The 57,671-nt window shown below is 59.3% G+C and carries 47 protein-coding genes and 1 CRISPR repeat array (1 of these 48 running past the window's edge); of the genes, 20 read left to right on the top strand and 27 right to left on the bottom strand.

From position 1 onward, the window contains the following. Positions 1 to 701: the 3' portion of a glutarate dioxygenase GlaH gene (glaH, locus tag ACPF7Z_RS02615; RefSeq protein WP_425191605.1), read on the top strand. It extends 280 nt beyond the left edge of the window; 701 of the gene's 981 nt are visible here — the last part of the coding sequence; its start codon lies off the left edge, out of view; the stop codon is at positions 699 to 701. 57 nt (positions 702 to 758) lie between these two features. After that, positions 759 to 1,955 carry an L-2-hydroxyglutarate oxidase gene (lhgO, locus tag ACPF7Z_RS02610; RefSeq protein WP_425191604.1) on the top strand — a complete coding sequence of 399 codons (1,197 nt, stop codon included), beginning with the start codon at positions 759 to 761 and terminating at the stop codon, positions 1,953 to 1,955. A 71-nt stretch (positions 1,956 to 2,026) separates the two neighbouring features. On the opposite strand, the gene ACPF7Z_RS02605 is transcribed toward lhgO, so the two are convergent. Genes ACPF7Z_RS02605 through pgaA form a run of 4 tightly spaced genes read right to left on the bottom strand, consistent with a single transcriptional unit; the run spans position 2,027 to position 8,052 of the window. Beyond that, positions 2,027 to 2,425: a hypothetical protein gene (locus ACPF7Z_RS02605; RefSeq protein WP_425191603.1), complete on the bottom strand. Its 399-nt coding sequence runs from the start codon at positions 2,423 to 2,425 to the stop codon at positions 2,027 to 2,029. After that, a complete protein-coding gene (gene pgaC / locus ACPF7Z_RS02600; protein ID WP_425191602.1) occupies positions 2,415 to 3,665 on the bottom strand; it encodes a poly-beta-1,6-N-acetyl-D-glucosamine synthase in 1,251 nt (416 codons plus the stop codon). Before pgaC ends, ACPF7Z_RS02605 begins: the two co-directional genes overlap by 11 nt. Then, entirely contained in the window at positions 3,662 to 5,632 is a 1,971-nt protein-coding gene (gene pgaB / locus ACPF7Z_RS02595; protein WP_425191601.1) for a poly-beta-1,6-N-acetyl-D-glucosamine N-deacetylase PgaB, read from the bottom strand. Before pgaB ends, pgaC begins: the two co-directional genes overlap by 4 nt. Beyond that, a complete protein-coding gene (gene pgaA / locus ACPF7Z_RS02590) occupies positions 5,629 to 8,052 on the bottom strand; it encodes a poly-beta-1,6 N-acetyl-D-glucosamine export porin PgaA (RefSeq protein WP_425191600.1) in 2,424 nt (807 codons plus the stop codon). The genes pgaB and pgaA overlap by 4 nt, the downstream gene beginning before the upstream one ends. A gap of 734 nt (positions 8,053 to 8,786) precedes the next feature. On the opposite strand from pgaA, the gene ACPF7Z_RS02585 reads away from it, so the two are divergent. Beyond that, positions 8,787 to 9,662 (top strand): DMT family transporter, encoded by an 876-nt coding sequence (locus ACPF7Z_RS02585; protein ID WP_425191599.1) that lies wholly within the window; start codon positions 8,787 to 8,789, stop codon positions 9,660 to 9,662. A 108-nt stretch (positions 9,663 to 9,770) separates the two neighbouring features. On the opposite strand, the gene ACPF7Z_RS02580 is transcribed toward ACPF7Z_RS02585, so the two are convergent. From ACPF7Z_RS02580 to ACPF7Z_RS02570, 3 genes are all read right to left on the bottom strand, one after another. Further along, positions 9,771 to 10,409, bottom strand: coding sequence for a peroxiredoxin (locus tag ACPF7Z_RS02580; protein WP_425191598.1), 639 nt, complete (start codon positions 10,407 to 10,409; stop codon positions 9,771 to 9,773). 56 nt (positions 10,410 to 10,465) lie between these two features. Further along, a complete protein-coding gene (locus ACPF7Z_RS02575; protein WP_425191597.1) occupies positions 10,466 to 11,023 on the bottom strand; it encodes a ferritin-like domain-containing protein in 558 nt (185 codons plus the stop codon). 107 nt (positions 11,024 to 11,130) lie between these two features. After that, positions 11,131 to 11,619: a C40 family peptidase gene (locus tag ACPF7Z_RS02570; protein ID WP_425191596.1), complete on the bottom strand. Its 489-nt coding sequence runs from the start codon at positions 11,617 to 11,619 to the stop codon at positions 11,131 to 11,133. Positions 11,620 to 11,873: 254 nt separating this feature from the next. Here ACPF7Z_RS02570 and ACPF7Z_RS02565 point away from each other — a divergent pair, with 254 nt between their 5' ends. The 4 genes from ACPF7Z_RS02565 (at position 11,874) to ACPF7Z_RS02550 (ending at position 15,403) form a co-directional block, all read left to right on the top strand. Next, positions 11,874 to 12,467, top strand: coding sequence for a twin-arginine translocation signal domain-containing protein (locus tag ACPF7Z_RS02565; protein ID WP_425191595.1), 594 nt, complete (start codon positions 11,874 to 11,876; stop codon positions 12,465 to 12,467). Between the two features lie 35 nt (positions 12,468 to 12,502). Beyond that, positions 12,503 to 14,086, top strand: coding sequence for a GMC family oxidoreductase (locus ACPF7Z_RS02560; protein WP_425191594.1), 1,584 nt, complete (start codon positions 12,503 to 12,505; stop codon positions 14,084 to 14,086). Positions 14,087 to 14,214: 128 nt separating this feature from the next. Further along, positions 14,215 to 15,186, top strand: coding sequence for an ABC transporter substrate-binding protein (locus tag ACPF7Z_RS02555; protein WP_425191593.1), 972 nt, complete (start codon positions 14,215 to 14,217; stop codon positions 15,184 to 15,186). A gap of 4 nt (positions 15,187 to 15,190) precedes the next feature. Beyond that, complete coding sequence (locus ACPF7Z_RS02550) at positions 15,191 to 15,403, top strand: DUF2945 domain-containing protein (protein ID WP_425191592.1); 213 nt, start codon at positions 15,191 to 15,193, stop codon at positions 15,401 to 15,403. Between the two features lie 46 nt (positions 15,404 to 15,449). Here the strand turns inward: ACPF7Z_RS02550 and gloA are convergent, their stop codons facing one another. From gloA to ACPF7Z_RS02510, 8 genes are all read right to left on the bottom strand, one after another. Continuing rightward, positions 15,450 to 15,989, bottom strand: a complete 540-nt coding sequence (gene gloA / locus ACPF7Z_RS02545) for a lactoylglutathione lyase (RefSeq protein ID WP_425191591.1) — start codon at positions 15,987 to 15,989, stop codon at positions 15,450 to 15,452. 63 nt (positions 15,990 to 16,052) lie between these two features. After that, complete coding sequence (locus ACPF7Z_RS02540) at positions 16,053 to 17,168, bottom strand: lipocalin-like domain-containing protein (protein WP_425191590.1); 1,116 nt, start codon at positions 17,166 to 17,168, stop codon at positions 16,053 to 16,055. Continuing rightward, positions 17,165 to 19,663 (bottom strand): FtsX-like permease family protein, encoded by a 2,499-nt coding sequence (locus ACPF7Z_RS02535; RefSeq protein ID WP_425191589.1) that lies wholly within the window; start codon positions 19,661 to 19,663, stop codon positions 17,165 to 17,167. The genes ACPF7Z_RS02540 and ACPF7Z_RS02535 overlap by 4 nt, the downstream gene beginning before the upstream one ends. Then, positions 19,660 to 20,325, bottom strand: coding sequence for an ABC transporter ATP-binding protein (locus tag ACPF7Z_RS02530; RefSeq protein WP_425191588.1), 666 nt, complete (start codon positions 20,323 to 20,325; stop codon positions 19,660 to 19,662). The genes ACPF7Z_RS02535 and ACPF7Z_RS02530 overlap by 4 nt, the downstream gene beginning before the upstream one ends. 43 nt (positions 20,326 to 20,368) lie before the next feature. Beyond that, positions 20,369 to 21,301 (bottom strand): metal ABC transporter solute-binding protein, Zn/Mn family, encoded by a 933-nt coding sequence (locus tag ACPF7Z_RS02525; protein WP_425191587.1) that lies wholly within the window; start codon positions 21,299 to 21,301, stop codon positions 20,369 to 20,371. Beyond that, positions 21,301 to 22,224 (bottom strand): metal ABC transporter permease, encoded by a 924-nt coding sequence (locus ACPF7Z_RS02520; RefSeq protein WP_425191586.1) that lies wholly within the window; start codon positions 22,222 to 22,224, stop codon positions 21,301 to 21,303. The genes ACPF7Z_RS02525 and ACPF7Z_RS02520 overlap by 1 nt, the downstream gene beginning before the upstream one ends. Further along, positions 22,221 to 22,946 carry a metal ABC transporter ATP-binding protein gene (locus ACPF7Z_RS02515; protein WP_425191585.1) on the bottom strand — a complete coding sequence of 242 codons (726 nt, stop codon included), beginning with the start codon at positions 22,944 to 22,946 and terminating at the stop codon, positions 22,221 to 22,223. Before ACPF7Z_RS02515 ends, ACPF7Z_RS02520 begins: the two co-directional genes overlap by 4 nt. Further along, positions 22,946 to 23,092, bottom strand: coding sequence for a hypothetical protein (locus ACPF7Z_RS02510; RefSeq protein WP_425191584.1), 147 nt, complete (start codon positions 23,090 to 23,092; stop codon positions 22,946 to 22,948). Before ACPF7Z_RS02510 ends, ACPF7Z_RS02515 begins: the two co-directional genes overlap by 1 nt. A gap of 142 nt (positions 23,093 to 23,234) precedes the next feature. Here ACPF7Z_RS02510 and betT point away from each other — a divergent pair, with 142 nt between their 5' ends. Continuing rightward, positions 23,235 to 25,298 carry a choline BCCT transporter BetT gene (betT, locus tag ACPF7Z_RS02505; RefSeq protein ID WP_425191583.1) on the top strand — a complete coding sequence of 688 codons (2,064 nt, stop codon included), beginning with the start codon at positions 23,235 to 23,237 and terminating at the stop codon, positions 25,296 to 25,298. A gap of 53 nt (positions 25,299 to 25,351) precedes the next feature. Here betT and ACPF7Z_RS02500 read toward each other — a convergent pair whose 3' ends face one another. The 3 genes from ACPF7Z_RS02500 to ACPF7Z_RS02490 form a co-directional block, all read right to left on the bottom strand. Next, entirely contained in the window at positions 25,352 to 26,128 is a 777-nt protein-coding gene (locus ACPF7Z_RS02500; RefSeq protein WP_425191582.1) for an SDR family oxidoreductase, read from the bottom strand. A 34-nt stretch (positions 26,129 to 26,162) separates the two neighbouring features. After that, positions 26,163 to 28,028 (bottom strand): PHA/PHB synthase family protein, encoded by a 1,866-nt coding sequence (locus ACPF7Z_RS02495; protein ID WP_425191581.1) that lies wholly within the window; start codon positions 28,026 to 28,028, stop codon positions 26,163 to 26,165. A gap of 236 nt (positions 28,029 to 28,264) precedes the next feature. Further along, on the bottom strand, positions 28,265 to 28,696 hold the full coding sequence (locus ACPF7Z_RS02490; protein WP_425191580.1) for a DUF29 domain-containing protein: 432 nt from the start codon (positions 28,694 to 28,696) through the stop codon (positions 28,265 to 28,267). A 252-nt stretch (positions 28,697 to 28,948) separates the two neighbouring features. Between ACPF7Z_RS02490 and cas1f the strand changes: the two genes are divergently transcribed. The 6 genes from cas1f (at position 28,949) to cas6f (ending at position 37,411) form a co-directional block, all read left to right on the top strand. Then, positions 28,949 to 29,926 carry a type I-F CRISPR-associated endonuclease Cas1f gene (gene cas1f / locus ACPF7Z_RS02485; protein ID WP_425191579.1) on the top strand — a complete coding sequence of 326 codons (978 nt, stop codon included), beginning with the start codon at positions 28,949 to 28,951 and terminating at the stop codon, positions 29,924 to 29,926. Further along, the gene (gene cas3f / locus ACPF7Z_RS02480) at positions 29,923 to 33,339 is read left to right on the top strand and encodes a type I-F CRISPR-associated helicase Cas3f (protein WP_425191578.1); all 3,417 of its coding nucleotides are present in this window, start codon (positions 29,923 to 29,925) and stop codon (positions 33,337 to 33,339) included. The genes cas1f and cas3f overlap by 4 nt, the downstream gene beginning before the upstream one ends. 191 nt (positions 33,340 to 33,530) lie before the next feature. Further along, positions 33,531 to 34,823 carry a type I-F CRISPR-associated protein Csy1 gene (csy1, locus tag ACPF7Z_RS02475; RefSeq protein WP_425191577.1) on the top strand — a complete coding sequence of 431 codons (1,293 nt, stop codon included), beginning with the start codon at positions 33,531 to 33,533 and terminating at the stop codon, positions 34,821 to 34,823. Further along, a complete protein-coding gene (csy2, locus tag ACPF7Z_RS02470) occupies positions 34,816 to 35,784 on the top strand; it encodes a type I-F CRISPR-associated protein Csy2 (protein WP_425191576.1) in 969 nt (322 codons plus the stop codon). The genes csy1 and csy2 overlap by 8 nt, the downstream gene beginning before the upstream one ends. A gap of 16 nt (positions 35,785 to 35,800) precedes the next feature. After that, positions 35,801 to 36,838: a type I-F CRISPR-associated protein Csy3 gene (gene csy3, locus ACPF7Z_RS02465; protein ID WP_425191575.1), complete on the top strand. Its 1,038-nt coding sequence runs from the start codon at positions 35,801 to 35,803 to the stop codon at positions 36,836 to 36,838. Between the two features lie 3 nt (positions 36,839 to 36,841). After that, positions 36,842 to 37,411 carry a type I-F CRISPR-associated endoribonuclease Cas6/Csy4 gene (gene cas6f, locus ACPF7Z_RS02460; protein ID WP_425191574.1) on the top strand — a complete coding sequence of 190 codons (570 nt, stop codon included), beginning with the start codon at positions 36,842 to 36,844 and terminating at the stop codon, positions 37,409 to 37,411. Positions 37,412 to 37,540: 129 nt separating this feature from the next. Then, a CRISPR array of direct repeats spans positions 37,541 to 40,930; the repeat unit is 28 nt; unit sequence GTTCGCTGCCGCCCAGGCAGCTCAGAAA. A gap of 55 nt (positions 40,931 to 40,985) precedes the next feature. On the opposite strand, the gene ACPF7Z_RS02455 is transcribed toward cas6f, so the two are convergent. Together ACPF7Z_RS02455 and ACPF7Z_RS02450 are read right to left on the bottom strand one after the other, a co-directional pair. Continuing rightward, positions 40,986 to 42,008, bottom strand: a complete 1,023-nt coding sequence (locus ACPF7Z_RS02455) for a hypothetical protein (protein WP_425191573.1) — start codon at positions 42,006 to 42,008, stop codon at positions 40,986 to 40,988. A gap of 3 nt (positions 42,009 to 42,011) precedes the next feature. Continuing rightward, a complete protein-coding gene (locus tag ACPF7Z_RS02450) occupies positions 42,012 to 43,490 on the bottom strand; it encodes a hypothetical protein (RefSeq protein ID WP_425191572.1) in 1,479 nt (492 codons plus the stop codon). 429 nt (positions 43,491 to 43,919) lie between these two features. Here ACPF7Z_RS02450 and ACPF7Z_RS02445 point away from each other — a divergent pair, with 429 nt between their 5' ends. The 5 genes from ACPF7Z_RS02445 (at position 43,920) to ACPF7Z_RS02425 (ending at position 50,405) form a co-directional block, all read left to right on the top strand. Next, complete coding sequence (locus tag ACPF7Z_RS02445; RefSeq protein WP_425191571.1) at positions 43,920 to 45,053, top strand: helix-turn-helix domain-containing protein; 1,134 nt, start codon at positions 43,920 to 43,922, stop codon at positions 45,051 to 45,053. 328 nt (positions 45,054 to 45,381) lie between these two features. Further along, positions 45,382 to 45,975: a DUF6448 family protein gene (locus ACPF7Z_RS02440; protein ID WP_425191570.1), complete on the top strand. Its 594-nt coding sequence runs from the start codon at positions 45,382 to 45,384 to the stop codon at positions 45,973 to 45,975. A 42-nt stretch (positions 45,976 to 46,017) separates the two neighbouring features. Then, on the top strand, positions 46,018 to 46,254 hold the full coding sequence (locus ACPF7Z_RS02435; protein WP_425191569.1) for a heavy-metal-associated domain-containing protein: 237 nt from the start codon (positions 46,018 to 46,020) through the stop codon (positions 46,252 to 46,254). Positions 46,255 to 46,349: 95 nt separating this feature from the next. Beyond that, positions 46,350 to 48,212, top strand: a complete 1,863-nt coding sequence (locus ACPF7Z_RS02430; protein ID WP_425191568.1) for a heavy metal translocating P-type ATPase — start codon at positions 46,350 to 46,352, stop codon at positions 48,210 to 48,212. A gap of 444 nt (positions 48,213 to 48,656) precedes the next feature. Then, positions 48,657 to 50,405, top strand: a complete 1,749-nt coding sequence (locus ACPF7Z_RS02425) for a methyl-accepting chemotaxis protein (RefSeq protein WP_425191567.1) — start codon at positions 48,657 to 48,659, stop codon at positions 50,403 to 50,405. Between the two features lie 15 nt (positions 50,406 to 50,420). Here ACPF7Z_RS02425 and ACPF7Z_RS02420 read toward each other — a convergent pair whose 3' ends face one another. Then, the gene (locus ACPF7Z_RS02420; RefSeq protein WP_425191566.1) at positions 50,421 to 51,458 is read right to left on the bottom strand and encodes a C45 family autoproteolytic acyltransferase/hydolase; all 1,038 of its coding nucleotides are present in this window, start codon (positions 51,456 to 51,458) and stop codon (positions 50,421 to 50,423) included. Positions 51,459 to 51,589: 131 nt separating this feature from the next. On the opposite strand from ACPF7Z_RS02420, the gene ACPF7Z_RS02415 reads away from it, so the two are divergent. After that, positions 51,590 to 51,856: a hypothetical protein gene (locus tag ACPF7Z_RS02415; protein WP_425191565.1), complete on the top strand. Its 267-nt coding sequence runs from the start codon at positions 51,590 to 51,592 to the stop codon at positions 51,854 to 51,856. 61 nt (positions 51,857 to 51,917) lie between these two features. Here the strand turns inward: ACPF7Z_RS02415 and ACPF7Z_RS02410 are convergent, their stop codons facing one another. From ACPF7Z_RS02410 to ACPF7Z_RS02385, 6 genes are all read right to left on the bottom strand, one after another. Continuing rightward, positions 51,918 to 52,094 carry a hypothetical protein gene (locus ACPF7Z_RS02410; RefSeq protein ID WP_425191564.1) on the bottom strand — a complete coding sequence of 59 codons (177 nt, stop codon included), beginning with the start codon at positions 52,092 to 52,094 and terminating at the stop codon, positions 51,918 to 51,920. Between the two features lie 25 nt (positions 52,095 to 52,119). Continuing rightward, entirely contained in the window at positions 52,120 to 52,221 is a 102-nt protein-coding gene (locus tag ACPF7Z_RS02405; protein WP_425191740.1) for a hypothetical protein, read from the bottom strand. 322 nt (positions 52,222 to 52,543) lie between these two features. Continuing rightward, positions 52,544 to 53,797, bottom strand: coding sequence for a dicarboxylate/amino acid:cation symporter (locus ACPF7Z_RS02400; RefSeq protein ID WP_425191563.1), 1,254 nt, complete (start codon positions 53,795 to 53,797; stop codon positions 52,544 to 52,546). 174 nt (positions 53,798 to 53,971) lie between these two features. Beyond that, positions 53,972 to 54,922: a CobW family GTP-binding protein gene (locus ACPF7Z_RS02395; RefSeq protein ID WP_425191562.1), complete on the bottom strand. Its 951-nt coding sequence runs from the start codon at positions 54,920 to 54,922 to the stop codon at positions 53,972 to 53,974. Continuing rightward, entirely contained in the window at positions 54,909 to 56,534 is a 1,626-nt protein-coding gene (locus tag ACPF7Z_RS02390) for an amidohydrolase (protein WP_425191561.1), read from the bottom strand. Before ACPF7Z_RS02390 ends, ACPF7Z_RS02395 begins: the two co-directional genes overlap by 14 nt. Before the next feature lie 14 nt (positions 56,535 to 56,548). Beyond that, positions 56,549 to 57,541 (bottom strand): sodium:solute symporter family protein, encoded by a 993-nt coding sequence (locus ACPF7Z_RS02385; RefSeq protein WP_425191739.1) that lies wholly within the window; start codon positions 57,539 to 57,541, stop codon positions 56,549 to 56,551. Between the last annotated feature and the right edge of the window lie 130 nt (positions 57,542 to 57,671).

Here is a 57,671-nt window from a genome sequence, read left to right as displayed (position 1 = left end):
GCTTCCTGATGACGCCGGAAGGCCTGGACCGGGTCGAGCAGGCCGACGACATGGTCATGTTCGCCACCGCCGTGGCGCACCTGATGGGGCGCTCCAACTTCGATGCCATGAGTGGCCAGTACTATGCCCGCTTCGTGGTGCAGAATGTCGACGACTCCGACAGTTACCTGCGTCAGCCCCATCGCGTCATGGAGCTGCACAACGATGGCACCTTCGTCGAGCAGGACACCGACTACGTACTGATGATGAAGATCGACGAGCAGCACATGCAGGGCGGCGATTCGTTGCTGCTGCATCTGGACGACTGGGAGGAGTTGGAGGCGTTCTATCGTCACCCTCTGGCACGCCGCGAGATGCGCTGGACGGCCCCGCCCAGCAAGAAGGTGGCTCAGGATATTCATCATGCCGTCTTTGACGTGGATACCGCCGGCCGGCCGATCATGTCCTATATCGACCAGTTCGTGCAGCCGAAGAACTTCGAGGAAGGCAACTGGCTGGCGGACTTGTCCGATTCGCTGGAGGGCAGCGCTCACAAGCTGTCGGTAGCGGTGCCCACCGGTAGCTTCGTGCTGATCAACAATCACTTCTGGTTGCACGGGCGGGATCGCTTCACGCCGCATCCGGCGCTGCGCCGCGAGCTGATGCGCCAGCGCGGGTATTTCACCCACACCAAGACACTGCGCAATCCGCGCCAGGTATAATCGACAAGTGGGCCGTGGCGAGCGCGGCTTGAATTCCCAGCGACGCGAGGCATTTTAGTGTACGACTTCATCATCATTGGCGGCGGCATACTCGGCATGTCCACCGCCATGCAACTGATTCAAGCTTATCCCGAGCGCAAAATGGTGTTGGTCGAGAAAGAAAGTGGTCCGGCCCAGCACCAGACCGGCCATAACAGCGGCGTGATCCATGCGGGCGTCTATTACACCCCGGGCAGCTTGAAAGCGCGCTTCTGTTTCGAGGGTAACCGCGCCACCAAGGCGTTCTGCGAGGCCCATGGCATTGCGTATGATGAGTGCGGCAAGTTGCTGGTGGCCACCAATGCGGTTGAAATGCAGCGCATGCAGTCACTATGGGAGCGCACCGAGGCCAACGGCCTGGAGCGCACCTGGCTTGAGGCTGAGGAACTGCGCGAGCGCGAGCCCAACATCACCGGCATCGGCGGTATCTTCTTTCCCTCCAGCGGTATCGTCAGCTATGCCGAGGTCACCGCGGCCATGGGGCGTGAATTCGAGGCGGCCGGGGGCGAGGTTCGTTATTCCACAGCGGTCACCGGCCTCGAGGAGCGTGCCAACGAGGTCGTCGTGTCGACGGACCAGGGCGAGCTCACGACGCGTCACCTGGTCTCCTGCTCCGGATTGATGGCGGATCGCGTGGTGCGCATGCTGGGCCGCGACCCGGGCTTCACCATCTGTCCGTTTCGTGGCGAGTACTATCAGTTACCGGCCGAGCACAACCGCATCGTCAATCATCTGATCTACCCCATTCCCGATCCGTCGATGCCGTTTCTCGGTGTGCACTTGACGCGCATGATCGACGGCAGCGTCACGGTCGGTCCCAACGCGGTGCTAGCGTTCAAGCGTGAGGGCTACCGGAAGAGCGACATCTCACTGGCTGACAGTGCGGCAATGTTGACCAATCCGGGTATTCTCAAGGTGCTGAAAGCCAATTTGCGCCCGGGATTGATCGAGATGAAGAACTCGCTGTACAAGAGAGGCTATCTTGCCCAGGTTCAGAAGTACTGCCCGAGCGTCACCCTGGACGATCTTCAGCCCTATCCTGCCGGCGTGCGCGCCCAGGCGGTGTCTCGCGACGGCAAGCTGATCGACGACTTCCTGTTCGTCAACACCCAGCGCACCGTCAACGTGTGCAACGCGCCATCGCCGGCGGCCACCTCGGCGATTCCCATCGGCGCGCATATCGTCGATCAGGTCAAAGCGCAGGTTGGAGCCTAAACGTATCGCCCCGCCCCGAATTTCAGTTCGTAGGGGCGGGGCGACGTGTCGTTAATCACTGCTTCGCGTTATCAAGAAGTGGCGAATTGGCGATGTCCGGAAGCTTCGCGAGAGTATGCCGTAGCTTGAGGTTCGGCAGGCTTCGCTTCAAGCTTGGGTTGTGTTTCCTGCTGTGCCAGTGAGCGCCGATAGGCGCGCAGCCTCAAACGGAACAGCACACGCTCATAGAGCACCCAGGCATGCAGAATCACGAACACAGCAACGAAGTCGATGGCGGTGAGCTTGAGAATTCTCAGCACATAGGCCTGTTCCGCCAGGAAGTTGCTGCTGGTCACGGTGAGATAGGTCTGGGTAATGAACAACACCCATAACGCGAAGGTGGCCGATACCAGGCTGATATCGCGTAAGCGATAACCCCAGGTGCGGCGCTGAGGATTGTTGATGACCATTGACTCAAGTTTATTGCTCACGAAAAGACTCTCCTCTATCAGGACTACTCCAGATGGCGGGCTGGCCACGGCGTCTAAGCAGCGCCTTGGGAAACCCGACAACCACAGTGGCCATGTTCAGCAGCCAGTAAAAAAACGGATACCAGATACACCAGAACAGACACTTGATCATTTCCCGGTCATAGCGGCTGTCGATGGAAAAACTCACGCAGAACTGCAGCAGGCACAGGATGATCAGCAGGCCACCGGACCAGTTGAGCACCGCCGTCACCGAGTCCCAGTCGGGTACCGACCAGGTCAGGTTGACGACCCATAGCAGCATCAAGGTCAGCATCGAGTAGCACCAGGCGACGCTCACCAGGTATTCCGCAAGCAGTGGCCAGAAACGACGATTACGAAAGCGTAGTGCCGTTCCTAGGTGCTTGAGAAAGGCCTCCGCGCCCCCTTGCGCCCAACGCAGGCGCTGCTTGTACAAGCCGCGTAATGATTCGGGCATCAGCACCCAGCACAGTGCATGGGGTTCATAGCGAATATGCCAGCCGTTGAGCTGCAGCTTCCAACTGACGTCGATGTCCTCGGTGATCATATCGGTGCTCCAGCCACCGACCTTCTCGAGGGCGCTCTTGCGAAAGGCGCAGATGACCCCGGAAATGGTGAATACCATGCCGTAGATACGCTGTGCGCGCTTGATCAGGCCGATGATCGATGAGAATTCACCGGTCTGGATCTTGCCGATCGCGGTAGAGCGGGTGCGCACCCGAGGGTTGCCGGTGACGCTGCCGACATGGGGGCTGTCGATGAAATGCTCCACCATCCAACTCACGGCGTCGTAATCGAGTATGGCGTCGCCATCGATACCCACGATGATCTCGCCACTGGCCTGGTCCAGGCCGTTATTCATGGCGCTGGCCTTGCCACCATTGGCTTGGTGCACGACCTTGAGGCCGGGATGCTTGCGCGCCAGGGCATCGAGGCGCTCGCCGGTATCGTCACGACTGCCATCGTTGATGGCAATGACTTCAAGATTGAGGTAATTCTGCCGGAACAGATGATCGATGGTTTCATTGATGTTCACGCCCTCATTGTGGCAGGGCACGAGTATCGTGACCCTGGGGGCGTCGGGATCATTGGCCGCTCCCGAAATGCGTATCTGGCCCCGCTCCCAATGGAAGAAGTAATAGATCCCGCCGCAGATCCATACCGTCGCCATGAAGCTGGGATAGCCAATGGTGAACAGCGCCAGAAACTCCATCGCGCTCATTGGGAAGCCCTCAAATCTGTGGCCAAGGAGAAGTTACGCCTCAGTACGTCTATCTCCGGGTGCCCATTGAGGAAGTCGTAGGGGTAGTAACCGTAATTCTCGATACCGGCCTGGCGAATGACCTCCATCCAGTGAGCGAGTTGCTCGCTCGGGATGGGGGTCTGATCACGCCAATCCTGAGCCTGCAACTCGAAGACCAGCTTGTTGGCAGGTACCTTGTCGAGCGACTTCCTTGCCAATTCTTTAAGCCAGGCGTCGGGATCTTCGGCACCTTCCATGTAGGGCATGGCCATGACGGCGGTATAGTCATAGGCTCGGCCAAATGCCTCGAGGTCCTGGGCGAACCAGCGCTGACTTTCGGGGTCGAGTACGAGCTGCGCGTAGATATTGCGCGCCATGGCGAACGGATCATCGTCGAGCATGCGGTAATAGTTGGCCTGCTTGCCGAGCGTCTTGGTGAAATCGATCAGAAACCGAGTCTTGTGCCGGGTCCAGCGTGTCATCAAGGCTTCTTGCTGGCGGATCTCGCTGATGGCATCGGGAAGCCCCCACTTTTGCTGGTACCACGTCAATGCCGCCGGACCGGCATCCTCAAAGTCGCTGAGAAAGGCATCGTCGTGGAACAGCACGCCGTCGAACTTGGTGTATAGCCCCAAGTCACGGTAAATATCGGCAATGATCTCCCGGTTGCGTTCGACATAGGGCGACAGGCGAAGGTACTGCTCCTCGTTTGGTTTTCCCGTGCGCACATCACTGACGTACTCGTGGTCTTTGCCCAGATCGAAGGCCATCACGGGCATCCAGGCATAGACCTTGACGCCGGAGCGCTTCTTGAGCTGCCAGGCTACACGATTGAAAAGATCGGCCTTGACCGGCAAGTGATCATTGGGGAAGTAGAGCGCCTCGGCAACACCGTCGCCATTGGCATCGGCATAGGCCTGCAGGTAGACCGTACTGATACCTTGAGCCTTGATCTTGTCGAGTAGCTTGTCGAGATTGCGATTCTGCTGCGCCTCGTCCGGGTCGTAGACATAATCGAGATCGACATGCACGACCCGCTCGGTCTTGCGATCCCAGGTGCCGCCACTCAGGTATTCCTCGAAGGTTTCCATCGAGGTCTCTTGATCGACCAGAAAGCGGCCCATGGCCCGGGTGCTTTCATCGGTAGTGTTGATCTTGCCCAGCAGGCTGAAGGTATGCGGCATGCCGACGTCGTCGGCAATATCCAATGTGGCGTTGCTATAGGCACCATAGGGCCAGAAGATGACCCGCGGCGCTTCGCCCAGCTTGTTTTCGAGCTGCTGCCGCGCCTTGGCGAGATCGTCATGCACCCGTGCGACGTATTCGTCTTCGCTTTCGTAACCTTGAGGAGTCCACTTCGGCGTGGTCGCCGCGGGCTCCTGGTTGCCCTGCGGATTGCCGATGATGCCGTAGTGCATGTCGTAGGTATGCGAGGCCACCTCGATCAAGGGGGAGTCGTTTAGCTCACGAAGCTGCTCCCAGCTCAAAAAACGCTTCCGGGGCAGCATGATGTCGCCATAAGGCACTTCGCCGCCTGCAGGCACTTCCATCCAGCTGCCTACCGGCGCAACCACCGCCGGATAGTCGTATAGCTTCAGCAGGGGGAAGATGATGTCGTAGACGCTGCGATAGCCATCGTCGAAGGTCAGCAGCACGGCCTTGTCCGGCAATGGCTTCTTACCGGCCTTGGCATCGAGGATCTGCTGAAAGCTCACCGGCTGATAGCCCAGTTCATCGATCAGGTTGAACTGCTTGACCAGCATGTCCCGGGTGATGGTCTGCGGATAGATCTTCAGATCCGGTGTCTGGGCGACATCGATGATGTCGTGATAACTGATGACACTGTACTCTCCGGCCTTTTGGTCGCCCTTCTGATCGCCTTTTTGAGCGGCGAAGACGGGCAGTACCAGGGAAAATGCCAACAGGGCAAGAATCCATTTGCTCACAAAAATCTCCATTCGAAACCAGCAGTGACGAAGTTGCCGTACTCGGGAGAGCCGTCATAGACGCTCTTTTGACGAGAAATGCCGTACTTGAAGGTCAAGTCCGGCTCCAGCTCCCAGCCGTGCTGATAACCGATCTGCCAGGTGGGATCACTGCCGAAATCCTCCTGCCAGTAGGTGCCGCCGCCTAGCGTCAGGGATTGGATGAACGCCTTGCGATAACCCAATGGCAACAGATAGCTGATATCGATTTCACCGTCGGCGCTGGCGTCGCGGCGGGGGTTGAAGTAACTGGCTTCGACCTTGTCGTTGTGCGAGGTGCCGACGAAAAGCTCCCCATCGATGCGCCAGCGATCGTATCGATAGAACGCTTCCTGCCAATTGGCAGTGACAGCGCGGCGCAGGTTGCCATCCTCGAGATCCAGAAAGGTCAGGCCGATGCCGCCGGAACCCGATTTGTCTCGGGTATAGCGTGCCTCGACACCGTAGAGATCGGCGTTGACGCCATCACGCAGGGCACGCAGCGGGGTCTCGGCGGTATTGAGTTCGACATTGACGAGGGTGGACCAGTGGTCCGAGAAGGCGTAATTCAACGCCCCCCACAAGAGCGCATCGTCGTTGAGTTGAGCACCCCGGCCAGCCGACAAGGACAGAGTGGCGGGATAGAGGTTGAGTTCGTAACCCACGGCGTTGTAGGCGGCGTACAAGGAGTCGTCATCGTACTCGCCGAACTGGCCGATGCGCTGGGCAAAGAAACGGGAGCCGTTGTCGTTGCGCGGGGCCTCGAGACGTGTCTCGTAGGTCCAGTCGCGAGAGCTCTGCGTGCCCCCCCCACTGCTATCGCCCCGCCGAGCCTCGGCGATCAGCCCGCCTGCACGTTGCTCGCGCAATTCGCGCTCAAGCTCGTCCCGGGCGGCGGTGGGTGGGTCCTGGACAACTTTCCCTTCGATGGCCGTCACGGTATCGCGCCATTGACCGCGATCGAGCCGCGATAGCAGCACGCCATATTCCGCCTCACGGCGATTGTCCGGCGCCATCAATCCCGCGGCGCGCTGGTAGCTTTTTTCGGCTTGGCGCGGCAGGCCACGCCAGCGCTTCAGATCGCCCTGGCTCTTCCAGAGCCAGGCATTGCCCGGCGCCTGATCAAGCTGTCGTGCAAGACGCTCGTCAGCGCGCTCTTCACCGCCACGCCATGCCAGCAGCGACGTCTCCAATTGCTGCACCCGAGCGAAATTGGGATTGGAAATGCGCTGACTGCCGGTGAAGTCCCAACGCGTCGCCGGCTCCTCCTTCTTCCACTTGTCGAGAGTTGCCTGGGCCTCGTCGTAACGCTGAGCGTCGGCGTAGGCATACACCAGCGGCTCATACATGGGGTTATTCGTGTCTCGGGCCAGACCGGGGCTGGACGCGATCAACTTCTCATAGAGCCGCGCGGCTTCGTTCGGCCGGTGCAGGCCCATCAAGGTATCGGCGCGAGCCTTTTGAAGATAAGCAGGCAACTGCCCATAGCGCCGCTCAAGGTCCATGGCCAGTGTCTCGGCTTCCTGGAAACGGCGCAGTTGGGTCAAGGCCACTACCTTGTCGTACTCGGCGCGTTGTACGAGGCCTTTGGCTGCCTCCTGAGAGTTGATGACGACATTCAATTCTTCCAGCGCCGTTTCGGCGCGCTGGGGCTCATCCAGCTGTTCAGCCAGGCGCAGCTTGCCTTGGGCGTTGTAAAAACGCAGCCACAGACGATCCGCGGTGGTGAAGGCCTCTGGATGCTCGCGCATCAAACGCTCCGCCGCGTCGACGGCCCCAAGGGTTACCGCCGTGCGATAAAGCGCCTGAATGTCTTCTTCATTCTGTGGTTCGTTTTCGACAAGAAATTGGCGTGCTTGCAACTCGGCGATGGTGTCATTAGTGCGCGCGGCCAGGTAGGCACGTGCCTGAGCCCAGTCGGCGCTGCGCCCGACGCGTTCCTCGATACGGCTCAGCGCAAAGCTGGCGGATTCGTAATTTTCCAGATCGACGTTGGTCAGCACTAGTCCTAACCAGCCTTGCAGGTTGTTGGGCTCCCGCATGGTCAGGGTCTGGTAGAACTCCAGCGCCTGCTCCAGCTTGCCGGCACGTCGTGCGGCCACACCGAGCGCTTCCAGGCTGACACTGGAGTAATCCTCGATGTTGCAATTCTTGCAGGTGTCGAGCGCTTCTTGGTAGCGACCATCACGAAGGCGCAGGGCGATGAGGTCATCAAGGACTGCGCGATCACCCGTCATGGCGTAAAGATTAGCCAAGCCATCAATGGCTTCATCCATCTGGCCTTGGCGTGCCTTGACTACCCAAGCTTCGCGTCGTGCATCCAGATCGCCTTCCTGTGCCGCCACCGTGCCGGCACTCAGCAGGCTGGACAGGCACAGGAGTGTCCACCATCCTTTTGTCATATGATTGTCTCCCAGCCCTTCAGGCAGTCTTCGAGCGTGCTTGTTGCAAGCTTCTTGGTTGCGTACAAAGATACATCTATACACAAAAGTTAACTTTTAGCCGCTATAGTGTCGCCATCATAAGGTGACAACCTGCGCACCCCAACCTGACATTGAGGTTGTGGAAGGGTGGTTTTTTTAGTTCTTGGTTATTAATTTTTAATACATTTGGAATGTTATTTAATGTTAAAAACTGATGCTAGCAGTATTATTTAAACAGGGGTATCAGGGTCAAAAAATGCGGTTGAAACGTTTTAATATAAGTATGTGTTGGCTTAAGGTCGGTAATGTACCTAAAAAGCGCGAATGTGTCTCAACACGACTTATTATCGGTAACTGTTTATAAAAATTGGTAAAAATCTATATCCGGTGATAAAAATTAAAACTGAAAGGATGGGCGTTAGCGTCAGCACGTGATTCAAGAGAAGCGCAAATCGGTATAACACTGTTTTTTTAAGAATGGCTTTTTCAATGCTGATCTCATCAAAATAAGTAGGATGCTAATGGGATTTTACTAAAGTCTATGGCTAAAAAGCCCATACTAAGAAGTGGGGCATGTAATGAACATTGAACTGTAACCGCTGCATTGCAGCATTTGTAGCTGTCCAGAACGTATTGCCCGGTGTGCTGCACCAAGCTATCCAGGCAGTTTTTTCGAGCATCTACAGTTTCTATCTCCCATCAAGGAATGCTGAATGTCACAGACCGCGCTGGGCATCGTCTATATGTGTCTCGGTGTGCTGTTTCTGGCCCTGGGCGACGCCGTGGCCAAATGGCTGAGCGCAAGCTATGCTCCCGTACAGATCGTCTTCTTTCGTATGCTGATTGCGCTTCCGCTGATCATGTTGATAGCCCACTTCAACGGCGGCCTGCGTACCTTGGGCACACGACGCCCCCTGATACACTTGCTGCGCGGGCTGATTGCCACCGTCATCACGTTCAGTTTCATCGTGGGTCTCTCCTTGCTGCCTCTGGCGGAGGTTACCGCCATCGCCTTCGCCGCACCGCTATTCATCGCATTGCTTTCGGTACCTCTGCTGGGTGAGCGGGTCGAACCCTTGCCACTGATCGCCGCCTTCGTTGGCTTTGCAGGTGTGCTGATCGTGGTGCGCCCCGGAGCAGCGGGATTTCAGGTCGGGGCGTTGGTGGTACTGCTCGCGGCCATCTGCTATGCGCTATTGATGATCACTGCTCGTCTGTATGGGGGACGCGAGCATCTCTGGGCCATGGTTTTTTATGTGACCCTGGTGCCGTTGATCGTCAGTGCGGTGTTGCTGCCGTTGTTCTGGGAGCCGCCCCAGCTGGTGCATTGGCTGGGATTTATCAGTGCCGGCATGCTGGGGGTGGCGGCCATGTCGTTCATCACCCTGGCGTTTCGTCATGCGCCGGCATCGATCGCCGCGCCTTTCGACTACACGGCGATGGTGTGGGCGGTATTGCTGGGATGGCTAATCTGGGGCGAGCTACCCGATACCTGGGTCTATGTGGGTACCGCTGTAATCATCGCCAGCGGTCTACTTGTCGCTTTCCATGAACAGCGAGTCGCCATCAAGGCGCGGCCCACTCTCTGAAATAGGCTTGCTGAGCAGGGATAGCCGAATCAGGACAGCCGAGCCAAAAAACGCCGACTGCAAAGAGTCGGCGTTCCACTTTGTTGGCGATCGGTTATTGATGAACGGTCAGGTCTTGTTGGGCTGTTTGACCATGCGCAGGTACGGCTTCTTCTCGTCCCAGCCTTCAGGAAATAGCTCCTTGGCCTGCTCGTTGGGAACCGAAGGCACGATGATACAGTCGTCCCCATCGGTCCAGTTAACCGGAGTCGCCACCTTATAGCCATCGGTCAGCTGCAAACTGTCGATCACTCGCAGGATTTCGGGGAAATTGCGGCCGGTGCTAGCCGGATAGGTGATGGTCAAGCGCACCTTCTTGTTGGGATCGATGATGAACACCGAGCGCACGGTCAGTGAGTCGTTGGCGTTGGGATGGATCATGTCATAAAGGTCACTCACCTTGCGATCGCCATCCGCCAAGAGCGGGAAGTTCAGGCCGTGGCCCTGGGTTTCCTGAATATCCCCGGCCCAGGCCTTGTGATCTTCCACGGGATCCACGGAAAGCCCGATGGCCTTGACGTTGCGCTTGTCGAACTCCGGCTTGAGACGCGAGACCTCGCCAAGCTCGGTGGTACACACGGGGGTGAAATCCGCAGGATGCGAAAACAGTACCACCCAGCTGTCACCGGCCCACTTGTGGAACTCGATAGGGCCGTCGGTGCTGTCCTGAGTAAAGTCGGGGGCTGTGTCCCCAAGGCGTAAAGACATGATTAGATCCTTATTGTCGGATGAACGATAGGTGAACCGACTGCCGTCAGTGACGCTCACGCATTATTGGTAGGCAATCGATCAAGGCCCTCGAGCAGTCCCGCCATGTCGTCGGCGTGCTCTTCTTCCTGAGCGAGAATATCTTCCATGATGCGCCGCGAGGTCGGGTCCTTGTCGCCCAGATAGGTAGCGATCTCGCGATAGCTATCGATAGCGATACGCTCGGCGATAAGATCCTCCTTGATCATTTCCTTGAGATCAGAGCCTTCCACATACTCAGCGTGGGAGCGGCTCTGCAGGCCTTCCGGTGAGAAGTTTGGCGCGCCTCCCAACTGCACGATGCGCTCGGCAAGCCAATCGGCGTGCTGTTGCTCCTGCTGGGCGTGCTCCAGGAATTCCTGTTTGGCGATGTTCGCACTCAGCCCATCCGCCATATAGTAGTGGCGCTTGTAACGCAGGGTGCAGACGATCTCGGTTGCCAGGGCTTCGTTGAGAATATTGATCACATTTTCACGGTCGGCCTTGTAGCCTTCCGTGATGGCACCCTTTTCAATGTGCTGCCGCGCACGTTCGCGAAGTGTTTTAACATCGGTCAAAAATGGTTGATCCGTCATATACGATCTCCTTGAATCAGCGTGCTCCCACAAGCGTAGAACATCCTGCTCGCGACGGCTTGAAATCTCGAACTACCGACTTGAACATGCGGGCGAATCGGTGTCATTCAAGGGGCGGGGCCGACCGTGCCGAGATAGCGGTCTTGCCAATAGTCGAGATGTAGCGGGGTCGTGGTGACCTGACGGCCGCTGCCGGGGGCGTGAACCATCTGCCCATCGCCAAGATAGATGCCCACATGGGTCGCTTTACTACCGGAACCGAAAAACAGTAGGTCGCCGGGACGAATCGTGTCGCGCTCTGGCAGGCGGGAAAATTGCTGATTGGCGGTGCGTGGCACCTCGATGCCAGCGCTTGCGTAGGCCATCTGCACCAGCCCCGAGCAGTCCAGGCCACTCCTGGTCGTCCCGCCATAGCGATAGGGAATACCCAGCGCCTGACGGGCACTGGCCAGGATCATCGCGCGCTCGAGAGAAAGCGCGGCCTGCTCCTGGTCATATTCCTGAATGCGCATTTCACGTCCGGCACAGCCGGTGAGCAGTGTGAATGTGAGCAAGGCGATCCAGAAGCGGTAGCGCGGTTGGGTCAGTAGGTGCATGAGCAACTCGAATTGAAGATCACTGTTTACAGACTAGCGTCTCAAAGCCGCTTGAGCCATTTGTCAGGAGTTGTATGCGTCGGTAAAACGCCTACGACCTTAGGCTAAATAGCAGTTTGCTGTTATCTACAGATCGCGACGACCGCCTATTCTCTTTAAGAGACCTTTGCGTCTCTGCATCCACAACGATAACCGGGAGGCATGCCTCAGCCAGCTTGCAAGGCCCCTGCCAGCCCGCCCATGGGGAGATCCACATGCTATCACGCCGCTCTTCATACCCTTCTTCATGCTCCCACCTGTCACGCCGTGTCTTTCTCAAGGCGAGCGGCGGTGCCCTGGTCGGGACATTGGCCTTTGCCAGTGGTCCCATCGCCCTGCTGGCGCCCAGCCGCAGTTGGGCGATGCCGCTTCAGACGTTGAGTTCTCGCCAGGGCGAAGTCCTGCTCGAAATCACTAAGCAGATGTTTCCACATGCCACCCTCGAGGATGCGGTCTATGCCTTCGTGGTCAAGGATTTGGACCGGGTCGCCGAGGCCGAGCAGACCCGCGAGCTGCTCCAGGGCGGGATCGCATCCCTCGATGACGACGCCAGCGGCGACTGGCTGGCACTGGACCGGCAGGATCAGTTCCAGCGCATCAAGTCCCTCGAAGGCACGCCGTTCTTCGAGAAGATTCGCGCCACCGCCGTGGTCTCGCTCTACAACAACCCGCTGGCCTTCGCGCATTTCGGCTATCAGGGCAAGGAGGGCGATGTCGGTTATCTGTACAACGGCTTCAGCGACCTGACCTGGTTGCCTGATCCGCCGCAGCCCGAGGACGGCTTCATGCCCGGCAAAGCGGCCTCCTAAGATGCCAAATCAGAATAACAATCAGGAGAGACCTCATGGCAATGCTCGATAAACAAGCGCACTTCGCTCTCGACGACAAGGAGGTGGTGGTGGTCATCGGTTCCGGCGCCGGCGGCGGTACCCTGGCCCACGAACTGGCCCGGCAGGCCATTGACGTGGTCGTGCTCGAAGCCGGTGCGCTGCATACCCGCGACGACTTCCTCGCCGACGAATGGGCGTCCTTCAGCCAGTTGGCGTGGCTGGACAACCGCACCACTTCCGGTAGCTTTCGTCTGGTCAAGGATTTTCCCAACCTGCCGGCGTGGATCGTCAAGGCGGTGGGAGGCACCACGGTGCACTGGGCCGGCGCCAGTCTGCGCATTCAGCCTCACGAATTCCGCGCGCTCAGCGAATACGGGGCCGTCGAGGGCGCCAATCTGCTCGACTGGCCGCTTGGCTACGATGACCTGGCGCCTTATTACGCGAATGCCGAAGATCGCATGGGCGTCACTCGCACCAATGACATCCCCGGCCTGCCCGGCAACAACAACTTCCATGTGATGTATGCTGGCGCCAAGAACCTGGGCTATGAATGCAACACCGGGCACATGGCGATCAACAGCCAGATCCGCGATGGCCGGGCTTCCTGCCAGCAGCGCGGTTTCTGCTTCCAGGGCTGTCGCACCGGTGCCAAGTGGTCGACGCTATACACCGAATTGCCGGCGGGGATTGCCACCAAACACCTGGAACTGCGGCCCCAGTCGCATGTCGCCACCATCGAGCACGACGACTCGGGGCGTGTCACCGGGGTGACCTACTTCGATGCCAATGGCGACCTGCAACGCCAGCAGGCGCGGGTCGTGGCGGTGGCAGGCAACTCCATCGAGACGCCGCGACTGTTGCTCAACTCAGCGTCCTCGACATTCCCCGAGGGGTTGGCCAATGGCTCCGGCCAGGTCGGGCGCAATTACATGCGCCACATGACCGGTTCGGTGTATGCCACCTTCGAGGAGCCGGTACACATGTACCGTGGCACGACCATGGCCGGCATCATCTCGGAAGAGGCGCGGCACGATCCCTCGCGTGGTTTCGTCGGCGGCTACGAGATGGAAACGCTGTCGCTGGGATTGCCGTTCATGGCGGCCTTCCTCGATCCCGGCGCCTGGGGCAGCAAGTTCACCGGCGCGCTGGATCAGTACGATCACATGGCCGGCATGTGGCTGGTCGGCGAAGACATGCCGCGAGAGAGCAACCGCATCACCCTGAACGAGCAGGCCAGGGACGCCTACGGACTGCCGGTGGCCAACGTGCACTACGACGATCATCCTAACGACGTCGCCATGCGCGAACACGCATTTCAGCAGGGCAGTAAGCTGTACGAGTCAGTAGGCGCCAAGGACATCTATCTGACACCACCTTACCCCTCGACCCACAATCTGGGCTCCTGCCGCATGAGCGAGAAGGCGCAGGACGGAGTGTGCAATGGGCATGGTCAGACGCACGACATCCCCAACCTGTTCATCTCGGATGGCAGCCAATTCACCACCTCGGCAGCGGAGAATCCAACCCTGACCATCGTTGCCCTGGCGGTGCGTCAGGCAGAGTACATAGGCAGGCTGATGAAGGAGGGTGCCGTATAGCGTCTCCGTTGTGGTTTATCAAGGCACGGGAGCCGAGAACGGCGGTAGCCAGCCTCACGATAAAACAGTGTTATAGTCATTGGCGCAAATAATAAACATTGTTTACTTGAACGCGAAGGAGTTCTTTTATGATGAAACGCTATCCGCTGCCTCTCATTGTCGGTTCGGCGCTTCTGACACTTCCTTTGGTAGTTCCCGCTACCGCCATGGCGCAGCAGGAAGACGCCAGCGTGCGCTTCTCCGCACCGGCCTGGCCAGGAGTCACCGTCAAGACCGCCATGGCATCCAAGCTGCTCGAGGCGCTGGGTTATCAGCCCAGCCAGCAGGAGATCGGCTCCACCATCACCTACGAGGCGCTCAATCTGGGCGAGATCGATGCGTTTCTCGCCGCCTGGTTGCCCGCCCAGCAGCCCATGTACGATCCGAGCATGGAGAAAGGTACCATCGTTGATCTAGGCAACAACGTCGACGGTGCACGACTGGGTTTCGCGGTGCCGAGCTATGTCGCCGAGGCGGGGCTGACCTCCGCCGAAGATCTGGACAACGAAGAGTTCGCCGAGCGTCTCGGTCGTACTGTCTACAATATCGAGGCCGGCTCGGGAATGAGCGAGATCCTCAACCGTGGAGTGGATGAAGATATCTATGGCCTGGGGGACTGGGATCTTTCCGAGACATCGACCCCGGGCATGCTCAGCGTGGTGAAAGACGCCATCAGCAACGACGAGTGGGTCGTATTTGGCGGCTGGACCCCGCACTGGATGAACATCGAGTACGACATTACCTACCTCGACGACCCCAAGGATCTGTGGGGGCCGAATGGCGGACGCAGCGATGTGAAGACATTGCTCAACAAGGATTTTGCCGACTCTCATCCCAATGTCTCCAAGTTTCTCGATCAGGTCGTGATCTCCGCGGACGACCAGAGTGAGATGATCCTGGGCTTCGGTTTCGAGAATCGTGACCCGGAGGAAGTGGCTCTGGAGTGGATCAAGAAGAACCCGGAAAAGGTCAAATCCTTCGTTGAAGGGGTGACTACCAGAAACGGTGAGCCCGCCTGGCCGGCATTGCAGGAAGCGTTTGATCTATCTCAAGAAGGATAAAACCATGGCCAAGTTCAAGGTAGGTGATCATGTGACCTGGAATTCCGAAGCTGGTCATGTGAGTGGCGTCATCACAAAGGTGCACACCGAAGATTTCGACTACAAGGGCCACAATCGGCGCGCCTCCCCGGAGGAGCCGCAGTACGAGATCAAGAGCGACAAGACCGATCACGTAGCGGCCCACAAGGAGGGAACGCTGAAAAAGCTGAATGACTGAGTGTTAAGCACGGGGCACGGCTCACGCCGGCCTCGTGCCGCTCTGTTCAGCCTTGGCCCATCTTGCTCATCAACGCCGGCTCGACGATCTCGATCCAATAGCCATCCGGATCCTTGACGAAGGCGACATTCTTCATCTTGCCGTCTTCAGGGCGCTTGACGAACTCGACCTGATTGCTCTCGAGCCAGTGCATGGCCGTCGACAGATCCGGCACCGAGAAGCAGATATGACCAAAGCCCTGAGGCTCGGCGTTGCCGTCGTGATAGGCGAAATCGGGCTGGTTTTCGGTGCCCCAGTTATGGGTCAGCTCGAGTACGCCTCGTCGACTGAACGTCCAGGTAGTGCGCTCACCTATCTCGTCGGGTACCGTCTCGTCTACATCCACTCGGGCCAGAAAGTACAGCGTGAACTGCATCTCGGGGAAATCCAGCTTGCGCAGCACGCGTAGCCCGAATACATGGCTATAGAAGGCCAAAGAGCGCTCGGGAGCCTTGATACGCAGCATGGTATGGTTAAGGGTGAAGCCGGAGGTTTCCGGGGGTACATGGGTATCGACGCCGGGATGTTGTTCGGTAAATATCGCCATGTTCTGCTCCTCTTCGTTCATGATGATGGGTCAACATTAGCGTAGCTTAGTCTCGTCATCGCCTCACTCACTGGCGTAGCCGGTCATCTCCAGATACCCCTCACCGCCATGGCTACCACTGACCTTTACCATGCCTTCCCAATAGGCGAAGGAGGTGTCCATCCACTGATTCGGATGGCGGGCGCGCACCTCTACATCGAGATGTCGTTCGGGTACTTCTACACGCCAGCGAGTGGGTAATTCACGTTCTGCCACCTTCTGGTACTCAAGCGGGGTCAAGCGCAGTTCATCGCCTTCAAGAGGGATTGCGTCACCCTGAGGGGTGATCCAGCTGCCGGAGAGATAGCTCTGGTTTCCATCCTCGCCCCCGCCACGCAAGCGAAATGCCATCAGCTTGGCACCGTTGGCAAGATGCAGCGAGAACCAGTCCCAGCCGCTCTGGGTCGGCCCCAGCAATTGGCTGCTCCACTCCCGATCCAGCCAGGCGCGACCGGTGACGGCGATAGGCTTGTCATCGACCCGTATCTCGCCGCTGACGTGAAAGAACGGCTGACTGTAATACATCGAGCCCTGACCATCGGCGGATTTCTGACTGAATCCTTGCTCACCATGGCGTACCAGCGGCCCCTCGGCGTCAAGCGTCAGCCGATAGCCAAAATCCGACCCTTGCGCCGTTACCTTCAAGTGATCGAAGCCTGCGGTGCCGTCCACTGTACTTAGCGACCAGTCATCGATCCAGGCATCGAAAGGTGTTGCATCAACCCCGGCCTGGCCGATACCTCCCCGGGCGAAGCGTTCGCTGAAGCGGTGATCCTTGGGCGTCGACAGTGCTGCGTGGGCCATCCAGAGTTGGCGGCTGGCCCAGGGGATTTCGCTTTCCGATTGTGGATCGGTAGGCGCCATCGCCTGACGGAACAAAGTCCACTGCACGCCAAAATGCCGCCCATCCTCTGCGATGAGATTGGCGGTCAGATACCACCATTCGATGCGATAGTCCGGATGCGGTCCATGATCGGCGGGGAAATTCAGTTCCGTGCCGGGTCGCGCCTGACGAAAGTCGCCAACACTTTCCCCCAGTCCTGCATAGCTCGTGGTGGATGGCGCGTCCTCGGGCCAGAGCTGCCAGCCGATCAGCAGCGCGGCGATAACCAGCGAGAAGGCGATCAGAAGACGCTTCATGCGGCGGCGAACTCCTGCAATAGCTGGCGCGGCGGCACACGCCACAGGCGCCAGGCTGGAATCAGAGCAGCCAGAGCCGCGACGGCCACCGCCAGTGTAACGGTCACGATCATTTGCCCGGGGAACACATGCAGTGGCAAACGCCAGCCAAAGGCGGCCACGTTGATGACCGCTACCAGGGCACCGGTCAGCAGTAGTCCCAAGGGGATCGCCAATAGCGCGGTGCCCAGGGCAGCCATCACCAGTTGACCGAGCTGGAGCAGGACCAGTTGGCGTCGGGCCACACCCAGCGCCCAAAGCGGGGCCAGTTGGGCGCGGCGCGCCTCGGCCTGAGCCAGCAGAGTGGTCAGCAGCGCCAGCCCGGCGACGCCCAGGGTCAGCACATTGAGCGCACGAGTGATGGTGAAGGTACGTTCGAATACCTCGGTAGCCACCTGCTTGAGCGCCTGTTGATCGATCAGCGGCGTCCCATCTGTTCCTTCGCTGGTCAGGCGAAAACGTTCGCGCAACGCATTCTGCAGGCGTTCAAGGGTCTGTGACCGGTCATCCGTGGGCGCCAGCACCACGCCTAGCGTACCCGGAGGCGCCTTGAACGCTTCGGCCAGACGCGACACCGGCAGTGCGATCTCGCCGCGCGGGTTGCCATAATCCGGATAGACGGCCGCAATGTTCAAGGTGATCAGCCCCGTCGGACTTTTCAATTGCAGTGTATCGCCGGTTTCAAAGCCCTGTCGTCGAGCCAACTGCTCGTTGATGAAGATCGCTCCCTGATTCAGTGCATCCCAGGCGGCCTCACGACCTTCCAGGGTGTCGAGCAGCGGCCAGTGGCGACGCAGAATGGGCTCCGGAACGATGCCGAACAGTGCGACCGGCGCGGCGTCGGCGTCGCTCCCGATCAGCTCGGTCTCGGCAGAACGAGTTGGCAGCAGGGTGGCCACCTCGGAACGCTCCTGTAGCCAGGATCGAAGATCATCAAACTGCTCCGCGGAGGGACGCACGTAGAGATCCGCCAGCAAGCGCTGATCGAGCCAGTCAAGAAAGGTCAAACGGAAGCCACCCACCATGCTGCCTACCCCCAGATTGGCAGAAAGGGCCAGCAGCAAGGCCATCATCGCCAAGGAAAGTTGTGGAAGCTGCAACTGCAGATCGGCCAGGCTCCATTGTAGTAGCGCGGCACGCCGGGGCAGACGTCTGGCCAGCAAACCAAGCACACCCGCTAGCAAGGGCGGCAACCAAAGCGCAGTTCCCAGCAGCAACAACGCTACCAAGGTAAAGCCCAAGGCCAACTCCTGATGGCCGCCAGGCCTGCTCAATTGCCACCATAAAAGCGCAGCGCCCGCCAGCAATCCGCCGCCGAGCAACGCCTGCAGCCGCAATTGGCCACGCAGGCGAGAGCGCCAGACTTGGGCCTGGCCCAGGGCCAACACGTTCACCCGGGCGGCGCGCCACAGCATGCTGGCCCCGGCACTGAAAAGCCCCCCAAGCGTGATGGCAAGGCCCCCCAGCCAATAGTGCCAAGGCAGGGCCAGCGTACCGCTGACCGTGGTGTCGTAAAGTGCATCCAGGGTCGCCGCCACGTCCGGCAACAGCAACTGTGCCAAGATGACACCGCTCACGATACCCAGCAGCGCGCCGATCAACCCCATCAGCAACAGTTCCAGCCCCAGTGCCAGGATCAGCGTCCGCGCCGGCACCCCTAAGGCGCACAGGGTGCGCAGCAAGCCCAGACGCTGCTCCAGCGCCAGCCCCAGGGCGGCATGCACGATGAATAGCCCCACTACCAAAGCCAGCAGGCCCATGGCGGTGAGATTGAGATGGAAACTGTCGGCGAGCTGCCCCGGCGAGGCCAGCGCTTCCGTTGAGATGCGCAGGAATGCCGGTGGTAGTTCGATCTTCCGATCCGGCGCAATCACCAGTCGCGTGATGCGCCGGTCCATGTTCAGTAGCCGAGTAGCGACGGCGATATCGGTTACCAGCGTTGCCGGAGGCAGATCGGGATCGAGCTCTAGCGGTGGCAAATCGTCAAGCATGCGGGCCTTTTCGAGGCTGTCCGGTGCGACCCGCACGCGATAAGGCGGAATCAACCAGTTGCGAAGGGAGTCTGCATCACCATCCTGCTGCGCCAGGGGCCCGCCACCGGGCAGGCTCAAGGGCTCGATACCGATCAGCGTCAGGCTCTCGCCTTTGGCCAAGGACAACTCACCCTCGATGATCGGTGAGACAGGCAGGCCGGCGCGCCGAAGGGTGAGATAGTCGTCTATCGTCAGGGCCGCACCATCGCGGCGCTCGATACGATCGAGGTCCGCGCTGAATAGCGCCTCGGCCCGGGCGTAGCTTTCTCGGGCCGAGGCATTGATGGCCTGCACACCGCTCCAGAGGGCACTGGCGACCCAGAGCCCCAGCAATAGCATGATTAGCTGACCCGGATGGCGTCGGTAGTGCGACAGCAGGGTCGCAAGGGTCGTGCGCAGCACGCTTGATGAGCCGGTATTCACTGGGGCATGTCCATCAGCCGGCCGCGTTGGAGCATCAGATGGCGCTGCATGGGCGCGGCGACTCGGGCGCTGTGAGTGACCATCAACAATGCACAGCCGCTTTCATCGATCAGCGTCTGCAGTAAGTCCAGCACCTGATCCGCGGCAGCCTCGTCGAGGTTGCCGGTGGGTTCGTCCGCCAATAGAAGGCGCGGTTTCGGCGCCAGCGCGCGGCCGATGGCCAGGCGCTGTTGCTGCCCGCCGGAAAGCTGCTCCGGATAGCGCGCGGCGAATTCGGCAAGCCCAAGACGTGTGAGCAGATGCTCGGTCCAGGCATCGTCCTCGCGCCCCGCAAGTCGTGCCTGCAGGGTAAGGTTGTCCCGCACCGACAGGCTCGGTACCAGATGGAATTGCTGAAACACCAGCCCCAGTTGATCACGACGTAGCGCGGCACGCTTTGTCTCGCTCAAGGCCGAAAGACGCTGAGCACCGAGATGCACGCTGCCGTCGTCCGGCAGATCCAGCCCTGCTGCCAGGTGCAGGAGGGTCGATTTGCCGCTGCCGGACTCCCCCATCAAGGCCAGGCTTTCGCCGGCTGCAAGGGTCAAATCGACCTCATCCAGCACCTTGAGCGGTCCCTGCGGTGTCGGGTATGTCTTGGTGATGCTGGTTAGTCGCAGCATGGTGCGAAGCGTCGTCCTTCTCGGGTCTGGTTTGGAGTTCCCGTCAGTCGGCGTTGGTCGTCAAGCCCTTACTTAGCAGCGTTGCATTATGGCGCATCATGCCGACATAGGTGCTGGCTTCGCCATCGCTGGCCAGCGCGCCGGAGTAGAGTGTACCGGCAATGGGCAGGCCGGTTTCTTCGGCGAGTTGCTCAATGATGCCCGGATTGGCGTTGTTCTCGAGAAACAGTGCCGGCACTTGATTGTCGCGTATGACATCGATCAGTCGCGCCATGTCCGCAGCGGAAGGCGCTGCCGCCGTGCTCAGCCCTGCCGGGGATAGAAAACGCACATGGTAAGCATCGGCGAAATAGCCGAAGGCCTGGTGGCCGGTGACCACGACGCGCTGTGCCTCGGGGATTGCAGCCATCGAGGCGCGAATATCCTGATCGAGCTCCTCGAGCTGCTCGAGGTAACGCTCTGCGTTGTCACGATAGCGCGCGGCGTTGCTTGGATCGGCCTCGATCAGCCCTTCGCGAATATTGACGACATACTGCTGTGCCCGGGCCACATCCAGCCAGGCATGCGGGTCGGCTTCACCGTGGCCGTGATCGTGGCCATCCTCATGCTCGTCTTCCGAAGCGCCGGAAGCATGACCGTCGCTGACCAGGGGCGTGATGCCATCGCTGGCGGTTACCCGGACACCGGCGTAGTCACTGGCGTCGATAAGACGCTTCAACCAGCCTTCGAGTTGCAGGCCATTGAAGATGAGAATGTCCGCCTGGCCGAGGCTGCGCGCCTGGGTGGGGCTGGGGGAGAAGGCGTGGATATCGCTGTTCGGCGCCACCAGGGAGGTCACGTCGACCTGCTCCCCCCCGACCTGTTTGGCCATATCGGCGAGAATGCTGAAGCTTGTCACCACTCGTAGCGGTTCCGCAGCTTGGGTAACGTTTAGACTTAGCGCCAGCAATAGGGCGAGAGCCAAGGATTTGCGCATCATATCGTCCTGTGATGGGAGGGGGGCGATTCTTCGGTATGGGGTGTTTCGGTGGCTGCCCCGGGACGGCGCAGACGCGCCAATACGCTATTGTGACGACCGCATAACGCCGAGAACAGATAGGCGATGCCCGCCAGCAGGATAATGCAGGGGCCGGAGGGCAAGCCAAGATGATAGGAGAGCAACAAGCCTCCGGTGCTGGCCAGCATGGCGATGAGGATGGCCAGGCCTATCAAGCCCTCCAGGCGCTTGGACCAGAAGCGCGCGGCGGTTGCCGGCAGCATCATCAGACCCACCGCCATTAGCGTGCCCAGGGTCTGGAAGCCGGCGGTCAGGTTGAGCACCACCAGGCCCAGGAACAACCCGTGAATCAGACCGCTATGCACGCCCTGACCGCGCAGGAACAGCGGATCGAGGCATTCGACCACCAGGGCGCGGAACATCAGCGCCAGCAATAGCACCGTCAGGCTGCAGACCGTGGCGATGAGCAGCAGAGCGCTCGAGTCTACCGCCAGGATCGAGCCGAACAGCACATGGGTGAGATCGACGCTACTGCCCCCCAACGAGACCAGCAATACGCCCGCCGCGAGCGAGATCAAATAAAAACTGGCCATCGCCGAGTCCTCCCGGTGGCCGGTCATCTGCGACACCCCGCCGGCCAGGCCGGCGACGATCAGACCCGAGAGCACGCCGCCCAGACTCATCGCCGGCAGCGAGAAACCCGCGAGCAAGAATCCCAGCGCGACCCCGGGAAGAATCGCATGGGCCATGGCATCCCCCATCAGGCTCATGCCGCGCAGCATCAAGAATACCCCGAGAGAGGGTACGGCCAGGGACAACGCCAGTCCCGCCACCAGGGCACGACGCATGAAACCGTAGTCCGTCAGTGGGGCGAACAGTAGCGCATCGAGCGTATCGATCATGAGGCCGCCCCGCGCAAATCAAGTGAAGACAGCGCAGTACCGGTAAGCGGTGTTCGTCCATAGTGCTCGAGAAGCGTCTGGGGCGTGAACCACTCACCCTTGCCTTGGGCGAGCAGCAGCACGCAGTCGGCCAGTCGCGCCAACTGCTCGAGATCGTGCAGCACGATGATGAGAGTAGTCCCCGCCGCGGCCATGTCGCGCAGCACCTGAGTGAGCACCTCGACGGTATCGCTGTCGACGTTGGCAAAGGGCTCGTCGAGCAACAGCAACTCAGCCTCCTGCATCAACGTACGACCGAGCAGCACTCGCTGGCGCTGGCCCCCGGAAAGCTCACCGAGCGGGCGATGGGCAAGCTGCGAAATGCCCAAGCGCGCCATGATCTCCCGAGCCTTGCGATAGTGCGCGGCGCAGTAGCCTTTCAAGGCCCCGTGACTGGGCCAGGTGCCGGTCATCACCAGCTCCTCGACGCTCATGGGAAAGCTCAGGTCCAGGGCCAACTGCTGAGGCAGCCAGGCACGACGCTCTCTCGGCACGTGGCACTCGATGCGACCGGCCATCGGTGGCAGCAAGCCCATGATCGATTGAATCAAGGTGCTTTTGCCTGCACCATTGGCACCGATCAATGCGGTGATGGCCCCATCTTGAAAGCTCCCGGTGAGCCCTTCGAGCACGCTGCGCCCGCCTTGGGCCAGGTGCACATCTTGCAGATGCAGTCGCGACATCAGCCAAAGCTCCCGGTGGCCCAGGCGACCGCCAGCCACAAGAGCGCAAGCGGGGCCAACGCCACGGCCAGGCGCTTTTTCGCCGACAGGGACATCAATGAAAAATGGCAGGGGCCATCGGGACGATGGCGATGATGAGAAGCCATGAAACCGCCTTGCAATTAAGAACAGGATACAAGATAACAAAAAGCGACTAGCTTGCCGGAGGCATTTACTTACAGCAATTCATGGAATTGTATCTACGCTATGGAGATGCTGGCGAGCATTACCTAATTAACAAGGACTCGTATGAACATACCCTCTCAGGAGGAACCTACCCAGGATCGTATCAATCCCACGGTTTTTTACAGCTCCGTCGTGGGCATCGTCGTGTTTTCGCTATGGGCGATGATCGCTACCGAACAAGCCAATGGCATCATCAATGCCATTCTAGGTTGGATATCCCGCACCTTTGGCTGGTACTACTTTCTTACCGTGGTGATCTATCTGGGTTTCGTGATCATCATTGGCATGTCTCGCTTCGGAAAGATCCGCCTGGGCCCCGAGCATGCTCGACCCGACTTCAATCTGTTTTCCTGGTCCGCCATGCTGTTCTCGGCGGGTATCGGCATTGGCGTCATCTTCTTCGCCCTGGCAGAGCCGTTGACCCAGTTCTATAACGCCCCCAACGCGCCCGAGGAGCAGGTTGCCGCGGCGCGCCATGCCATGCAATTGACCTTCCTGCATTGGGGATTGTCCGGGTGGGGTATCTACACTCTGGTGGGCATGTCCCTGGCCTTCTTCAGCTATCGGCATAACCTGCCCTTGACCATCAGCAGCGCGCTTTATCCCATCTTCGGCAAGAAGATCTACGGGCCGATCGGCCATGCGGTGGACACCGCTGCAGTGCTCGGCACCGTATTCGGCATCGCCGCGAGCCTCGGGATCGGTGTCATACAGCTCAATTATGGGCTGAATTTCATGTTCGGTATCGCCGAAAGCGCCTGGACCCAGACGGCGTTGGTGCTGGCTATCGTGGTGTTCGCCACCATTTCCGCGGTGACCGGGGTGGAGCGCGGCATCCGCCGCCTCTCGGAATTCAATATTCTGCTCGCGATCGCATTGTTGCTGTTCGTGCTGTTTGCGGGCAAGACGATCTTCCTGCTCAATGCGCTGGTCATGAATCTGGGCGACTATCTGGCCAGCTTCGTGTCCATGTCCTTCAACACCTATGCCTTCGATACACCGACCGACTGGCTCAATGCCTGGACGCTGTTCTTCTGGGCCTGGTGGATTGCCTGGGGGCCTTTCGTCGGCCTGTTCCTGGCGCGTATTTCTCGCGGGCGCACGATCCGCACCTTCGTCGCAGGTACCCTGACCCTACCCATCGCCTTCATGATGATCTGGATGTCATTACTGGGAAACAGCGCCCTGGATATCGCCATGAACGGCGGCACCGAGTTCGGGCAGCAGGTCATGGACAATCCGCCGGCGGGCATCTATCTGTTTTTGCAGCAGTATCCGGCGCCGGTCTTTACCACCATCGCGGTGAGTATTCTGGCCATCGTGTTCTTCGTCACCTCCGGCGACTCCGGGGCCTTGGTATTGTCGAACTTCACGACGATTCTCAAGGACGTCAACAGCGATGCGCCGATCTGGATGCGGATTCTCTGGTCGGCGGTGATTGGCGTCCTCACCCTGTCGCTATTGTTGGCGGGGGGGTTGACCACGCTGCAAAGCGCCGTGGTAATCACGGGGCTGCCGTTTTCGGTGGTGCTGTTCTTCATGATGGCCGGCCTTTACAAGGCGCTCAAGCTCGAGGCCTTCAAGATGGACAGTCAGCGCGTCAGTCTGCCCGGTCATCTCTCGGGACGTACCGGGGGCGGCGGTGAGCGCGGTGCCAGCCGCAGTTGGCAACAACGCCTCAAGCGCGCCATGAGCTTCCCCGACCGCAAGCAGGCCCAGCGCTTCCTGCAGGAGACCGTCAAACCTGCCATGGAGTCGGTGGCCGATCAGTTACGTGAGGGCGGGCTGGGGGTCGAGGTCAATCAAGGCACCCAGAATGGCGACGACTATGTGGCGCTGAACGTCGATCACGAGAACGAGCAGAACTTCAGTTATCAGGTGTGGGGGCACGGTTTCAACACCCCCGGTTTCGCCATGCACACCCCCCAGGCATCGTCACGCTATTATCGGCTAGAGGTGTATCTGCTCGAAGGCAGCCAAGGCTACGATCTCATGGGCTATTCGCGTGAGCAGGTGATCGAGGATATCCTCGATCAGTACGAAAGCCACCTGCATTTCCTGCACCTCAACCGACTCGAGCCGGGCCATACCAACATTCCGGACAGCCCGGAACAGCCCAGTGCTTGAACATCGTCACCTCGGCGCCCTGGATTTCCAGGGCGCCGTTCTCGATACGGGGATTACAACCTCAAGCCGCCGTCCACTTCCAGCACCCGGCCATGGAAATAGTTGTTCTCCAGAACGAACTGCACCGCATGGGCGATCTCGTCCGGCTCGCCCAGGCGCTTCAAGGGGATGCTGGACTCGAGCCTCTCCCGGGCCTTTTTCGGCATCTTCTCGACCATGGCGGTCTGACAGAAGCCAGGAGCGATGGCGGCGACGCGAATGCCGTGGCGGTTGAGCTCGTTGGCCCAGGTCACGGTCATGGCCGCCACGCCGGACTTGGCCGCAGAATAGTTGGTCTGGCCCACATTGCCTGCCCGGCTGATGCTGGAAATATTGACGATGACGCCGCGACTCTCCGGCTGGGATTCGTTGTGCTCGATCATCTGGGTGGCGCCCTCCCGCGCGCAGAGGAATACACCTCGCATGTCGATCTGCGAAACCTTATCCCAGTCTTCCAGGGAGAGTTTCTTCTCGACCTGGCCGTCCTTGGCCTTGACCAATAGGCCGTCAGCGGTGACCCCCGCATTGTTAACGAGACCGTGCAGGCTTCCGAACTCCTTTATCACCTGATTGAAGCACGCCTCTACCTGCGCTTCCTCGGTGATGTCCAGTGGGTAGCAGCGGCATGTTGCGCCGGCCTGCTCGCACTGCTCACGCGTCTGCTTGAGGCCGTCTTCATCCAGATCGAGCAGCGCCAGTTTGGCACCACGACTGGCCAGGCGTACCGCCATGGCCCGGCCTAGGCCCCCTGCGGCGCCAGTAATCGCGATCACTTTATCCTTGAGTTGCATGTTCTTCTCCTTGACTGATGAAGATGCTCGGTCCTCAGCGTTCGAGCACGTAGTGCCCTGGGGCGTCTTCCAAAGGTGCATATCCTTTCTTGTCATTGCCCATACGAGGAAGATCACTCTGGCCGCTGGAATGTTCGAGCAACCATTGATGCCATTCCGGCCACCAGGAACCCTCGCGCTCTTCCACCTCGTCGCGCCAGCGCTCGGCGATGACGTAAGGCGCATCGGCGGGCTTGTCGGCGATCTGATAGACCCGGTGGCGATGGCCGGGCTCGCTGACCACGCCGGCATTGTGGCCGCCGCTGGTGAGCACGAAGGTGGTGTCGCCACCCAAGTGCAACTGATTGCGATAGACCGAGCGCCAGGGGGCGATATGATCCTTGCGGGTGGCTACCAGGAAGCTCGGCAGGGTAATGTCATCCAGCAGCACCGGCTGGCCATCGGCCCGGTAGCGACCCAGGGCCAGGGCGTTGTCGAGATACAGCCGACGCAGGTATTGGGCGTGCATGCGATAGGGCATGCGGGTGCCGTCGGTGCTCCAGGCCATCAGGTCGATGGTGGGCATGCGCTCGCCCAGAAGGTACTCCTGCACCATCTTCGACCAGATCAGGTCGTTGGACTGCAGCAGTTGAAAAGTGCCTTTCATCTGCCAGTCTTCCAGGTAGCCCTGCTCGCGCATGGCGTCTTCCAGGAAATGCACTTGGCTTTCGTCGATGAACAGCTCAAGTTCCCCGGGTTCGGTAAAGTCCGTGAGGCTGGCGAACAGGGTCAGGGAGGCCAGGCGATCATCGCCGTTGCGGACCATGATCGCCGTGGCAATGGAGAGCAGCGTGCCACCAAGACAGTAGCCCACGCCGTGAATTTTATGCCCGGGGACGATGGCATTGACCGCGTCGAGGGCTTCCATGATGCCGAGCTTGCGGTAATCCTCCAGGCCCATGTCGCGCTCGTCGCTGCCCGGATTCTTCCAGGACACCATGAATACCGAATGGCCCTGCTCCACCAGGTAGCGCACCAGGGAGTTCTCCGGTGACAGATCGAGGATGTAGTACTTCATGATCCAGGCCGGCACGATCAAAAGCGGCTCGGCCTGTACCTTGTCCGTGGCGGGGGCGTACTGAATCAGCTCCATGAGCTGGTTGCGGTAGACCACCTTGCCCGGGGTAACGGCCACCGTCTCTCCGGGGGTGAAGTGTTCTGCCCCCACCGGCGGCTGACGGCGTGCCATGCGTGCGGCGTCCTCCTGAAAATGCACGGCGCCTTCCAGCAGATTGCGCCCGCCATACTCCGCAGTGCGCTTCAGTACCACCGGATTGGTGAACAGGCTGTTGGCCGGCGAGAACACGTCGAGCCACTGGCGGGTCATGAAGTTGACCACGTCCTCGTGATGGTGATTCATGCCCGGAACATCAGAGGTCGCGTTATGCCACCACTGCTGAGTGAGCAGGAAGCTCTGGTGCATCGCATTGAACGGCCAAGTTTGCCATGCACCATCCTTGAACCGGTCGTCCTGCTCCGCCGGCTCGATGCAGTGTTCGTACTCGCCCCCATGCAGCATCGCCCCGGGCAGGTAGCCGGCGAATTGAAAGACGCTCTGCTGCGCCTCGAGGGCAAGCGCCGCCTGCTTGCCCGGCGACAGCGCCAGATGCATCCACCAGTCGCTGTAGGCTTGCAATAGCGAGGCCGGCGATATCCCGGCAGTCAGCCGCGCGATGGCGGCATGGGTCTGCTGGTTCCAGCGGGTGAGGGGGTCCGTCGGTGCGTCCGTCGGCGGTACCGCCTCGCTTTCGGAAACATCGGCAATTGACTCATCGGGCTCACGTACCTCGGGGGCGAGGGGACGTTTAGGGGAGTTTGCGGTGCGTGACGCGGGGGGATTAACGGCGGTGTCCTTGGCCATGTTGCCTCCTTGATTCGGGGTCCTCTTATAGCGTAGACGTTGAGGCTGACCCTGCACCGGCTCAAGGTATACGGCATTGTAACCGTGTCTGATCTAAACTTGGGGAAGCCGAATAAAGGGTGTCATCGCGAGGCTTCATTCGGCGTTATTGAAAAGAGAATGTTGTGTGATTCCGACTGGGGCTTGAGGGATGGTGGCATTAGCTATTAATGACTGAAATAGCGAAGCCCACTGATTCAGTTGGATTCTGGCACGAAGCTCATCGCGTCCGCGAAGCTGTAGAGAGGCATGGCGGGAAAGACATCGATTTCTCTTTCCGTTTCAATGGCTGCTGCGCGGCGAGCATCCTCGTAAGCCACTTCAACGATTTTATCCAGCGATGCTTTCAAGCTCGGGTTGTCGTTGAGAAGTCGAGCCGCTTTCGCCTGCGCATCGATGATCGAGATACGCTCGCTGTGCAAGCGCCGCTGGGGTTGGTGGTCCCACTTCAACAAGTGCATGAACAGGCGCGCCAGCTGGCTTACCAAGGCGCGTCGTTCTCCCTTGCCCACGCTTTCGATTTCCTCGGCGATATGCTCGATATCGATTTGGTCGAGTTTACCGGCACGCAAAAGCGACGCCTGCTCCAGAGCCCAGGCATAGGTATCCTGATCGTACTGCGCCTGCATCTTGACGCTTCTCTCCTAACCATGCTCGCGGAACATCGCCGTGGGGAGCACGTAACAATCCATGATGCATCAAGCTAGAGAAGAGGACGAGAGTGAATCTTCTCGGTATGGAATATGCCTTATCTAGATTCGATATTCATTTCAAAATGTGAGGCTCGAAACATCTCTTTTTCAGCACTTCGTATCGAGACCGATAAGCATATGATAGCCGCAGATTGAGTATAAGAAAGCCTAGATAAACCGGAGAGTAGCATGGACGACCTCTCGCCCTCATCGCTCAAGACAATTCTGCATTCCAAGCGAGCAAACCTTTATTACCTTCAGCATTGCCGCGTGCTGGTCAACGGCGGTCGGGTGGAATATGTCACCGACGAAGGGCGCCAATCGAAGTATTGGAACATTCCCATCGCTAATACCAGCTCGATACTGCTGGGCACCGGCACTTCGATCACTCAAGCCGCCATGCGCGAACTGGCCAAGGCCGGCGTATTGGTCGGTTTTTGCGGTGGCGGCGGCACGCCGCTATTTTCCGCCAACGAAGTCGACGTTGAGGTTGCCTGGTTCAGTCCACAAAGTGAATACCGGCCCACCGAGTATCTACAGTATTGGGTAGGCTTCTGGTTCTACGACGAGATGCGCCTCGAAGCCGCCAAACACTTCCAACTGGCGCGCCTCTCAAGAATCGAAACCCATTGGCTCGATAGCAGGCCATTACACGACGCCGGTTTCACGATCTCGAAAGACCACCTGACCTCAGCGCTGACGCACCACCGCCAGGCCATTGAAAAGGCACCAAACACCACCGATTTGCTGACCCTGGAAGCACGCTTGACCAAGACACTGTTCAAGCTGGCGGTGCAGGCGGTGAACTACGGCGATTTTACACGAGCCAAGCGCGGCAGTGGCACGGACCCCGCCAATCGTTTTCTCGATCATGGCAATTATCTCGCTTATGGCTTGGGCGCCACCGCGACCTGGGTGTTGGGTATTCCCCACGGCCTAGCCGTCTTACACGGCAAGACCCGGCGAGGCGGACTGGTGTTCGATGTAGCGGATCTGGTCAAGGACGCGGTCATTCTCCCCCAGGCGTTTATTTCCGCCATGCGCGGCGATGAAGAACAGGAGTTTCGCCAGGCCTGCATCGAAAGCCTCACCCGTAGCGAATCCCTGGATTTCATGATCGACACCCTGAAGGATATCGCCACCGACTTGGGAAACACGCAGCCATGAACGTGCTGATCGTCTCCCAGTGCAACAAGAATGCCCTCAAGGAGACCCGGCGCATTCTCGATCAGTTTGCCGAACGGCGCGGTGAGCGCACCTGGCAGACGCCCATCACCCAGGCAGGGCTGGATACGCTCAGAAAATTGCTGAGAAAGAGCGCGCGCAAGAATACCGCGGTGGCCTGTCACTGGATTCGTGGCCGCGACCATAGCGAACTGATGTGGATCGTCGGCGATGCCAGCCGCTTCAACATGCAAGGCGCCGTGCCCACCAATACCACTTCACGAGACATTTTACGTCGCACCGACGAGAACGATTGGCATAGCGGCGAGGATATCAAGCTGCTGGCCACCTTGGCCGCATTGCTACACGATTTGGGCAAGGCCAGTGTCGCTTTTCAGTTGCGGCTAGAAGGAAAGCTGGAGGGCAGGAACCTCTATCGTCACGAATGGCTGTCGCTGCGGCTTTTCCAGGCGTTTGTCGGCGAGGATGACGATGAAGGATGGCTCCGGCGCCTGATAGAGCCACCGGCGGATTTCGCCGACAGCTGGATGCGCCATTTGCAACGGGATGGATTAGACGCCGAGAGCATGACGCCTTTTACCCGGCTGCCGCCGCTGGCCCAGGCGGTGGGATGGCTGTTGCTTAGCCATCACCGTCTGCCGTTGAAACCCGGCGATAATCCCGAACGTCTGGGCGGCAAGTTGAAAGGGCTTTCCGCCAGCGCCCTGGTCGATATACCCGGCATGCTGACCCACCAATGGAACGAGGCTTGTACCGAGACCGATCCTGAGCGGCTGACGCCTTACTGGCAGCTGGCCGGCGAGCTGCCGGTGGCAACAATCAAGTGGCAGCAGCAGGCGGCCCTGGTCGCGGAAGGGCTTCTCAAGCGGTTGCCCGGTCATGCGGAGCCGCTGCTGGATAATGCTTACGTCATGCATCTGGCGCGGCTATGTCTAATGCTGGCGGATCATTATTACTCCAGCCTGGATAATCCTCGTCATGACGATTGGGTGCGCGGCGATGTGAACTATGCGCTTTATGCCAATACAATGCGCAAGCCTGGCGAGTTTGACAAAAGAGAGCCTAATCAAAAGCTCGACGCCCATCTCCTGGGCGTGGCGCGTTTCAGCAAGGAAAATGCCCGCCATCTCGCCACCTTGGCTGATCATCTGCCGCGGCTGGCACGCCACAAGGGCTTTCGTCGGCGCAGTGGACATCCGCGCTTTCGCTGGCAGGATCGCGCCTTCGATCTTGCAGTTGGGCTGCGTGACAAATCATCTGATCACGGTTTTTTCGGCATCAATATGGCTTCCACCGGCTGCGGCAAGACCCTGGCCAATGGTCGTATTCTGTATGCCCTGGCGGACCCGCAGAAAGGCGCGCGTTTCTCCATTGCCTTGGGGCTGCGCACCCTGACCCTGCAGACCGGCCGCGATTACCGCCGACAGATGCATCTGGGCGAAGACGAGCTGGCGATTCGCGTCGGCGGCAGTGCCAGCCGCGCCCTGTTCGAGCACTACGAGGCGGAGGCGGAAAGGACCGGCTCCGCGTCTTCCCAGGACTTGCTTTCGGATGACTCTCATGTGCTGTTCGAGGGAAATTTTTCCGAGCATCCGATCCTCAAGCGCGTCGCTCATGATGCCACGGTCAAGAGCTTGATCGCCGCGCCGATTCTCACTTGCACCGTGGATCATTTGATGCCCGCCACGGAAAGCGCCCGAGGTGGCGGACAGATCGCCCCCATGCTGCGACTGATGACCTCCGATCTGGTGCTCGATGAAATCGACGACTTCGATATCAATGACTTGCCCGCGTTGACGCGGCTGGTGAACTGGGCGGGACTGCTCGGTTCTCGAGTACTGCTTTCTTCCGCCACGCTGCCGCCCGCCCTGGTGGCGGGGCTTTACGATGCTTACCGCGCGGGGCGCGCGGTTTATCGGCGTAATCGCGGGGAACCAACCGGGCGAACCCCTAGCGTTTGTTGTGCCTGGTTCGATGAGAACGCAACGCTTGCGCAAGGCTGCAGCGACCGAGCGAGCTTCGAAAGCGCCCACCGGCAATTCGTGCAGAAGCGCTATCAACAGTTGGCGAAGGATACGATTCGCCGCCGCGCCGAAGTGGCGGAATGGATACCGTCATCGCGTCAGCCTCAGGAGATACGCCAGGAGCTGGCCGCGCAGCTGCGCGAATACGCCTTGGACCTGCATTGCCGGCACGGCGAGACGCTACTCAAAAGCGCCAAGCGCGTCTCCTTCGGCTTGATCCGCATGGCCAATATCGACCCGCTGGTGGAAGTGGCGCTGTCGCTTTACCGGCTCGGCGCGCAGGAAAATGTCCAGATCCACTTGTGTGTATATCACTCCCAATATCCGCTGTTGATGCGCTCGGCCATCGAGCGGCAGCTGGATCGCACGTTAACGCGCAAGGACCCTCAAGCGGTGTTCGAACTGCCGGATATTCGGCGCCGTATCGACGCCTCACCAGCTCGGGATCAGCTGTTTATCGTGCTGGGTTCGCCGGTCACCGAAGTGGGGCGGGACCACGATTACGACTGGGCGATCGTCGAGCCCTCTTCAATGCGCTCCTTGATTCAACTGGCTGGCCGGGTACGTCGTCATCGCCCGGCACCTTGCGAAACCCCCAATATCCTGCTGCTCAACCGCAATCTGAAAGCGCTTGAGCATCCCGATGGGCGCTCGCCGGTATTTATACGCCCCGGTTTCGAGACCGAAGCGCATCTGCTGCAAAGCCATGAGCTGATGACGCTGCTGTCGCCGGAACAGCGGGACATGATCGACGCTCGCCCGCGTATTCTGCCCCGCGAAACGCCTGAGCCCCGCCGCAATCTCGTCGACCTGGAACATGCTTGCCTGCAAGAAATGATGGTTGCTCCGTCAACTACAAGCACCGAAGAAACGCCGGTTTTGAGTGAAGAAGAGCTAGCGAAGCTCTCCAAGCGCAAGCGTCAGAAATACCTGGCCGAAGTAAGTGGCTCCACTGCTGCACCAAGCCTGGGGGCCTACAGCTGGTTTGCCATGCCCCGCTTGCCGCTGACCGGCGTGATGAGCCAATGGCGGCCCTTTCGAGAGAGTACGGGTCAGGAAGAGGAACTGGTGCTGCTGCCGGATGAGAGCGGCGAGCAAGCGCTCCTTCATCGCGTTCACAAGGAGCGCCCTCGGGATCCGGATCTATTCGTTCAGTGCGAGGCGAATCTCCAGCGTATCGAACTGGAACAAGGCCCAGGTATCCGGCCCTGGGGGCAGGAGGACTATCTCACCGAATTGTCCGAGCTGGCGGAAGCTCAGGACATGCTTCTCGATGCCTGTGCCAGGCGTTTCGGACGGCTGACCCTGCGGACGCTGAAGGATGGGGGGCTGTGGCGCTTTCATTCAGCGGTCGGGTTTTCGCAGCAGTAAAAGGAAGGAGCCGGCCCAGGGCCGGCGGCTCGCTGCCTGTGCGGCAGCATGATGTCCCCAAAACAGGAAACGATAATTTTCTGAGCTGCTCTTGCGGCAGGATTCAAGAATAGCTATCTTGCATTGCAGTTGCTAAATTTTCCCTTTACCCATAAACATGAAACTATAATGGAATATAATTCGGAGGATGAATGGATAAGGCGCATCGCAGCGGTGAAATTCGCCAGCTAATACAGGCGTTTATCGACGAACGACTGGCCGGCAAGCTGGAAAAGCTCGGCCCGGACGATCCCAAGCGCGAGGCGCTTATCGAGCAATTCGGCTTCGAGGTCTGGATTAGCGATGCCGCGCGTCGGGTCAGCCAGTTGCAGGTAGTGACCCATGCGCTGAAGGCGACCCATCCAGACGCCAAGGGCTCCAGCCGTTATGTCGAGCCCGCCGCTTTGCCTGAAATTCCCTTGGTCGGAAGCCATTTACTGCCCGAGGATTTCAGCGGTGATGTCGTGGGCAATGCGGCGGCGCTGGATGTTTATAAGTTCCTCAAGCTGCAGCACGGGGGGAAATCGCTACTGGAACTGGCATTGGAAGAAGATACGGCATTCAGCGCTGCCTTGAGCGACAACCCAGGCCAGGCGGACGAGTGGGCCAAGGCGTTTGCCGACATTACCCAACCCAAAGGTATTGAGGCCTCGCATACACGAGCCAAACAGATTTATTGGCTTGCAGGCGACGACCCTACTGATGATGAGGATTTTCACTTGCTGGCGCCGCTGTATGCCACTTCCCTTGCACACCAGGTATTCCTGCGCATCAATGCCGACCGTTTCGGCGAAGCCGCCAAGGCCGCTCGCCAGGCACGGCGAGACGACAAGCCTGCCGAGACCGGCTACAGCGATTACCCGAATCTGGCCGCGCAGAAGTTAGGCGGTACCAAACCGCAGAATATTTCCCAGCTCAATAGCGAGCGAGGCGGCAACAACTACCTGATGGCTTCCCTGCCGCCCAAATGGAAAAGCCAAGGCGTCAAAGCGCCCTTGCATACCGATTCCGTTTTCAAGCGCTTCGGTCACCGCCGTGAGGTGCGCTGGTTGCTAAAGGGGCTAGTGCGCTTTCTTGCGACTGATCCACCCGAGAATCACCACACCCGTAACCGCGTGGATGGTTATTTCGATGCACTGATCGATGAATTAATGCTGTTTGCCAGCGAGTTTCATGTACTGGCGCCGGGTTGGTCCGCGAATGCGGCTTGTCGCTTGCCACAAGAGCAGCAGCTATGGCTAGACCCCCGGCGTGGTGAAGAAGAGGCGGATTTTGCCAACCAGCGTGAGCAAGGCGAATGGCCGGAAAAGATTCGCGAGGCCTTTGCCCGTTGGCTCAACCAGCAACTGGTTCGCCTGGGCGTGGGAGACAACGAGTACCTCGAGTGGAAGGCGCGGTTGAAACGCAAGCTGGATATTTTGCAGGAGGAACTGCCCCATGTCTGATGCCGCTACCAAAGCGCTGCTGGTGCTGCCGCATCTGCGGATTCAAAACGCCAACGCCATTTCCAGCCCGATGACCTGGGGCTTTCCCGCCATGAGCGCTTTCATCGGCTTCATGCACGCGCTTGAGCGCAGGCTGCCGGAATCGCTGAAGCTGCAATTCAACGCCATCGGCGTGATCTGCCACGACTTTGAAACCCAGACCCAGCAAGGCTACGTGCGCACTTTTCATCTGACGCGCAACCCCGTCGACAAGAAAGGCGAGACCGCGGCAATCGTCGAGGAAGGGCGCATGCACCTCGAGGTCACCCTGGTGCTGGCGGTAGAGGGTAAAAGCATTCATGACGCCGACACCGCTCAGACCGTTATGGAAATCGTCGCTGGCATGCGCATCGCCGGCGGCAGCGTCATGCCGGCTCTATCGGGGCAGCGCCGCTATCAGCCAGCGCTGGAAGTGCTGGGCGATGACGCAAACGATAGACAAGAGCGCTTTCGTCAGCTCAAGCGTCGCTGGCTGCCGGGGTTTGCCCTAGTGCTGCGCGATGATCTCTTGCAGGAGCATCACCAAGAGCGTCGGCAGGCGCAGCAGGATAGCACCTTGCTGGATAGCTGGCTGGATCTGTCGCGGCTGAACTGGGAGTGCCACCAGACCGCTACCGAGGATGAAAACGGCAAGCAAAAGACCGAGGTGGAATGGCAGGTACGCAAGAAGCCCGGCTGGCTGGTGCCGCTACCCGTGGGCTACGGCGCGCTCACCGAGGTTTCCGAGCCTGGAGAAGTCGCCAGCGCCCGAGACGAAACCACGCCATTTCGTTTCGTCGAAAGCCTGTATTCCATCGGTCAGTGGATAAGCCCTCACCATCTGAACTCGCCACAGGGCTTGCTCTGGTATGTGGATAACGACCTGGGGCAAGGCCTTTATCGCCTGAATAACGACTATCAAACGCGCACAGAGCGCGCTTAACGCAAGGAGCCTTGACATGGCCAAGAACGATACTCTCAAGACCGCTTCCGTACTCGCTTTCGAACGCAAGCTCGATCCTTCAGACGCGCTGATGTTCGCCGGTCAATGGGAGCAGCGCGACGACATGCAAGAATGGCAACCCATCGCCATTCGCGAAAAATCCGTGCGCGGCACTATCTCCAACCGCTTGAAGGCTAAGGATCAGGATCCCGCCAAACTGGATGCCGCCATTGAAAATCCCAATCTGCAGACCGTGGATGTCGCCACCCTGCCAAGCGATGCGGACACGCTAATGACCCGCTTCACGCTTCGGGTCTTGGGTGGCGCCGGCAGGCCTTCCGCCTGCAATAACGCTGACTACCAGGACAAGCTGAGCGAAACGGTAAAAGGCTACGTCAGCAAGCAGGGTTTTACCGAGTTGGCGAAACGCTATGCCTATAACCTCGCCAATGGGCGCTTTCTGTGGCGCAACCGCATGGGCGCCGAGCAGATCGAGATTCGTATCAACCTCGTGGAGCAGGGCCAGGCCACCAGCAGTTGGACCTTCGATGCGCTTACGCTTTCCTTGCGCGGCTTTGAAACCACTCAAGCGACTCAGTCGGGCCTGAAGGAGCTGGCGGATCAGATCCATAACGGCCTGAGCGGTGAGCGTCATGTACTACTGGAAGTTGTCGCCTTTGCCCGAATTGGAAAAGGGCAGGAGGTCTTTCCTTCTCAGGAACTGATACTTGATCGTGGGCGCGGCGACAAGAGCAAGACGCTGTATCAGGTCAATGCTATTGCTGGCATTCACTCGCAGAAACTCGGCAATGCCATTCGCACCATCGATACCTGGTACCCGCTGGAAGAGGGTGAGCATCTCGGCCCCATTGCCGTCGAACCCTATGGTTCCGCGACCACTCAAGGTAAGGCGTATCGACAACCCAAGCAGAAAGCCGATTTCTACTCCCTGCTGGACGGCTGGATCATCAAGGATCAGGTACCGCCGGTGGAGCAGCAGCATTTCGTGATGGCGACGTTGATTCGCGGCGGCGTGTTCGGCGAAGCGGGGTAAGCCATGAACCACTACATCGATATTCGCCTACGGCCTGATCCGGAATTCCCGGCGCCAATGTTGATGGGGGCGCTCTACGCCAAGCTGCATCGAGCGCTTTTCGATTTCGACACCGATGATATCGGCGTCAGCTTTCCCGAACATAAAAGCGGAGTGCAGGCGCGCACTTTGGGAGAGCAACTTCGTCTCCACAGCTCTCGCCAACGACTCGAGCGACTGATGGAGAGCGAATGGTTAATCGGCATGCGCGATCACGTCGTATCGAGCAATGTGCAAGCGGTACCCGAAGGGGTGAGGCACGTCGCGGTGAAGCGTCGCCAGTTCAACACCGGCGGCGAAAGCCGCGCCACGCGTTATGCCAAACGTCATGACATAAGCCTGGAGGAAGCGCGACGGCTATATGCCACACCGGCGTCGCGTCGCATTGAACTACCGTTCGTACAGCTCAACAGCCGCTCGAGCCAGCAGCGCTTCTGCCTGTTTATCGACCACGGCAAGCCGCAAAAGGAACCCGTACAAGGCACGTTCAACCATTACGGCCTGAGCCGCCATGCCACGGTACCCTGGTTTTGACCCTTTTTTCTAAGAGATGAAAGAAGGGCAATAAAACAACAGCTTAGCGGCGCCGTCACGAAAAGGGTGGTGCCGCGTTTTTTACAGGAGGCTCTTTAAAAATCAGATTATTAGCGTTATTTTTTTCTTGTTCGCTGCCGCCCAGGCAGCTCAGAAATTTACGTAGGTTCCCGTGCTTCCGGCAAAATGGTTCGCTGCCGCCCAGGCAGCTCAGAAAGTCCTGTAGCTGCCACACGTTGTCCTCTTCGCGTTCGCTGCCGCCCAGGCAGCTCAGAAAGCATCAACGCGCGCACCAATCATCGTCTTGAAGTTCGCTGCCGCCCAGGCAGCTCAGAAACTCAAGCTGCCAGAGGACGAGATTGGAATTTGGTTCGCTGCCGCCCAGGCAGCTCAGAAAAACAGCGTTCGCCGCACGGACGACCACCTTGTGTTCGCTGCCGCCCAGGCAGCTCAGAAAACCGATAGATTTAAATGTGATACATACCTATTGTTCGCTGCCGCCCAGGCAGCTCAGAAAGGATGGAAAACGGATGAGGTGCCCAGCGTTACGTTCGCTGCCGCCCAGGCAGCTCAGAAAGTGTAGGCCAACAGTTCTTCGCAGCTGTTTGATGTTCGCTGCCGCCCAGGCAGCTCAGAAATCAACCTAGTCTGGTGCGTGACGAGGACAAGAGTTCGCTGCCGCCCAGGCAGCTCAGAAACTGATGCCGTCAAACGAACGTCCATGGGGATTGGTTCGCTGCCGCCCAGGCAGCTCAGAAATATGAGAAGCCGACCTCCGATAAAGTCGAGTTGTTCGCTGCCGCCCAGGCAGCTCAGAAATGAAGGATTGGCTGGTCGAGGACGACGAGATAGTTCGCTGCCGCCCAGGCAGCTCAGAAAGAATAAGGGTGACGCCATCCCCGAACACATCAGTTCGCTGCCGCCCAGGCAGCTCAGAAAACGAAACAGCGATCAATCAGAACGCCAGCAATGTTCGCTGCCGCCCAGGCAGCTCAGAAAGTTAGTCGCCGTGATGGCGCCGGTGTTTTTATGTTCGCTGCCGCCCAGGCAGCTCAGAAACACGACTCACGCGGCAACCAGGCCTACGGTGCGTTCGCTGCCGCCCAGGCAGCTCAGAAAGAATTGCTGGATCGCGGAGGGCCAATGCTCTCGTTCGCTGCCGCCCAGGCAGCTCAGAAACGCATCCGCTGGATGGAGTGCATTTACATGAGGTTCGCTGCCGCCCAGGCAGCTCAGAAATACATGGCGCAGTACCTGCAAGAGATCGCCGAGTTCGCTGCCGCCCAGGCAGCTCAGAAATGGATAACTACCGGCGCGAGTGGGACGAGAAGGTTCGCTGCCGCCCAGGCAGCTCAGAAATTCATGAAACGAGTCATGAATGGCTGCCAGCCGTTCGCTGCCGCCCAGGCAGCTCAGAAATGCTGAAAGGATGGGCGCCGGATTGCGTCATTGTTCGCTGCCGCCCAGGCAGCTCAGAAATACCGGCAGCGGGAAGGTTGATTCGAGAGCGGGTTCGCTGCCGCCCAGGCAGCTCAGAAAAACCCCGGGCGCACTACCACAAGCAACGAGGAGTTCGCTGCCGCCCAGGCAGCTCAGAAAATCGCCAGCGGCCAGCTCCACTTCGCGGTAGTGTTCGCTGCCGCCCAGGCAGCTCAGAAACAGATGAAACCAGTGCAGCATGCTGCCATTCGGTTCGCTGCCGCCCAGGCAGCTCAGAAACGTACCTTGCCGTCGAAGCGGGCGGGGGTGACGTTCGCTGCCGCCCAGGCAGCTCAGAAATGAATTAGTCCGATGCGCGGCCATTAATCAGAGTTCGCTGCCGCCCAGGCAGCTCAGAAATTGAAGCGACCTGATGTCAGTGCCTCGGCACGGTTCGCTGCCGCCCAGGCAGCTCAGAAACGCACCACCCTCGCCCACGATATCGGCATCGAGTTCGCTGCCGCCCAGGCAGCTCAGAAATGGAGGCGTCTATACGACTCAGCGATGAGATCGTTCGCTGCCGCCCAGGCAGCTCAGAAAAGCTGGAGGCTGGTGACATGGATCTCGTGTTCGTTCGCTGCCGCCCAGGCAGCTCAGAAATTTATCAGCTGGATGCGGGCTTCTTTCTGGCCGTTCGCTGCCGCCCAGGCAGCTCAGAAACTGGGATGCCGTCACGGAATCTATAGGTGCAGGTTCGCTGCCGCCCAGGCAGCTCAGAAAACCTCATGGATGCCATCGACGATCTCCGCGAGGTTCGCTGCCGCCCAGGCAGCTCAGAAAAGCAATGCACGAGTTGCGGCATCCATTTCCAGGTTCGCTGCCGCCCAGGCAGCTCAGAAAGAAAAGAATCGCTCATTAGCGAGGAATGCTCGGTTCGCTGCCTCCCAGGCAGCTCAGAAACGCCACCTGGAATTACCACCGTGATGGTCATCGTTCGCTGCCGCCCAGGCAGCTCAGAAACCGAGCACGAGGCGATGCCGGTTGTTGAGGCTGTTCGCTGCCGCCCAGGCAGCTCAGAAAGCATGTCCGCGTCTACATCCTGAGCCACACGCGTTCGCTGCCGCCCAGGCAGCTCAGAAATGGAATTCATTATCGGGTGCAGCTATAACAACGTTCGCTGCCGCCCAGGCAGCTCAGAAATTATCCGCTACCTTCATTGAGGATTTCAATCCGTTCGCTGCCGCCCAGGCAGCTCAGAAAATACGGGCAATGACCGGATGGCTGCACGATCCGTTCGCTGCCGCCCAGGCAGCTCAGAAAAACGGTGAGGGCGCGAGGGAATTGGAACGGTCGTTCGCTGCCGCCCAGGCAGCTCAGAAAACCGGCGACGAGCTCGGCACCGGCTGGCACGCGTTCGCTGCCGCCCAGGCAGCTCAGAAAGTAGGTGCCGCCCGTCTTGCTCTCGACGGTGAGTTCGCTGCCGCCCAGGCAGCTCAGAAAGCGTCGAAGTCGAGCAGAACAGCCGCAAGATCGTTCGCTGCCGCCCAGGCAGCTCAGAAAATTGAAACCTCAGAACAGCCCTGTCCCGTAAGGTTCGCTGCCGCCCAGGCAGCTCAGAAAAATATGGGAAGCCACACCCACACTGGGCGTTTGTTCGCTGCCGCCCAGGCAGCTCAGAAAGTCGCCGAGACATCCGAGATTTACCCGGCACTGTTCGCTGCCGCCCAGGCAGCTCAGAAAAGCTCGAGACGGAAAAGGTCACAGCATATTTTGTTCGCTGCCGCCCAGGCAGCTCAGAAAACGCCGGGAATTCAACGCTGCCGTTTGCCCAGGTTCGCTGCCGCCCAGGCAGCTCAGAAATTGTCAGCTTTCGCTTATGAGGTTGCGCGTGAGTTCGCTGCCGCCCAGGCAGCTCAGAAAATCATGTTGGCCTGAGCCTGACGAGCCTGCTTGTTCGCTGCCGCCCAGGCAGCTCAGAAAAGTCGACGTCAAAGCGGGAGGCAAGTAGATCCGTTCGCTGCCGCCCAGGCAGCTCAGAAATCCCGTCACCACATTCCTCGCAGGCATCAGGCGTTCGCTGCCGCCCAGGCAGCTCAGAAACTACGCTGCGCAGCCACAGGCGCGGGGCCTCGTCCATTGGCAAGGCCCCCACCCCTCACGCCGGCACGGCGTAGAACAGACAGTCGCTGCGGGCGATCTCGGCGTTGGTGGTGGCCATGAACAGGCGCAGGGGGCGGCGGGTGTAGAGCCGGCCGTCGCGCTCGCAGAGCAGCTCGGCGATGCGCTCGATGCCCCGGGCATCGCGGGCCTGCAGGTTCGCAAGGCCGCCGTCGCCCAGCCAGCCGAGGCAGGTGTCGGGTGGGGTCACGCCGCGGTTGTGGGCATCGATGCGTGCCCAGAGGGTGACGCCTGTTCCGGGCTCGGGCTCGCGGGCGTAGGCGATGCCGGCGTCGGGGGCCAGTTCCACCCGCAGCGGATGGATCAGCACGTCGAGGTTGGGCGTGGAGGGCAGGGCCGCCAGGTCCGGCCACTCGGCCAGCCGGTGATAGACGGCGCTCGCCACCTCCACGGCCGCGGGGTCCCGGGCGCCGCCGCACTCGAGGGTGAGTATGGGGCAGTCGGCAAGGGGCGGGTGAATGAGTGGAATCTCCATCAGGCTACCAAGCCGGAAGTCGGTGACGATCAGCTGGTCGCAGAACCGTCCCGCCAGGCGCTCGAGCCTTGGGTCGCGTCGGGTGGCGACGGCGAAGGATGGCCCCTTGCCCGAGGTGTTGTGCAGGTCGATCACGCATTCGGGGGCCCAGGCGGCGATGTCGTGGGTGATCGCCTGGGCGAGCGCCCCGGAAACGTCATCGAAGGGCGGCTGGAAGCAGCGGTTGAGGTCGCGCTCGCCCGGGACGAAGCGCTGGGTGAACAGCGGCGGGGCCAACGCCGCAGCGACATTGGCGACCAGCACCGCCAGTCGGGTCCGGGGTCGCGGCCGTTCGGCGAGCCAGCGGTGCAACGCCAGCAGACCGGAGGGCTCGTTGCCGTGCAGCAGGGTGGTGACCACCCGGCAGCGGCGGTCGTCGTCGCCGGTCAGCACGATCCAGAAGGGGCCGCCGAGCGAGGCGAGCCAGGTCGCCACGTCGTCGTGGTTCGGCGGGGGATCGGTGAGGACAGGGAGGGAGACAGCCACGCGTCACACCTCCGTCGGCCAGCTTGCCACCGGCCGGTTGCTCGCTATCCCCCGACAGTAGTGTTGCAGCATCAGGCGGCAGGCCTCGAGGCGCGAGGCGCCGTGCTCCTCGCATCGCGCCAGCACCCGACGCTGCCACTGGGCGCCATTGGTACGCGACGCCAGGCGCTCGCCGATCACCGCCAGGAAGGGCTCGGCGTCGTCGCCTGCCACACCCGCCGCACGCAGCCCCGAGCGGGCGTAGGGGAGCAGGCGTTCGAGCAGTTCGACGATCGGCATCTCCACCATCCGGTGGTGCTGGCGATGGGGCCATAGCAGGCGGGCATCCAGCCCGGACTGGGCAGCGCGGTAGAAGTTGTACTCGGCGTAGCGGAAGGGGATGGCGCTCAGGCGCTCCTCGATATCGTCGCGCAACCCCAGTACCAGGCCCAGCACCAGGGCGGAGTTGGCCGCCATGTCGCGGGCGGTCGGCCCCGACGGCAGGGCACGCATCTCGACGCGCAGGTGGCCCCCGTCGGCGGGGTCGTAGACCGCCCGGTTCCAGGGCCAGACGGTGCCCATGTGCAGGCGCAGCTCGGCGAGCGCTGGCGCGCCGTCACGCCTCGGCGAGGCGTCGTCGCACACAGGGATGATGGGCGGGTGCAGGGCGACCGTCTCGGCGAACAGCTCCCAGGCACTGCGGCGCACCCAGCCCTGGCCGAACGCTACCCGCGAGGGTTGCCGCCAGCGCCCGCTGTCGCGCAGGCGGCAGTCCACCGACTGCTTGAACAGGGCGATGCGGGTCTCGTCCCATAGGCGCTTTTGCAGGAACAGCGGCGAGTTGGCCGCCAGCGCCAGGACCAACGGCGTCACCAGTTGGAGGGTGTTGAAGGTGTCGGCGAAGCGCTCTGGCTCAACCCGCAGGTGCAGCTGGTAGGAGGTGTTGGCGCCTTCGAAGACCACGTGGGAGCTGGAGACGCGGATGGTGTCGTCGCCGTTGATCTCGACGGAGAAATCCTCGCCGCGCAGGCGCTTGAGCTCGCGCTCCAGTGCCCGGTAGCGCGGCAGGTCGGTCATGGCGTGTTCGCCAAGGTCTTCCGCGCGCAGGGTGGGCAGGATGCCGATGGGAACGATGCGCCCCCGATGCGCGGCGGCGGCGCCCTGCAGTCGCTCCAGGGCCTGCAGGAGCTGACGCTCCAGGGCGTGGAAGGGGCGCCCCGCCAGGGGCAGCGGGGTCAGGTTGTACTCGATGTTGAAGCGGTTCAGCTCGAGCTGCACCAGGGGATCCTGAAGGTCGTCCAGCAGGCGCTGGTTGAGGGGCAGGATCCGCCCGTCGTCGTCGGTGATGTAGGTCTCGAGCTCCGCCCCGAGGCTCAGGTCGCCAGCGCCGAAGTCCGGCTGGCGCAGCAGGTCTTGCAGCACGCCGAGGTTGGCCTGCAGGCGTTCGTCGAAGCGTCGGAAGTCGGACGCCGTGAAGTCGTCCCGGTCGATGTTCAGTCCCATGCGCCGCCTCACCAAGAACGCTGGATAACGTCCTCAGTCTAGGCAAGAAAAGCCCATGCGTCGCTCTTCTCCCTGGCGCGAGGTGTTCAAGTCGGAAGACTGCTGTCCATCCTGACTATCTAGTGGTCGTCTACCAACAGGCAACGTCCTCATACCTTCAATGACGGCATGCCACCAGTGATTACGGAAGAAAAACGTAAAAGACTGTTCGGGATTAGTTGACCACTACATATTGGAACGGCTGATCGGTTATGGACAACAGCCAAGGGTTGGCACCATGATCAGGTAGTTTTTACCCCCGAGACGATAGAGGCCTCCGACAACCGGCCTGGTCGCGTTGAGTAAAGCAGGTTTGTGGCCAGCGCGGCGGGTCCGGCACGAGGAAATCGATGCGCGGCTGAATCATCGAAACAGAGACGAGCCAACATCATGTACCTGTCGCTGGTTGATCTCCTGCTGGCCACCACCATCATCCAGTCGTTGGGCCTGGCTGTCTTCCTGCTGTTGCCCGAAACGTTCCAGCTAATCAGCAACCGCCTATTGGCGGCCAGTATTCTGACTTTCGCGGCCGGTGTGAGCGAAGTTTTCCTCTACTCGACCGGACTTGCCCTTCAGCACCCGAACCTGGCTTACCTGGGTACGCTAATCGGCCTGCTCCAGGCGAGCGTGCTCTACCTCTATGCCAAATCACTGATGTACCGGGACTTCCGCCTGGTGCCCAGGCACGCCGTACATACTCTACTGTTCTGGGTGGTGTCGGCGATTTTCCTGGTGGAGTATTACCTTCAGCCCACGGAGGTCAAGCTGCAGATCCTGCTGAGTCGCGATCACCCGGGCGTGCTCACCTCCCCCTTGCTGGCCGTCGCCATCCATCTGGTCTTCCTGGGCTACCTTTGGGCCACCATTCGCGCCATCAACCGCTTCGGCACCACGGTACGCCAGCTCTTCTCCAACCTGGAGAACAAGCAGCTGGCTTGGCTGCGTACGCTGCTGATCGGCTATGCCTTCGTCTGGACCATCAGTCTGTTCTACTGTCTCTCTGCCCATATCTTCAAGAGCGATGCCAGCGTCGCGTGGGTCTCCGCTATCGGCGCCATCACCGGTTTTCTGTTCATCAACTACTTGCTGATTCACGCCCTGCGCCAACCTACTATTTTCTCAGGGCTGAGCGCTGAAGAAGCGCTCCTAGCACAGGTCGGTGACAAACAAGATGCGCCAGGCAGGGAAGTGGAGAGTGCACTGCTTCGGCGCCTTGAGAACCACATGGTCGAAGCCAGACCCTACCTGGATGCCAATCTGACAGTGGAGCAGTTAGCCCGGCAGCTTGGCGTACCCACCCGGGAGCTGTCACAAACCATCAACCAAAGACTTGAGAAGAACTTCTTTGAATTCGTCAGTGACTACCGCATCGCCGAAGCTCGTCGACAGCTGAAAGCTGTCGAGACAAGCACCACCATCCTGCAGGTGATGTATGACTCAGGCTTCAACTCCAAGTCGGTCTTCAATACGGCCTTCAAGAAGGCCACCGGCATGACGCCCAGCGCCTATCGTGCCCAGAGCTAGGAAAATACTGAATAAATGCCTGCGCGCCCCAATCACTGCGTTGCGCGGTGCTCGGAATCCTCACCTATACCGCATAGGCTCCGGTTCCTGCGCTCCGTGCGCCTTGTGCTTGAGCCGCTCGGCGATTCCTTCAGTGCTTCCCTAGGGTTCGACTTTCAGAAAACTGAGATAGAACTCGTATATTATTGATTTTAAATAGTTTTAGTGGTGGTATAAAAAGCGTTCGAAGTCACGCTAAAGAACGACTCGGTCACCGCGGCTCCCTATCATGAAGGCACAGTCAAACAGCACAGCGACTGATCCTTCCTCGACACAGGAGCACAACACCATGACCGCAATGTTTCGTAAGCGCCTGCTGGCGATCGCAACCACTTCTGCCCTGGCCCTGTCGCTGGCCACCCCAGCGTTCGCTCACTGCGACGCCATGGACGGTCCGGTGATCACGGAAGCGCAAACGGCACTGAGTTCGGGCGATATCAGCCCGCTGCTGAAATGGGTGCCGGCCACGGACGTGGCGGCCTTAACGAGCGCCTTCGACAAGACACTCGAGGTGAGAAAACTTGGCGACGACGCCCAGGAATTGGCCGATCAGCAATTCTTCGCAACCCTGGTAGAGATACACCGCGCCTACGAAGGCGCTCCCTTCACCGGCGTCAAGCCAGCAGGCGAGATCGACCCTGCCATCCAGGCGGCCGATACAGCGCTGGAGAAAGGCGAGATCGATGCCTTTCTGGCACGCGTGGTCGACAAGTTCGAACAGGAGGCCCGCTCGGCCTTCGAAGCCACTCTGGCGGCCAAGCAGCAGGCAAGTGAAAGCCCCGATAAAGGCCGGGAGTTCGTCGAACACTATGTGCACTACGTGCACTACCTCGAAGATGTCCACAACGTGATCGCCGGCAACAGCGGCTCCCATGATCACTGATAAAACGACCCACCTATTACCTATCAAGTAGGAGTCAACACCATGAGTCATTCTACTTCCTTGAAGAACACCACCCTGCGCTCCAATGAATTTTCCTGTCCCAGCTGCGTCGAGAAGATCGAGACCAAGCTCAAGGGGCTCGACGGCGTCGAATCCGCCGAAGTGAAGTTTGCCTCTGGTCGGGTGATCGTCAGCCACGACCCTGAAAAAGCCTCGGTACGAAACCTTGTCGAGGCCGTCGCAGATGTCGGCTTTAGCGTTAAGCCCTCGGCCATCTGACTCGGGTACCTGTGCCATGAAACTCGGCATTTTCCTACGGATCGTGCCGGGGAGGGCGCGATCCGTAACCCGCTTGGAATCAGGAGGATTCTCGTATGACACGCTGGAAAAACTGGGGTGTGGTGATCGTCTCGGGGCTGTTGATCATCGCCTCCTGGATCACTGGCTGGGACGTGCTGATGATCGCGGCGGCTGCGGTGGCCGGCTATCAGATCGCTATCTCCGCCATTCAAGCGCTGCGGGTCAAGGTCGTCTCTATCGACCTGCTGGTCACCGTCGCCGCTGTCGGCGCGCTGTTCATCAGCAACTACTGGGAATCGGCAGCGGTAACCTTCCTCTTTGCTTTCGGTGGCGCCCTGGAGAGAGCCACTCTGAACAAGACTCGCAAGGCCTTGTCGGATCTGGTGGATGCCGCTCCCGAGACGGCCACCGTGCTGCGTGACGGGGAAGCAGAGACCGTCGAGGTATGGGAGCTTGTGCCTGGCGACATCGTGCTGATCAAGAACGGTGAACAGGTTCCCGTCGATGGCACCGTGGTCGCCGGCCACGGGGGCGTGGATGAAGCCACCATCACCGGTGAGTCCGTCCCCGCCGAGAAGGCCGAAGGCGAAGAGGTCTTCGCCGGCACCTGGCTAAGATCCGGATTGCTGCGCGTCAAGGCGGTCGGTATCGGATCGGACACTGCGTTGGCCAAGATCATCCATCGCGTCGAGGACGCCCAGGATGACAAGGCCAGAACCCAGACCTTCATGGAGAAATTTTCCAAGTACTATACCCCGGGGGTCATGCTGACCGCGCTGGTGATCGGCCTGATCACCCGCAATGTGGAACTGGCCCTGACTTTGCTGGTCATCGGCTGTCCGGGTGCCATGGTGATTTCCATCCCGGTATCCATCGTGGCAGGTATCGGTCGCGCGGCCAGGGACGGCGTCCTGATCAAGGGCGGTGAATACCTCGAAACCTCGGCCCGTGTCAGCGCCGTGGTGGTGGACAAGACCGGCACACTGACCTACGGCAGGCCGGTGCTGACCGATGTGGTCGTACTGGATGACGCCTATAGCGAAGACCAGGTGCTCACCATGGCTGCCAGGGCCGAGACCGCCTCCGAACACCCCTTGGCGGAAGCGATCATCCGCGGCGCCGAACAGCGCAAACTGGCCGTCGAGATGGTCGACAAGGCGGAGCCGATAACCGGCAAGGGAGTTCGCGCCAATTTTGATGGACACACCGTCGCGGTCGGCACTGCCGACCTGCTCGATCAGATCCCGGACAGCAAGCGCACCCTGGAACTCAACGCCGCCGGCAAGACCGCCATGTACGTCGGCGTCAACGGCCGCGCCGTTGGTATCGTGGCCGTGGCGGATACCATTCGCGACACTGCCTACCAGGCGATCAAGGCTCTGCACGACAATGGCGTCAAGGTCATCATGGCCACCGGCGACGCAAAGCGTGTCGCCGAGAACATTGCTGTTGAGCTCGGCATCGATGAAGTGCACGCCGAACTGATGCCCGAAGACAAGCTGGTCATCGTCAAGGAGCTGCAGAGCCGGGGCCATACCGTGGCCATGGTCGGCGACGGCGTCAACGATACCCCCGCACTCGCCCAGGCCGACATCGGGATTGCCATGGGGGCCGCCGGCTCACCGGCGGCCATCGAAACCGCGGATATCGCCCTGATGGCCGACCGGCTGCCTCGTCTGCCTTATGCCCTTAACCTGGCCAAGCGGACGGTAAACACCATGCGCCTCAACATCGCTATCGCCCTGCTGACGGTCGCCCTGTTGCTTTTCGGCGTGCTATTCAGCGGTGTGACCATGGCCATCGGCATGCTGGTTCACGAGGCCTCGGTGCTGCTGGTCATCGCTATCGCCATGCTGTTGTTGCGCCCGACCCTCAAGGAAGAACAGGAGATAAAGGCGCCAACCCAGAAGCGCGACGCCGAAGTACTGACTTCCTGAGTTCGGAATGAGCACGAGAGTTGCAGGTTAGGCACAACGCGATCACAAAACGGCAGCTCATATTTCCACCAAACAACCGCCCCGGGCATGAAAACGGCTCGGGGCGGCGCGCGTTATGCCCTGAACCGATGCTGCAGACATACTCCTCCTTCAGATTCATCATCACAACGAACAAGATTTCCATCCGCTCGGCTTCAACCTGTTCGTTATTTACCAGCCTTGTATCGATTCCGGCCATTGCTTTAGAAGATCCTGAAGTTACCCCCCTTCCGCTTACTCAACTTCTTGCTGATATTGCCGATGTTTAGCAGTGATGCGCTAGCTGTTATCGCGGCATTACTGTGTCGCTGCTTCCGCTGCCTTCACGACACCAACACGATCCTGGGCAGCTCCCTTTGCGATTCATCGCTTCGGGGCTGCTACTCAACAAAAAGGGGGGCTTTCATGTCCGCTACCACTGGTTTACGTCGTTTCTCAGGTTTACAAAGCAAGATTCTGGCGCTGGTGTTGATTCCGCTTTTTCTGGTTACCGCTTCCCTCGTGACGGCGGCGGCGCTGATGCAGCGTGCCGCCAGCCAGGAGAGTATTGCCGAGCAGCGTGAGCAGTTGGTCGAAGCGCGCAAGGAAAGAGTCAAAGGCGTGATGGACATTGCACGCAGTGCTACGTCCGCGCTGGTGGACGATCCAACCCTGAGTGAAGAAGAGGTTCTGCAGCGGGCTTATCAAGTGCTGCAGGGCATACGTTTCGATGGCGGCAACTATATTTTTGGCTACGACTACGAAGGTAAAGCAACCGTCGTGGGCGATAACCTGGAGCTGGTGGGGACTGATCAGTTGAACGAGCTGGACCCGGATGGCCGGCCCATCGCAAGAGATGTCATTGAACTTGGACTCAGCGGCGGTGGTTTTTACACCTATCGCTGGCAGCACCCGGAAACCGGTACTGTTGAAGAAAAGCAGTCCTACATCGTAAATCTTCCCAAGCTAGGCTGGGTCATCGGCGCCGGGATGTATATATACGATATCGATCAGACCATGGCCGCTGTCAGAGCAGAGGCGTCCGCGTCGCTGCGCAATACGATCACTAGTACGATATTGCTGGGCATCGCGATCTTCGTCGGCGTGGCGCTGGTGACGCTATGGCTGGTGCGCCGACTCGTGCGTCCGATCAATATTACCGCTTCGGCAATGCGCGATATTGCCCAGGGGCGCGGTGATTTGACCCAGCGGCTCAAGGTTGCCACCCGGGATGAAATAGGCGAATTGGCGGAGCAGTTCAATACCTTCGTGGCACGCATGCAAACCACGCTTGTCGATGTGCGTCGCGGCGTGTACGAAGTGCACAAGGCCGCCGGTGAGATGGCAAAGGGCAGCGAGGAGCTGGCCACCCGTACCGAGCAGGCCGCCGCGAATCTGCAGGAAACGTCATCGTCCATGGAAGAAATTACGTCCACCGTCAATCACAGCGCTGAATCGGCTCAGCAAGCCAACCAGCTGGCTTCTTCCACGGTCACCGTGGCACGCCAGGGCGGCGAAGCGATGACCGAAGTGGAAAAGACCATGGGAGATATCAGCGGTTCGGCGACAAAGATCGGTGAGATCATCAAGTTGATCGACGATATCGCGTTTCAAACCAATATCCTGGCGCTCAACGCCTCGGTGGAAGCGGCCCGGGCCGGCGAGCACGGGCGTGGCTTTGCGGTGGTCGCCCAGGAAGTCCGCAACCTGGCCAGCCGCAGCGCCGATGCGTCCAGCGAAATTCGTGGCTTGATCGATACCGCCGTTACCTATACTCGCCAGGGTAGCGAGACCGTGCAGCGTGCCGGTGTCACCATGCGCGAGATTGTGGAGAGTGTCACCCGGGTCACGGATGTGATCGCCGAGATCAGCGCCGGAGCGCGGGAGCAGAGCAATGGCATCGGCCAGATCAACACGGCGGTGACCGAAATGGATACCATGACTCAGCAAAACTCCGCGATGGTACAGCAGACTTCAAGTACCGCTGAAGTCATGCGAGAACAGGCCACCCGTCTAAGCGCCTTGGTCGACACCTTCGTGCTTGGGGATGACGACACCCAGACCACACCAAAATCGCCGGCACCCGTCGCGCATCTTGAATCCCCCAAGGCTCGCAAGGTGGCATCGCCTCAAAAGACAAGCGCTGTGTCGGAAGATGTCTGGGAGGAGTTTTAAAACACTCGCGAGCCATCATTCGTTCAATCTTGCATCCAGCGTATCTTCCGCTGAGCACGGCTTGCCCAAGCGCAGACACAGTCTGCGCTTTTTTAGGTTCATCACCACGGCGAATAGGGTCTCCATCCGCTCGGCCTCGGGCTGCTCGTGATTGGTGTGGCGGCAGAGGGAGGAGGGGGCGTTGGTGTGGTCGCTGAGCACATCGAACAGCGCATCCGGTGTGCTTTCGATGGGCTGATCCAGCAACTGTCGAAGTCTTGTCAATCGAACCGGGGAATCTGGCCGAGGGTAGTCATCGATGCAGGCGGTTGTCGCGTCCGCGTAGAGATGGTTGGTGTGCAGCACCTTGCCATCCTGGGGTAGAAGCTCGCCGGGGCGGCCGGGATGCACCTCGAAGCCGGTGGCCTGACCCTCGGCACTGGCGATCAGGAAGTGGGCCGGTGAGGCGACTCGGTCCTCATCGACCACTCGCCGAGCGGCGGCGAAATCGGGACTTTCGAGAATCTTGCGCAGGGCAAAATGAATCGGCAGGCCTTCGCCGCAGGTCTGGGAGCGAATGGCGTTGAGGCAAACACCCAGGCCACGAGCGTTCATGCCGATCTTGCCGACCATGCCGGCTTCACCAATGCTGATCAATGGCGCATGGTCGTTGAGCTCGATCTTGAGCACGACCACGTTGCGCTGTTGATCGGCGCGCCAGTCCCAGTTCTGGGCCAGCCATTGGTCGCCCTGGTTGAGCGAAAAGGCGGAGCAGCCGCCACTGGCCTGAGTCAGTGATATCTCGCTTCGACAATTAAGCGTCAGAATATCGTCGAAATCGACTCCGGCACCCTCGGCGATGCCTTGTACTTCTTCGAGAATGGCGGGAAAACAGCGCTCGATGGCCGGGAGAAACTGGGGTGCCATCTGCCGTGCCTGTTGCCAGGAAGAGCCCACGAAATCCTTAAATAATCGGTCATAGACAGCGATGCTGTCGTGAATCTTGTTGGCATGGTGGCGTCCATGCGTTTGGCCGACAGTGTGGCGATCGCCTTTCAACAGGGTAGGCAGCATAGGTGTCTCGCAGTTTCTAAGGAACAATAACCACTCTAGCATTTAATTTTTTCTTGACGGATAAGGGATGGGTGCCTAGATTCTCATATGCAAATGATAATTTTTATCATTTAATTCGTCAGGAGGTAGTCATGCCGTATCGCATCAAGACACAATTTAAAGGCCCCAACCCCACGCTTCAGATTTGCGATGCATCATCGGGATCGGTGCGACTGGCCTGGGAATACCCGAGGCAAGAATGCTCATCCCAGCAGATAGATCCAGATGTATTGGCGCTCAAGCAGGAGGAGGCCGTGCACAATCTATTCCGACGATTGTTCCTGCTCACCACCGAACAGTATCTGAAAGGAGAGACCATGCGCACGGAGGTGAGTGCAAACTCGCAGCGCAGGTCATGAAGGGCTGGCTCATGGGTGTCAGGTACGGCCCCCTAAGAGGTGGGGGCCGGTCGGTCATCATTCAGAATTCGCGCTGCTCGAATTCCTCAGCGGCTTTGACGGCTGCTTCCTGAGTGTCGTGCTCGGATACGACGGTTTCATTTTCTGGCTGACTTTCGTCGATCACGTTCCATCCAATGATCTTTTCGTTCATATCCTTGGCATCGAAGATAGGTTCTACGCGCGCTTGCTTTTGCATCGTATTGCCTCTTGCGTGAATGTTCCTAGCCTGCCTTGTCGCAACCGCACCCTTCATGCTTGCACTTCATCCCTTGGGGATGGCCGGATGCACAGGCATCGCAGCAGAAGGCTTTTCCATCGGACATGACAGCCTGATCCGTATCGACTTCATGATTGCAGCTTGGGCACGCACAGGTCTGTTGATCAGCCATGACGATTCTTCCTTGACGAAGTATGTACTTCATAGCGTAGAAGCAGATGGCTATTTTTTAAAGAAAAGGACGTGAGGAAAATCAAAGGGATTCAATAAAATGCCCGGCCTGCTAGGGCCGGGCATGCAGCCTTCCTGGCTGTAAAGAGCACTCCATACTCTCTGCGGAAAGGATGTCAGCTATCGACAGGGTTGTTGTTAATCCAGGTTATGGAAGCTTGCGGTGTTGTATAACATTAATGCTCTTTCAATAAGTCTCATACTTTATTTTTAGAATTATAGATATCCAGATCTAGTTCTTTCTCGCTTTTTCCAACGAGAGTCGTGACCATCAAATCGCCGGCCACATTGACGCTGGTCCGGGCCATATCGAGGATGCGGTCGATACCGGCAATCACTGCGATAGCTTCCAGAGGTAAACCCACCTGAGCCAGCACGATGGAGAGCATGATCAACCCTGCGCCGGGAACGCCGGCGGTACCGATCGAGGCCAGGGTGCCGGTGACGATGATCATGCCGTAATCCATCAGCGAGAGATCGACGCCAACCAACTGAGCGATGAACAGGGCAACCACCCCCTGATAGATGGCGGTGCCATCCATGTTGATGGTCGCCCCCACCGGCAGCACGAAGCCCGATACCCCCTCGGACACCCCGAGGTTTTTCTGGGCACAGCGCAAGGACACCGGCAAGGTGCCGGAGGAAGAAGCCGACGAATAGGCGACCACCAGCGCATCGAGGATGCCGCTCAGATAACGCAGGGGGTTCAAGCGACCAAGCAGGACCAATAGCCCGGAGTAGACTAGAAGTACATGCAGCACACTGGCCAGATAGGCCACGCCGATCACTTTGGCCAATGGCAACAGTACATCGAGCCCATAGCTCCCCGAGACATACGCGATCAGGCCGAACACGCCGAAGGGCGCGAAGGCCATGACGATCTCGGTGAGCTTGTACATGGCCTCGGCGAAGCTCTCGAACAGGCGCACCACCGGCTCGCCTTTTTCACCGATCAGGGTCAGGGAAATCCCCAAGCCGATGGCAAACACGATGATCTGCAGAATATTACCGTTGGCCAGAGCATCGATGGGATTCTGAGGTACCAGATCGACAAGGATCTGCACCAGCGACGGTGCCTCTTCCGCCTGGACCGGCTTGTCGAAGTTCAGATCCAGGCCGGCCCCGGGCTGAAAGATGGTCGAAGCCAGCAAACCGATGCTGATGGCGAAGGCGGTCGTGATCAGATACAGCGCAATAGTGCGCACACCGATGCGGCCCATCTTCTGCGGATCGCGCATGGCGGTGATCCCGACGATCAGGGTCGAAAAAACCAAGGGCACGATCAGCATCTTGATGGCGCTGATAAAGATATCGCCGATGGGTTTGAAGACGCTGGCATCTTCTCCCATGAGTGCACCGGCAACGACCCCAAGTGCCAGGCCGGCTAGAATCTTCTGCCACAAGGGAATGCGCCGCCATAGATTGCGCTGTGAAGATGCGTTATCTGCCATGCAGGTCGTCTCCGTAGGGTGCCATGAATAAAGCCAATGTTGTCGAGTGGCGGCGATTCTACAGAAAAAAGTCGCTTCTACTCGCTCAGGGACAGAATCATTTCACTATAGCGATGATGGTGTTCGACTTGGCCTGTTTCATAGCATAGAGCATGCGGCGTTTATTCCATGGATTTAACGCTGTTGCGAAGGTGCCGATTGGAACAAGGCTGGCTTTATCAGCAATTCAGCGGCGTGTCTCAGTGCGTTGAAGCGAGCCCCGGCGATGCCGATGAATACCAGGCGATTCTCGTCAGGGGCGCGTAATACCGGCTGCCAGGATACCTGGCCACCGCTGTATTGCAGTAGCTCGGCGCTTGAGCCACTGTCGACGAGCACGAACCCCTTTGCGCGCTTGAGCACGTCGCGGTAGGTATCCAGCAGCGCTTCAAGACGGCTCTTGTCGATGATGGTGCTGCCGGTGAGGCTGAACGAGTGCCAGTTCGCGTGGGTACGAGAAGAAGGTGTGTCATATCCGGTGTCAGTTGATGGAGCCGACGAGTGGGCGCTGCCCGACGACGACAAGGGCAGCGTTGTGTGCTCGATCCGGGCGTCGGGATTGATCTGCGTAAGTAGCTCGAGCACAGCCATCTTGTCGCTGGCCATCAAGCGATTAATATATATCCGCCTGGCGGACTCTATCTGCAGACGCCAGGTGTCGCCGATCAGTGGGTCTCCAGCGTGGCTCAACACCTGGGTTCCATCGACGATGCATATCATCTTGGCAAGGCGCAGCCGAGACGATAGCCTGGCAATATCGGCAATACGGGCGGGATTGGCCACACCGCTTGCCTCGATGATGATCACTGATGGCTTCGATCGAAGGCGCAGGGCGGCGGCCAGTTGTTCCGCCAACGTACCGCCCAGCGTGCAGCAGACACAGCCATTGCTGAGCTGCATGATGTTGTCGTCACGGTACTCGATCAGTTCCGCATCGATATTGATATCGCCAAAGTCGTTGACGACGAGCAAGGCATTGGCAGGAAGACCGCGTTTGATCAGAGCATTGAGATAAGTCGTCTTACCGGCCCCCAGAAAACCTCCGATGACCGTTAGAGGAATCTGTTCAGCCTCACTCATTGACATGCACCTGACCTCCTAGCACCGTCGCCTTCACACCGATATCTTTCAACCGGTCCGGGTCGCATGTCAGTGGGTCCTCATCAAGCACCGTCATGTCGGCAAACTTTCCGATCTCCAGGCTGCCTACCAGATGATCCATGCGCAGCGTATAGGCGGCGCCCAGCGTGATTGCTTCCAAGGCCTGGGCAACAGAGAGTTTCTCGTGCTCACCAAGTTGTATGCCGGAAGCGCTTTTGCGCATTACCGCGCACCAGGCTGTGAATAGAGGACCCAGCGGGGTGACCGGGGCATCACTATGAATGGCCAACGGGATGTTCAGGCGTCTTGTGGAGGCCAGTGGTTCGAGGCGCTGACAGCGCTCGAAGCCCAGGGTGCGCTTGAGGTGAATGTCGCCCCAGTAATAAAGATGATTGGCGAAGATATTCAAGCAAACGCCGAGGCGCGCGGCGCGTCTGAGCTGCGCATGATCCATGATCTGGCAATGCTGTAGCGTATGTCGATGATCCGCTCGAGGCCACATTTCCTGGACTTCCTCGATCGCATCGAGCATCAGATCCACTGCTTCATCGCCATTGCAATGGATGTGCAGTTGTGCACCGGCCTGATGGTAGCTGTGCACCAGGTCTTTCAGCTGTTGCGGCGGTGCGTTCCAGATACCGTTAGGACTGCCGTCATGATAGTAAGGCCATTTGAGTCGCGCTGTGTAACCCTGGATCGACCCATCGGTCATCAGTTTGGCCGGTCCGAAATAAAGCTTTTCATTACCCAAGGCCCGGCAGGTGCGGAGCCGTTCGGTGCCCGCCTGGGGTGACCAACTCAGCGCCGCCATGGCTGGTACCAGACGTACCGGATAACCGGGTTCAGACGTAGCGTTTTCGAGTGCCTCCACACCCTCATCGGATAGCGGGTTGTACAGGTCCGTAATGGTCGTCACGCCGCAGCGACTGGCGATTTTCGCGTAGCGTTGCAACGTTTCTACCGAGGCCACCAGGTCGAAAACGCTAAAGCCCAGAGCATCGAACACCACGTGCATGGCGGCCATTTCCTGTAACTCGCCATTGGGTTTGCCATCCATGCCGAGACGAATGCCTTCGACATCCTTGACTTGGTCGATGTTGGCTAGCTTGAGCATGGCGGTATTGACCGTCATCACATGAAGATTAGCGTGAAACACGACCACCGGGCGATCAGGAACGGCAGCGTCCAAAGCATGGCGATCCAGGCGTTCCTCCGGAAAGTAGACAGGATCGAATCCCCAGGCGATGACCGGTGTTTCGGCTTTTATACCCGCCGCATAATCGCTCAGTCGGGCCTGCATGGCGGGCACGCTGCCTAACCCTTCCCAGTACTTGCCATCCGGATCTGCTCGGCCGAAGTAGCCCAGGTAGCCATAGCTCCAGAGTGCCCCTTCGAGGGCGTGGCTATGGCCCTCGACAAAACCGGGCAGGATGACATCGTTTGCGAACCGGTTATCGCAGTCGGCGCCCTCGAAATACTTCATCGACTCCTGTGTGCCGACCGCCAGGATGCGACCCTCTCGCAGGGCGATGTGAGTGGCCTCGGGCTGGGAGGGATTCATGGTAATGATGCGCTTGGCAGAATAGATGATGGTCATCGTGGCAGTCGCTCTCACTGATTGGATATGGCATCGGAATCGCCCGGGATGGGTCTGTCGCCGGGATGCAATCGTGAGTCTGCCGTCGGCAGGTCTTCCCAGTAGACGGCCTTGACGCTCTCGTCCCGGTCATGCTCGGTCACCAGGCTGACGCCGACGAGAACTGCTAGCGAGACTAGAAAGCCTGGAAAGACCTGATCGATACCTGTCCCGAGCAAGGGCCACAAAATGGTGGTGGCGCCCGCAAGACACATGCTTGCCAGACAGGCCTTGCCCGTGGCGTGACGCCAGAACATGACGGCAAGGAATGGAATGACCAGGGTAGTGGCGGACAGGCGCAGTGCCCACTGGTACATGCTGATGATGTCGGTCAACAGATAAGCCACTATCACCGCGAGCGAGGAAATGATCACGACGCTGAATCGGGCGGCGAACATTTTCTGCTTCTCGGTTGCGCTGGGGTTGATGAGGCGATGATAGAAATCCTGGGCGAGGTTGGAGCTTCCCTGCAGAATGAAGGAATCCGCACCGGTCATCAGTGCCGATAGCAAACCGACGATAACAATGCCACCGATCGCCGGATGTAAGAGCTCGACCGTAACATAGGAAAAGATCAGATCGGGGCGCATATCGAGAGGCACGAACTGCCGAGCAATGACGCCTATCATGTACGGTAGTAAAGAAATCGCCAGTACTATTCCAAACCCGGTCAAACCAGCTTTGACTGCCACCTCTTCAGTACGCGAGGCAAATATGCGCTGCCAGGTCGATTGCCACACCAAGTAAAAAGGGGCTACGGTTAAGGCGAAAATGAGTACATTGCCTAAACCTTCTTTACCCAGGGGAGCTAAATATTCTGGGGGGGTGTTTGTCATAATATCACCAAAGCCGCCACCAAAGGCCACGGCTGCAATGGCTAATACGATTATGCCTGAAATAACAACTATGCTTTGGAATGCATCTGTGACAATGGTAGCCACCAGCCCACCCAGAATAGTGAAGCCCAGGATGAGAACAACCTGAATCCGTGAGACCGGCCCCCAGGAATGCTTCTAACCTACTGAACTGCATGGCAATATAGCGAATATCGCCATTCACCCAGACAGTGCCATGCCCAACGTCAAGTTCCGCGCCAGT

It is taken from the genome of Halomonas sp. GXIMD04776, assembly GCF_049808615.1.
Taxonomy (GTDB): Bacteria; Pseudomonadota; Gammaproteobacteria; order Pseudomonadales; family Halomonadaceae; genus Modicisalibacter.
This window is presented reverse-complemented; position numbering and strand designations above follow the sequence as displayed.

What these genes read in the sequence shown, in the direction of transcription:
- pgaC (WP_425191602.1), bottom strand. Translation starts at nt 3,665, where the DNA reads ATGAGCGCGATGGAGTTTCTGGCGCTGTTCACCATTGGCTATCCCAGC.
- pgaA (WP_425191600.1), bottom strand. Translation starts at nt 8,052, where the DNA reads ATGACAAAAGGATGGTGGACACTCCTGTGCCTGTCCAGCCTGCTGAGT.
- ACPF7Z_RS02585 (WP_425191599.1), top strand. Translation starts at nt 8,787, where the DNA reads ATGTCACAGACCGCGCTGGGCATCGTCTATATGTGTCTCGGTGTGCTG.
- ACPF7Z_RS02580 (WP_425191598.1), bottom strand. Translation starts at nt 10,409, where the DNA reads ATGTCTTTACGCCTTGGGGACACAGCCCCCGACTTTACTCAGGACAGC.
- ACPF7Z_RS02575 (WP_425191597.1), bottom strand. Translation starts at nt 11,023, where the DNA reads ATGACGGATCAACCATTTTTGACCGATGTTAAAACACTTCGCGAACGT.
- ACPF7Z_RS02570 (WP_425191596.1), bottom strand. Translation starts at nt 11,619, where the DNA reads ATGCACCTACTGACCCAACCGCGCTACCGCTTCTGGATCGCCTTGCTC.
- ACPF7Z_RS02565 (WP_425191595.1), top strand. Translation starts at nt 11,874, where the DNA reads ATGCTATCACGCCGCTCTTCATACCCTTCTTCATGCTCCCACCTGTCA.
- ACPF7Z_RS02560 (WP_425191594.1), top strand. Translation starts at nt 12,503, where the DNA reads ATGGCAATGCTCGATAAACAAGCGCACTTCGCTCTCGACGACAAGGAG.
- ACPF7Z_RS02555 (WP_425191593.1), top strand. Translation starts at nt 14,215, where the DNA reads ATGATGAAACGCTATCCGCTGCCTCTCATTGTCGGTTCGGCGCTTCTG.
- ACPF7Z_RS02550 (WP_425191592.1), top strand. Translation starts at nt 15,191, where the DNA reads ATGGCCAAGTTCAAGGTAGGTGATCATGTGACCTGGAATTCCGAAGCT.
- gloA (WP_425191591.1), bottom strand. Translation starts at nt 15,989, where the DNA reads ATGGCGATATTTACCGAACAACATCCCGGCGTCGATACCCATGTACCC.
- ACPF7Z_RS02540 (WP_425191590.1), bottom strand. Translation starts at nt 17,168, where the DNA reads ATGAAGCGTCTTCTGATCGCCTTCTCGCTGGTTATCGCCGCGCTGCTG.
- ACPF7Z_RS02530 (WP_425191588.1), bottom strand. Translation starts at nt 20,325, where the DNA reads ATGCTGCGACTAACCAGCATCACCAAGACATACCCGACACCGCAGGGA.
- ACPF7Z_RS02525 (WP_425191587.1), bottom strand. Translation starts at nt 21,301, where the DNA reads ATGCGCAAATCCTTGGCTCTCGCCCTATTGCTGGCGCTAAGTCTAAAC.
- ACPF7Z_RS02520 (WP_425191586.1), bottom strand. Translation starts at nt 22,224, where the DNA reads ATGATCGATACGCTCGATGCGCTACTGTTCGCCCCACTGACGGACTAC.
- ACPF7Z_RS02515 (WP_425191585.1), bottom strand. Translation starts at nt 22,946, where the DNA reads ATGTCGCGACTGCATCTGCAAGATGTGCACCTGGCCCAAGGCGGGCGC.
- ACPF7Z_RS02510 (WP_425191584.1), bottom strand. Translation starts at nt 23,092, where the DNA reads ATGGCTTCTCATCATCGCCATCGTCCCGATGGCCCCTGCCATTTTTCA.
- betT (WP_425191583.1), top strand. Translation starts at nt 23,235, where the DNA reads ATGAACATACCCTCTCAGGAGGAACCTACCCAGGATCGTATCAATCCC.
- ACPF7Z_RS02500 (WP_425191582.1), bottom strand. Translation starts at nt 26,128, where the DNA reads ATGCAACTCAAGGATAAAGTGATCGCGATTACTGGCGCCGCAGGGGGC.
- ACPF7Z_RS02495 (WP_425191581.1), bottom strand. Translation starts at nt 28,028, where the DNA reads ATGGCCAAGGACACCGCCGTTAATCCCCCCGCGTCACGCACCGCAAAC.
- ACPF7Z_RS02490 (WP_425191580.1), bottom strand. Translation starts at nt 28,696, where the DNA reads ATGCAGGCGCAGTACGATCAGGATACCTATGCCTGGGCTCTGGAGCAG.
- cas1f (WP_425191579.1), top strand. Translation starts at nt 28,949, where the DNA reads ATGGACGACCTCTCGCCCTCATCGCTCAAGACAATTCTGCATTCCAAG.
- cas3f (WP_425191578.1), top strand. Translation starts at nt 29,923, where the DNA reads ATGAACGTGCTGATCGTCTCCCAGTGCAACAAGAATGCCCTCAAGGAG.
- csy1 (WP_425191577.1), top strand. Translation starts at nt 33,531, where the DNA reads ATGGATAAGGCGCATCGCAGCGGTGAAATTCGCCAGCTAATACAGGCG.
- csy2 (WP_425191576.1), top strand. Translation starts at nt 34,816, where the DNA reads ATGTCTGATGCCGCTACCAAAGCGCTGCTGGTGCTGCCGCATCTGCGG.
- csy3 (WP_425191575.1), top strand. Translation starts at nt 35,801, where the DNA reads ATGGCCAAGAACGATACTCTCAAGACCGCTTCCGTACTCGCTTTCGAA.
- cas6f (WP_425191574.1), top strand. Translation starts at nt 36,842, where the DNA reads ATGAACCACTACATCGATATTCGCCTACGGCCTGATCCGGAATTCCCG.
- ACPF7Z_RS02450 (WP_425191572.1), bottom strand. Translation starts at nt 43,490, where the DNA reads ATGGGACTGAACATCGACCGGGACGACTTCACGGCGTCCGACTTCCGA.
- ACPF7Z_RS02445 (WP_425191571.1), top strand. Translation starts at nt 43,920, where the DNA reads ATGTACCTGTCGCTGGTTGATCTCCTGCTGGCCACCACCATCATCCAG.
- ACPF7Z_RS02440 (WP_425191570.1), top strand. Translation starts at nt 45,382, where the DNA reads ATGACCGCAATGTTTCGTAAGCGCCTGCTGGCGATCGCAACCACTTCT.
- ACPF7Z_RS02435 (WP_425191569.1), top strand. Translation starts at nt 46,018, where the DNA reads ATGAGTCATTCTACTTCCTTGAAGAACACCACCCTGCGCTCCAATGAA.
- ACPF7Z_RS02430 (WP_425191568.1), top strand. Translation starts at nt 46,350, where the DNA reads ATGACACGCTGGAAAAACTGGGGTGTGGTGATCGTCTCGGGGCTGTTG.
- ACPF7Z_RS02425 (WP_425191567.1), top strand. Translation starts at nt 48,657, where the DNA reads ATGTCCGCTACCACTGGTTTACGTCGTTTCTCAGGTTTACAAAGCAAG.
- ACPF7Z_RS02420 (WP_425191566.1), bottom strand. Translation starts at nt 51,458, where the DNA reads ATGCTGCCTACCCTGTTGAAAGGCGATCGCCACACTGTCGGCCAAACG.
- ACPF7Z_RS02415 (WP_425191565.1), top strand. Translation starts at nt 51,590, where the DNA reads ATGCCGTATCGCATCAAGACACAATTTAAAGGCCCCAACCCCACGCTT.
- ACPF7Z_RS02410 (WP_425191564.1), bottom strand. Translation starts at nt 52,094, where the DNA reads ATGCAAAAGCAAGCGCGCGTAGAACCTATCTTCGATGCCAAGGATATG.
- ACPF7Z_RS02405 (WP_425191740.1), bottom strand. Translation starts at nt 52,221, where the DNA reads ATGTCCGATGGAAAAGCCTTCTGCTGCGATGCCTGTGCATCCGGCCAT.
- ACPF7Z_RS02400 (WP_425191563.1), bottom strand. Translation starts at nt 53,797, where the DNA reads ATGGCAGATAACGCATCTTCACAGCGCAATCTATGGCGGCGCATTCCC.
- ACPF7Z_RS02395 (WP_425191562.1), bottom strand. Translation starts at nt 54,922, where the DNA reads ATGTCAATGAGTGAGGCTGAACAGATTCCTCTAACGGTCATCGGAGGT.
- ACPF7Z_RS02390 (WP_425191561.1), bottom strand. Translation starts at nt 56,534, where the DNA reads ATGACCATCATCTATTCTGCCAAGCGCATCATTACCATGAATCCCTCC.